General features: G+C 42.8%; 46 protein-coding genes (2 of these 46 only partly in view). 36 read left to right on the top strand and 10 right to left on the bottom strand.

Annotated elements, in window-relative coordinates; genetic code table 11:
• Positions 1–473: the 5' portion of a serine acetyltransferase gene (locus LJ658_RS09915; protein ID WP_230546342.1), read on the bottom strand. 31 nt of this gene lie to the left of the window's left edge; 473 of the gene's 504 nt are visible here — the first part of the coding sequence; its start codon is at positions 471–473; its stop codon lies beyond the left edge, outside the window.
• Positions 474–625: 152 nt separating this feature from the next.
• Here LJ658_RS09915 and LJ658_RS09910 point away from each other — a divergent pair, with 152 nt between their 5' ends.
• Both LJ658_RS09910 and LJ658_RS09905 read left to right on the top strand, forming a co-directional pair.
• On the top strand, positions 626–1,894 hold the full coding sequence (locus tag LJ658_RS09910) for a glycosyltransferase family 4 protein (RefSeq protein ID WP_230546341.1): 1,269 nt from the start codon (positions 626–628) through the stop codon (positions 1,892–1,894).
• Positions 1,891–2,649 (top strand): glycosyltransferase family 2 protein, encoded by a 759-nt coding sequence (locus LJ658_RS09905; protein ID WP_230546340.1) that lies wholly within the window; start codon positions 1,891–1,893, stop codon positions 2,647–2,649. The genes LJ658_RS09910 and LJ658_RS09905 overlap by 4 nt, the downstream gene beginning before the upstream one ends.
• A gap of 83 nt (positions 2,650–2,732) precedes the next feature.
• Here LJ658_RS09905 and LJ658_RS09900 read toward each other — a convergent pair whose 3' ends face one another.
• The 4 genes from LJ658_RS09900 to uvrB all read right to left on the bottom strand — a co-directional run bounded on the left by LJ658_RS09900 (position 2,733) and on the right by uvrB (position 8,036).
• Positions 2,733–5,216 carry a hypothetical protein gene (locus tag LJ658_RS09900; protein ID WP_230546339.1) on the bottom strand — a complete coding sequence of 828 codons (2,484 nt, stop codon included), beginning with the start codon at positions 5,214–5,216 and terminating at the stop codon, positions 2,733–2,735.
• A gap of 85 nt (positions 5,217–5,301) precedes the next feature.
• Complete coding sequence (locus tag LJ658_RS09895; RefSeq protein WP_230546338.1) at positions 5,302–5,583, bottom strand: hypothetical protein; 282 nt, start codon at positions 5,581–5,583, stop codon at positions 5,302–5,304.
• Between the two features lie 10 nt (positions 5,584–5,593).
• Positions 5,594–5,857, bottom strand: coding sequence for a DUF4834 family protein (locus LJ658_RS09890; RefSeq protein WP_230546337.1), 264 nt, complete (start codon positions 5,855–5,857; stop codon positions 5,594–5,596).
• A 151-nt stretch (positions 5,858–6,008) separates the two neighbouring features.
• Entirely contained in the window at positions 6,009–8,036 is a 2,028-nt protein-coding gene (gene uvrB, locus LJ658_RS09885) for an excinuclease ABC subunit UvrB (RefSeq protein ID WP_230546336.1), read from the bottom strand.
• Positions 8,037–8,268: 232 nt separating this feature from the next.
• On the opposite strand from uvrB, the gene upp reads away from it, so the two are divergent.
• The 18 genes from upp (at position 8,269) to LJ658_RS09795 (ending at position 26,235) form a co-directional block, all read left to right on the top strand.
• Complete coding sequence (upp, locus tag LJ658_RS09880; protein ID WP_230546335.1) at positions 8,269–8,913, top strand: uracil phosphoribosyltransferase; 645 nt, start codon at positions 8,269–8,271, stop codon at positions 8,911–8,913.
• A 134-nt stretch (positions 8,914–9,047) separates the two neighbouring features.
• Positions 9,048–10,547 (top strand): M60 family metallopeptidase, encoded by a 1,500-nt coding sequence (locus tag LJ658_RS09875; protein WP_230546334.1) that lies wholly within the window; start codon positions 9,048–9,050, stop codon positions 10,545–10,547.
• 88 nt (positions 10,548–10,635) lie between these two features.
• Positions 10,636–10,986, top strand: coding sequence for a hypothetical protein (locus LJ658_RS09870; RefSeq protein ID WP_230546333.1), 351 nt, complete (start codon positions 10,636–10,638; stop codon positions 10,984–10,986).
• 7 nt (positions 10,987–10,993) lie between these two features.
• Complete coding sequence (locus LJ658_RS09865) at positions 10,994–11,689, top strand: YjjG family noncanonical pyrimidine nucleotidase (RefSeq protein WP_230546332.1); 696 nt, start codon at positions 10,994–10,996, stop codon at positions 11,687–11,689.
• Positions 11,686–12,204, top strand: coding sequence for a DinB family protein (locus LJ658_RS09860; protein WP_230546331.1), 519 nt, complete (start codon positions 11,686–11,688; stop codon positions 12,202–12,204). The genes LJ658_RS09865 and LJ658_RS09860 overlap by 4 nt, the downstream gene beginning before the upstream one ends.
• Before the next feature lie 530 nt (positions 12,205–12,734).
• Positions 12,735–13,589, top strand: coding sequence for a UDP-2,3-diacylglucosamine diphosphatase (locus tag LJ658_RS09855; RefSeq protein WP_230546330.1), 855 nt, complete (start codon positions 12,735–12,737; stop codon positions 13,587–13,589).
• 46 nt (positions 13,590–13,635) lie between these two features.
• A complete protein-coding gene (locus tag LJ658_RS09850) occupies positions 13,636–14,628 on the top strand; it encodes a glycosyltransferase family protein (RefSeq protein ID WP_230546329.1) in 993 nt (330 codons plus the stop codon).
• Between the two features lie 67 nt (positions 14,629–14,695).
• Complete coding sequence (locus LJ658_RS09845) at positions 14,696–15,682, top strand: DUF6427 family protein (RefSeq protein ID WP_230546328.1); 987 nt, start codon at positions 14,696–14,698, stop codon at positions 15,680–15,682.
• A 101-nt stretch (positions 15,683–15,783) separates the two neighbouring features.
• Positions 15,784–16,476 (top strand): phosphoribosylformylglycinamidine synthase subunit PurQ, encoded by a 693-nt coding sequence (purQ, locus tag LJ658_RS09840; protein WP_230546327.1) that lies wholly within the window; start codon positions 15,784–15,786, stop codon positions 16,474–16,476.
• The gene (locus LJ658_RS09835; protein WP_230546326.1) at positions 16,476–17,219 is read left to right on the top strand and encodes a type III pantothenate kinase; all 744 of its coding nucleotides are present in this window, start codon (positions 16,476–16,478) and stop codon (positions 17,217–17,219) included. The genes purQ and LJ658_RS09835 overlap by 1 nt, the downstream gene beginning before the upstream one ends.
• A complete protein-coding gene (locus LJ658_RS09830; protein WP_230546325.1) occupies positions 17,212–18,549 on the top strand; it encodes a hypothetical protein in 1,338 nt (445 codons plus the stop codon). The genes LJ658_RS09835 and LJ658_RS09830 overlap by 8 nt, the downstream gene beginning before the upstream one ends.
• Positions 18,550–18,553: 4 nt before the next feature.
• The gene (gene lptC / locus LJ658_RS09825) at positions 18,554–19,141 is read left to right on the top strand and encodes an LPS export ABC transporter periplasmic protein LptC (protein ID WP_230546324.1); all 588 of its coding nucleotides are present in this window, start codon (positions 18,554–18,556) and stop codon (positions 19,139–19,141) included.
• 101 nt (positions 19,142–19,242) lie between these two features.
• On the top strand, positions 19,243–21,357 hold the full coding sequence (locus LJ658_RS09820) for a peptidylprolyl isomerase (protein ID WP_230546323.1): 2,115 nt from the start codon (positions 19,243–19,245) through the stop codon (positions 21,355–21,357).
• 74 nt (positions 21,358–21,431) lie between these two features.
• Positions 21,432–21,947 (top strand): DUF2480 family protein, encoded by a 516-nt coding sequence (locus LJ658_RS09815; protein ID WP_230546322.1) that lies wholly within the window; start codon positions 21,432–21,434, stop codon positions 21,945–21,947.
• A 25-nt stretch (positions 21,948–21,972) separates the two neighbouring features.
• Complete coding sequence (locus LJ658_RS09810; RefSeq protein ID WP_230546321.1) at positions 21,973–22,746, top strand: DUF3108 domain-containing protein; 774 nt, start codon at positions 21,973–21,975, stop codon at positions 22,744–22,746.
• 14 nt (positions 22,747–22,760) lie between these two features.
• Positions 22,761–23,324, top strand: a complete 564-nt coding sequence (locus LJ658_RS09805) for a DUF3109 family protein (protein WP_230546320.1) — start codon at positions 22,761–22,763, stop codon at positions 23,322–23,324.
• A 124-nt stretch (positions 23,325–23,448) separates the two neighbouring features.
• Positions 23,449–24,585 carry a GDP-mannose 4,6-dehydratase gene (gene gmd / locus LJ658_RS09800; protein WP_230546319.1) on the top strand — a complete coding sequence of 379 codons (1,137 nt, stop codon included), beginning with the start codon at positions 23,449–23,451 and terminating at the stop codon, positions 24,583–24,585.
• Between the two features lie 27 nt (positions 24,586–24,612).
• Positions 24,613–26,235: a gliding motility protein RemB gene (locus LJ658_RS09795; RefSeq protein WP_230546318.1), complete on the top strand. Its 1,623-nt coding sequence runs from the start codon at positions 24,613–24,615 to the stop codon at positions 26,233–26,235.
• Positions 26,236–26,343: 108 nt separating this feature from the next.
• Here LJ658_RS09795 and dxs read toward each other — a convergent pair whose 3' ends face one another.
• Positions 26,344–28,272 (bottom strand): 1-deoxy-D-xylulose-5-phosphate synthase, encoded by a 1,929-nt coding sequence (gene dxs / locus LJ658_RS09790; protein ID WP_230546317.1) that lies wholly within the window; start codon positions 28,270–28,272, stop codon positions 26,344–26,346.
• A gap of 138 nt (positions 28,273–28,410) precedes the next feature.
• Between dxs and LJ658_RS09785 the strand changes: the two genes are divergently transcribed.
• The 3 genes from LJ658_RS09785 (at position 28,411) to LJ658_RS09775 (ending at position 33,874) form a co-directional block, all read left to right on the top strand.
• The gene (locus LJ658_RS09785) at positions 28,411–29,160 is read left to right on the top strand and encodes a ScpA family protein (RefSeq protein ID WP_230546316.1); all 750 of its coding nucleotides are present in this window, start codon (positions 28,411–28,413) and stop codon (positions 29,158–29,160) included.
• A gap of 310 nt (positions 29,161–29,470) precedes the next feature.
• Positions 29,471–30,745, top strand: a complete 1,275-nt coding sequence (gene glyA, locus LJ658_RS09780; RefSeq protein ID WP_230546315.1) for a serine hydroxymethyltransferase — start codon at positions 29,471–29,473, stop codon at positions 30,743–30,745.
• 39 nt (positions 30,746–30,784) lie between these two features.
• The gene (locus LJ658_RS09775; protein WP_230546314.1) at positions 30,785–33,874 is read left to right on the top strand and encodes a PAS domain-containing protein; all 3,090 of its coding nucleotides are present in this window, start codon (positions 30,785–30,787) and stop codon (positions 33,872–33,874) included.
• A gap of 38 nt (positions 33,875–33,912) precedes the next feature.
• Here LJ658_RS09775 and LJ658_RS09770 read toward each other — a convergent pair whose 3' ends face one another.
• The 3 genes from LJ658_RS09770 to rlmN all read right to left on the bottom strand — a co-directional run bounded on the left by LJ658_RS09770 (position 33,913) and on the right by rlmN (position 36,335).
• A complete protein-coding gene (locus LJ658_RS09770; protein ID WP_230546313.1) occupies positions 33,913–34,611 on the bottom strand; it encodes a ComF family protein in 699 nt (232 codons plus the stop codon).
• A 22-nt stretch (positions 34,612–34,633) separates the two neighbouring features.
• Entirely contained in the window at positions 34,634–35,173 is a 540-nt protein-coding gene (locus LJ658_RS09765; protein ID WP_230546312.1) for a hypothetical protein, read from the bottom strand.
• A gap of 103 nt (positions 35,174–35,276) precedes the next feature.
• Positions 35,277–36,335, bottom strand: coding sequence for a 23S rRNA (adenine(2503)-C(2))-methyltransferase RlmN (rlmN, locus tag LJ658_RS09760; protein ID WP_370632953.1), 1,059 nt, complete (start codon positions 36,333–36,335; stop codon positions 35,277–35,279).
• 129 nt (positions 36,336–36,464) lie between these two features.
• Between rlmN and LJ658_RS09755 the strand changes: the two genes are divergently transcribed.
• The 13 genes from LJ658_RS09755 to sprA all read left to right on the top strand — a co-directional run bounded on the left by LJ658_RS09755 (position 36,465) and on the right by sprA (position 57,141).
• Positions 36,465–37,643, top strand: coding sequence for an amidohydrolase family protein (locus LJ658_RS09755; RefSeq protein WP_230546311.1), 1,179 nt, complete (start codon positions 36,465–36,467; stop codon positions 37,641–37,643).
• Positions 37,644–37,713: 70 nt separating this feature from the next.
• Positions 37,714–37,998, top strand: coding sequence for an acylphosphatase (locus LJ658_RS09750; protein ID WP_230546310.1), 285 nt, complete (start codon positions 37,714–37,716; stop codon positions 37,996–37,998).
• 18 nt (positions 37,999–38,016) lie between these two features.
• Positions 38,017–39,540: an oligosaccharide flippase family protein gene (locus tag LJ658_RS09745; RefSeq protein WP_230546309.1), complete on the top strand. Its 1,524-nt coding sequence runs from the start codon at positions 38,017–38,019 to the stop codon at positions 39,538–39,540.
• Between the two features lie 15 nt (positions 39,541–39,555).
• The gene (locus tag LJ658_RS09740) at positions 39,556–41,325 is read left to right on the top strand and encodes a tetratricopeptide repeat protein (RefSeq protein WP_230546308.1); all 1,770 of its coding nucleotides are present in this window, start codon (positions 39,556–39,558) and stop codon (positions 41,323–41,325) included.
• Positions 41,303–42,139, top strand: a complete 837-nt coding sequence (locus LJ658_RS09735; RefSeq protein ID WP_230546307.1) for a DUF4292 domain-containing protein — start codon at positions 41,303–41,305, stop codon at positions 42,137–42,139. Before LJ658_RS09740 ends, LJ658_RS09735 begins: the two co-directional genes overlap by 23 nt.
• A gap of 21 nt (positions 42,140–42,160) precedes the next feature.
• Entirely contained in the window at positions 42,161–43,435 is a 1,275-nt protein-coding gene (locus LJ658_RS09730) for a murein hydrolase activator EnvC (protein WP_230546306.1), read from the top strand.
• 53 nt (positions 43,436–43,488) lie between these two features.
• Positions 43,489–43,977, top strand: coding sequence for a twin-arginine translocase TatA/TatE family subunit (locus tag LJ658_RS09725; protein ID WP_230546305.1), 489 nt, complete (start codon positions 43,489–43,491; stop codon positions 43,975–43,977).
• Positions 43,978–44,009: 32 nt separating this feature from the next.
• A complete protein-coding gene (gene tatA, locus LJ658_RS09720; protein ID WP_230546304.1) occupies positions 44,010–44,186 on the top strand; it encodes a twin-arginine translocase TatA/TatE family subunit in 177 nt (58 codons plus the stop codon).
• 96 nt (positions 44,187–44,282) lie between these two features.
• Positions 44,283–45,710: an Asp-tRNA(Asn)/Glu-tRNA(Gln) amidotransferase subunit GatA gene (gene gatA / locus LJ658_RS09715; RefSeq protein WP_230546303.1), complete on the top strand. Its 1,428-nt coding sequence runs from the start codon at positions 44,283–44,285 to the stop codon at positions 45,708–45,710.
• A gap of 66 nt (positions 45,711–45,776) precedes the next feature.
• Positions 45,777–47,003 (top strand): lytic transglycosylase domain-containing protein, encoded by a 1,227-nt coding sequence (locus tag LJ658_RS09710; protein WP_230546302.1) that lies wholly within the window; start codon positions 45,777–45,779, stop codon positions 47,001–47,003.
• 93 nt (positions 47,004–47,096) lie between these two features.
• The gene (locus tag LJ658_RS09705; RefSeq protein ID WP_230546301.1) at positions 47,097–49,373 is read left to right on the top strand and encodes an NADP-dependent malic enzyme; all 2,277 of its coding nucleotides are present in this window, start codon (positions 47,097–47,099) and stop codon (positions 49,371–49,373) included.
• An 87-nt stretch (positions 49,374–49,460) separates the two neighbouring features.
• Positions 49,461–50,045 carry a Holliday junction branch migration protein RuvA gene (gene ruvA, locus LJ658_RS09700; RefSeq protein WP_230546300.1) on the top strand — a complete coding sequence of 195 codons (585 nt, stop codon included), beginning with the start codon at positions 49,461–49,463 and terminating at the stop codon, positions 50,043–50,045.
• 88 nt (positions 50,046–50,133) lie between these two features.
• A complete protein-coding gene (gene sprA / locus LJ658_RS09695; RefSeq protein ID WP_230546299.1) occupies positions 50,134–57,141 on the top strand; it encodes a cell surface protein SprA in 7,008 nt (2,335 codons plus the stop codon).
• 74 nt (positions 57,142–57,215) lie between these two features.
• Here sprA and LJ658_RS09690 read toward each other — a convergent pair whose 3' ends face one another.
• Positions 57,216–57,671, bottom strand: the end of a protein-coding gene (locus tag LJ658_RS09690) for a hypothetical protein (RefSeq protein ID WP_230546298.1). 1,380 nt of this gene lie beyond the right edge of the window; the window shows 456 of its 1,836 coding nt (coding positions 1,381–1,836); its start codon lies off the right edge, out of view; it ends in the stop codon at positions 57,216–57,218.

Here is a 57,671-nt window from a genome sequence, read left to right as displayed (position 1 = left end):
GCCGGGTTACCCACTGCCACGCTGTTAGCCGGTATGCTTTTGGTTACTACTGATCCGGCGCCAATAATTACGTTGTCGCCAATTTCAATATCACCGATAATCACCACATTGGCGCCGATATCAACATTATTGCCGATGCGCGGGCAACGGCCAAATGTGCCGTCGGCTTGTTTTTTATGGCCGATGGTGGTTGAGTTTCTTAATACACAATTGTCGCCGATTACAACCCCCAGGTTAACTACCAGCGCCTGCCCGTGATATAGCGACAGGCCCTTACCCACCGTGGTTTTGCGCGGTAATTCAATCCCCCAAACCCATTCAACCAGATACCGGTAAAACATCAGGTACGGAAAAAAGATCACCTTGGTAACCATCGACCGGTTAATGAGCGATACCAGCCTGAACATAAACATCACCAGCTGCCCCTTAAAATTTCTCCGGTTTGATTGCCAATCCTGAAATAAATAGCTCATGCCTGTTTAATGCTTTGGGTGTTTGTTTATTGAATAACCAAAAGTAAAATTTTTCGGCGGAATATGTGACAGAAAATGGGGTAATAAAGGGGCCCCCTCAACCCGCGGAGTTAGCCCACGGCATTCGGCATTTTATTATTATAATTGTGACAATGAAAATAAGCCTCATCAATACGTCTGATGCCGGTGGCGGCGCACCCGCTGCCTGCCTGCGCCTTTTAAAGGCCTTAACCGGACAAAATGTTGATGCCCGCTTATTGGTTCAATACAAAAAAACCGGCGATGAACATGTCACCGCGATTGTTAATAGCTTCGTAACCAAATTAAAAGCGCAGTTAGATTTTTTGCGCGAGCGGATCCCGTTCATACTTTTTCATGAAAAAGACAAATCGGTTCGGTTTGCTTTCTCAACTGCTAACGTGGGTACGGATATTGTTAAAAATCCGCTTGTCGCTGGTGCTGATATCATCCACCTTCACTGGACAAACTCCGGCTTTTTATCCATAGCCGATCTGAAACGACTGGTTGATACCGGTAAACCCATTGTATGGACCCTGCATGACATGTGGACGTTTACCGGCGGCTGCCATTACTCGGGCACCTGTAATCATTTTATAAATGAATGCGGTAACTGCCCTTTTTTACGCGATGCAGGTGACAATGATATCTCGCATAGCGGCTGGCTGCGCAAGGCCGCTTTATATGCCGGGGCAAAAAACATAACCTTCGTTACCTGCAGCCGGTGGCTGGCCGGCGTTGCCAAGCAAAGTTCGCTTTTGAAAGATTTCAGGATCGAGTCGATCCCGAATCCGATTGACATCAACACTTTCTTGCCGAAGGATAAAGCGGCGGCACGCAGGCAACGCGACATCGACCCGTCAGCTAAAATAATTTTGTTTGGCGCCGCAAACATTAACGACAGGCGCAAGGGCATAAGCTATCTGGTTGAGGCCTTACATATTCTGAAAGCCGGTTATCCGCAGAGCGAAAAGACCGAAATTGTGATATTTGGTAAGAACAACCATTTTGATGTGAGCCGGCTGCCCTTTAAGGTACATGAGTTAAATCTGATCCGTTCGCAGGATGAGCTGGCTGATATTTACAGCATGGCTGATGTGTTTGTAACACCATCTTTAGAAGATAACTTGCCCAATACCATTATGGAAGCAATGGCCTGCGGCACGCCCGTTGTGGCTTTTAATACCGGTGGGATACCTGAAATGGTAGATCATCAACAAAACGGTTACCTGGCCGGGTTTAAATCGGCCACCGATATGGCCAAAGGACTGCACGAAATACTTAACGCAGTTAACGCTGCAGAACTGTCGGCCGGCGCCCGCCAAAAAGTACTGGATAATTATACCAATGAAAATGTTGCCGGGCAATATATCAACCTGTATCAATCCATCTTTAATAAATGAAAGCCGCACAGCCCATATTATCTGTAATTACGATTGTTTATAACAACGCGAAGTATATTGAGCGTACCATGCTTTCGGTATTGAACCAGACGTACCGGGGCATTGAATATATCGTGATAGACGGCCGGTCAACCGATGGCACGCTTGAGGTCATCGAAAAATATAAAAGCCGCGTTGCCAAACTCATCAGCGAAAAAGACAAAGGTATTTATGATGCCATGAATAAAGGCCTGGCCGCGGCGACGGGCGACTACGTGCTTTTCATGAACTCGGCAGATGAGTTTTATGCAGACGACACCGTGGCAAACGTTTTTGCTACCGCGCCTGATGCCGATATTTATTATGGCGAAACTGAAATGATAGACGAGGAGGGAAGGAGCCTTGGCCGCCGCCGCCATAAAGCCCCGGCCAATTTTACGTGGCGAAGCTTTAAATACGGCATGAGTGTAAGCCACCAGGCTATCTATATTAAACGATCATTGGTTGAACCGTATGACCCCCGGTACCAGTTAAGCGCGGATATCGACTGGATACTACGTGCGGTTAAAAAAGCTAAGCGCATTGTCAATGTAAATCAATATGTTGCCAGGTACCAGGTGGGTGGCATGTCAAAATTAAAACACCGGCAAAGTCTGGCCGAGCGGTTTGATATTATGAAACGGCATTATGGGTTGTTACCAACCCTGTTTAACCATGCGGTAATCGCTTTTAACCTGGGATGGTATTGGTTGAGGAATAGAAGGACTAATGATTAAGCCCTTGTCATTATAATGATAAGGACTAATAAAAAAAGGTGCTGAGTAAAACTCAGCACCTTTTTTTATTAGTGAGCATTAGCTTACGCTTTCTTACCTGTCGGTTTCTTTTTATTCTCGGTATAGCCGGCAAAACCTAATGCCAGTATCAGCAATACAGATCCGGCTAATGAAATATCCTCGCCGGCGTAGTACGATACCGGGTGGAAAATAAATTCGACTTTATGCAGTCCAACCGGTATTTGGGCGGCACGTAGCAAATAGTCGGCACGGAAGTACGGGGTTTCAACACCGTCAATATACATTTTCCAGCCTTTGTTATAATAGACCTCAGAGAACACCGCAATTTGCGACGTGGTTGAGCTGCTTTGATAAGTCATGTGGTCCGGGTTATAGTTTACCAGTTTTATCGTCGCGTTGGTATCTATCAATGATGATTTTTCATCAATCAGACTTTTGTATTTCTGATCAATGATGGCTGTTTCTTTCGGTGCGAAACTGCTGATGGCTTCCATTTCCTCATCGGCATTTTTTGCATATTTAACATGCTGCACAAACCAGGCATGGCCACAGGCGGTGTTGTTTACCTGCATATTAAGACTTTGTGTTTTTGGGTCCTGGGTGATGATGTATTTAACATTCATCATATCTAAAACGTCATGATTGATGCTTTTTGAGAATTGATTATCCAATATTTCCTGGTAACGTTTTAAACGTGCCGCCGAATATCCGCTAAACGACTTATGGAAAAACGGATTTACCAAATCATAGGTTTGAGATACAGTACTGTCAAATACCTTGAAATCAGGATCGGTATCCCGGGCGATGAATTGATCTACCACCCGCGGTTGGGGTTTGTTCGATTCCTGCTTCTCTGTGAAGTTTTCATCTTTCAGGTAGCGCTTGTCTATCTGCCATACATCAACTAAGATCAATACCAAAAAGCTGATTGATAATACAGTAACATTTATTTTGTGTTTGATAAATGCCCATAGTATTGCAAAAGCAATCAGGACAAATAATAAGGAGCGTATAGCGTCCGCACGTTCAAGGGCCAGCCTGTCCTTAACAATAGCGTTTGATACTGCTGTAGCTACGTTGGTATCGTTTTGTAACGCCTGCGCAAGTGCCTGTACGCCATTTGCCTGCTCTGCTGATCTGAAGCTCAATAATACTTCCGGCAACGCTATCAGTACCAATAGCAGGCCGCCGGTTATATACAGGGCAATTTTAAGCTTTTTAAAAATCTCTTTGCTGTCAGCAGCCTCAATAACCTCTTTAATAGCCAGGAACGCCAGTATAGGGAAACACAGGGCTGCGACCGCCAGTACAGATTCTACCGTGCGGAATTTATTGTAAAGCGGAAAGTAGTTAAAAAATATATCGGACACATAAGGCCAGTTGCCGCCAAAAGAAAGAAGCATGGTTAAAACAACGGTAGCCAGCAACCACCATTTTACGCGGTTTTTAACAACCAGCAAGCCAAATATAAACAAGAAACAAATAGCCGCACCAAAGTAAAACGGTCCGCTGGTATTGGGTTTAGTGCCCCAGTAAGTGCCCATGCCCGGGAAGCCGCCAATTTGGTTAGCCAATCTTATGGCTTGATCTTCCGGAACATTGCGCGCTGTAAACACCTTCACTGTTTCAGAATTTTGATCCAGCATTTCGGTCGAGCTGCCGCCACCGTAAGCATTGGGCACTAAAAATGTAAAACATTCGCCAACGCTTTGGCTGTAAGTATAGGCATAGTCTTTGGCAAGTCCGCTGCTTGGCTCAGTTGTATGTTGGGTTAAGTTTGATTGTCCTCTTATCGTTTCTTTACCATAATCATAAGTGCTCCAAAGTATTGACGCATTTACGGTTATTGCCAATAATAATGCCCCTCCCAGGTATGCCAATGATTTTAAATACGGCGCGGTGTTTTTGGCTTTTATGGCGTGATATAATTCAATGCCCGCTAAAATAAGGATAGCCAGCATAAGGTAATAAGTCATTTGTATATGGTTGGCCCTGATCTCCATCGTAAGAAAAAGCGCCGTAAGTGCTCCGCCCAATATGTATTTGCCACGCAAGGTTAGTATTATACTGGCCAGTATAGGTGCAAAAAAGGCTATTGCATAGGCCTGGTTAGAGTGCCCCGCCACCAGTAAAATTATATTGTAGGATGAAAAGGTAAAAGCTATGGCGCCTGCTGCCGATAGCCAGGGGTTCAACTTTAATACGATGAACAGAAAATAAGTGCCCAATAAAAAAATCAGAACTGTGTCAATAGGGTTAGGGAATACTACTTTTAAAGCATGGATAACATGCGTAGTTACGTTAGCCTTGTAAGGCGCCCATAGCTGAAAGGCCGGCATGCCGCCAAATATCTGGTTCGTCCATAAAATAGTAGTGTCTTTGGCTTTATAAGCGTCAATTTCTGTTGCCGAGGACTGGGCGCCGGTAACGTCCGCCTGCCCTAATGTTTTTCCCTGGAAAGCAGGTGTGAAATATAAAAAGCATATCACTATAAAAATTCCGGCGATGGCGAAGTGAATGCCGTTGCGCTTAAACCAGTTATTCATCTGAGTTGTTTATTATGGATAATAAATTAATGCTCAAAAATAGAAAATTGCCTGACAATAGGAATTATATGTTTGAAAGGTTTTATCAGAGTTGGTTGTGGGCAATATAAAACAGGAATAAAATGCCTGTCCAGCTTATTACATAGGCAATTATTACCGGTTTGGTAAATTCCTCGATATTTCTGCGGATGTTGAAATAATTGTAAGTGATTAAAAGAGCAATAGTCAGTAAAAAGAACCAGTTGATCTTGGCATCAACCGTAAACAGGGTACAGCAAACCACGTAGTTGGCAATGATAAGTAAAGCGTATTTTGGCGTATTGTTATGATTACGCCTGCGCTTAAATATTTCGCCGGTTGATTCCATTTAGGTTTTTTTATTTTACTTCTTCGTAGTCAACAAATTCGCCCTCACTGTCGGGGAACTTGCCTTTTTTTCGGTCTTCGGGCACATAATCAACTTTTATACGGCCGGTGGGCTGTTTTTGGCTGCTGTTATAATTGGTTTGTTGCTGCTGATGTTGTTGCTGCGCCTTGTTAACCACGCTTTGAAAAAGCATTGGTATTAACCAGCGCATAATGGCCCTTACTATATATAGTATTCCTATTGCAATAAAGAGGAAACGGATTAATCCTTCCATTTGATAAATTCTTTTTAATTAAAGCGTACAAATATAATATTATAACGACAAAATTGTTTGGTTATGATTTTAGTTGTTATTAAGACAAATGTGCGATAGTATTTGTTACATCAAAGAAGTGTCATAACAACTACCCCAACAAAGTACATGCTTAACTAAACTTTTCCTCCATCATTTTCTCCAAAGCAAACATTTCATCGCGCAGTTTGGCAGCAAGCAGGAAGTTCATGTCTTTGGCTGCTGCCAGCATCTCTTTCCTGGTGTTCTCTATCGATTTCTTGAGATCGGGCTTAGACATATATTGCACGATAGGATCTGCTGCCATGCTGATCGTATCCTGTTCCACGTATGCTTTTTGCACCCCGTCCTGGAAATCCATTACGGATGTTTGTTCAATAATTTCGGCGCGGGTTTTACCTACCGTTAATGGTGTTATACCATGTTCGGTGTTATAAGCTATCTGTAATTCGCGCCGGCGGGTGGTTTCACTTATGGTGATGGCCATCGAGTCGGTTATTTTATCAGCATACATAATTACCCGCCCGCGGTCGTTACGCGCGGCCCGGCCTATGGTTTGTATTAATGAACGCTCGCTGCGTAAAAAGCCTTCCTTGTCAGCATCAAGGATCGCTACCAATGACACTTCCGGCAGGTCCAGTCCTTCACGCAACAGGTTAATCCCTATCAGTACATCAAAAACACCCAGCCGCAGATCGCGCAGGATCTCTACCCGTTGCAGGGTTTTAACTTCCGAGTGGATGTAGCGGCATTTAATCCCCAACCTGTCCATATACTTTGCCAGTTCTTCGGCCATGCGTTTGGTTAGGGTGGTTACCAGCACGCGGTCGCCCTGTTTCACAATTTTATCTACCTCATCCAACAAATCATCCACCTGGTTTATTACCGGGCGCACTTCAATTATCGGGTCAAGCAGGCCGGTTGGGCGTATCACCTGTTCAACCACTACACCTCCCGATTTTTCCAGTTCAAAATCAGCGGGCGTGGCGCTTACATAAATGGTTTGCGGCGCCAGGCGTTCAAACTCCTGGAAGTTTAGCGGGCGGTTATCCATCGCCGCAGGCAAACGGAAACCATAGTCAACCAATGAGATCTTACGTGAGCGGTCACCACCGTACATAGCGCGGATCTGCGGAACGGTTACATGGCTCTCATCGATCACCATCAGGTAATCCTCAGGGAAGTAATCCAGTAAACAGAACGGCCGTGCGCCCGGGGCGCGCCCATCAAAAAAGCGCGAATAGTTTTCAATTCCCGAGCAGTAGCCTAGCTCGCGGATCATCTCCAGGTCGTAATTAACTCGTTCCTCTAACCGCTTGGCTTCCAGGAAACGGCCATCGTTAATAAATTGCTTTTTGCGGGTTTCCAGCTCTTCCTGTATGGCCCAGATGGATTGGGTAAAACGCTCGCGCGGGGCAACGTACAGGTTGGCTGGGTAAAGCACCATGTGGGTCATCTTCTCAACCGTTTTGCCTGTGCCGATGTCAAAGGTGCTTAGTTCTTCAATATCATCACCAAAAAAAGAGATGCGGTAAGCATGATCCATATAGGCCGGGAAGATGTCAACCGTGTCGCCTTTAACCCTGAAAGTACCACGCTTAAAATCGGCTGTGGTGCGCGAGTATAATATTTCAACCAGGCGGTGCAAAAACGCGTTGCGGCTTATGCGCGTGCCCACCGCGAATTTAAATACCGAGTTGGCAAAATCCTCCGGGTTCCCCATACCATAAATACAGGATATGGACGACACTACAATAACATCGCGCCGGCCACTCATTAAGGCCGAGGTGGTGCGTAAACGCAGTTTTTCAATTTCTTCGTTTATTTGAAGATCCTTTTCTATATAGGTATTGGTGGTAGGTATAAAAGCTTCGGGCTGATAATAATCGTAATAGGATACAAAATAGTTAACCGCATTCTCCGGAAAAAACTGCTTAAACTCGCCATACAGCTGCGCAGCCAAAGTTTTATTATGGCTTAAAACCAGCGTAGGTTTTTGCGTTTGCTGTATCACATTGGCAATACTGAACGTTTTACCCGAGCCGGTTACCCCCAGCAGGGTTTGAAAAGGATCGCCGTTATTTACACCTTCAACCAGTTGCCTGATGGCTTCGGGCTGGTCGCCGGTGGGTTTGTATTGAGATGTTAATTTGAAATCCATTGGTGATGTAAAAATACGGTTTTTGGAAGATTAGTGATTGAAGATTGAAGATTAGTTGATTAGCACAGGCATAGTTTTACATTTTATTAACTAAACAAAAGTAGTGCCCGTTAATGACAGCCTTATGTCAGTAGTAACAAGAATATTAAAGACGTATAATCTAAACGCCAAATTCATTATATTTATATGGTGCTAATAACCCCTGATTAACTAACCGCTAAACTTCACCCCTATGCTTTTCATTCTTAATAAAACCAACACCATTGCCAATAGTTTTTTAGCCGAAATGCGTGATGTAAATATCCAGCAGGATAAGCAGCGCTTCAGGCATAACCAGGAGAAACTGGGCGGGATATTGGCTTATGAAATAAGCAAGACATTGAAATATACGCCGGCCGAGATACAAACGCCATTAGGGATCTGTGCCCTTAATTTACCTGCAGATGTACCGGTGCTGGGTACGATACTACGGGCCGGGCTGCCTTTTTACCAGGGATTTTTAAATTACTTTGACCAGGCCGAGTCGGCTTTTATAACCGCCTGCCGTAAGGTTAAGCGGTCTGGCGATTTTACCATACGGATAGACCATATATCGGCCCCAAACCTTGACGGTAAAACTTTTATTTTATGCGATACCATGCTGGCCACCGGCCAGAGTATTGTTGATGTTTGTAAGGAGTTAATGGCCAGCTATAAAATAGCCAACCTGCATATTGCGGCAGTGATTGCCAGTACAGAAGGCATCCGGCATTTGCGCGCCAACCTGCCCAAAGCCAAAATATGGGTTTGCGCGGTTGATGAGGAAATGACCAGCAAATCATACATCGTACCGGGGTTGGGGGATGCGGGGGATTTGGCGTTTGGGGAGAAAAATTGATTGATTTCGGACTTCGGAATTTCGATTTTGGATTTAAATTAACCTGGTGGATTGTTAAAAATAGTTAATGTTTATTCCCTTTGCACGAGCTTAAACTTTTATTGCTTTTCTTTATGCTACCAAAAACTTACTTAATGGCCTGCAGATCTTATTGCATATTAACTTGTGTTTTATTGCTAATTACGGGTGCTTTTTCTTTAAAAGCGCAAAGCACCGCGTCTAAGTTACTTACACATGTGGATAGTTTGCACGTACCATCGCCTTCAAAACCAGTATTAAATAATACCCCTGAATTAAAAAGGGCCACTAAAATTGGATATCGCGAATATAACCTGTTACAGGATTTTGACCATCATCCTGAAGCCAAAGCGGTAGGTTATAAAATATTTCCAGGCGATGTGCCGGCCAACGCGACGCGTGTTAATCAAACGGTTACTATCCCGGTTAAGGTGGGAACGCAGCCACTTAATGATCCCGGGTCTGTCTACTATCGTGCGCATAGCACTGGTTTATATGTGCCGGCAGGCGAGAAGGTAACCATTACAATTAATGATAACGATATTAAACAATATTTTAGGGCGCAAATTGGTGTGCATAATGATGATGTTACGCACCTGGATGAATTTAAACGTATTCCTTTTGATCTGACCGTGACCTTCAGACTGGATGCAAAACAGGTTGATGTTTATTCGCCTTACGGCGGATTACTGCTGATAAACATTGCTGACACCACCAGTCTAAAAACCGTCACCCTAAATGTAAAAGGTGCGGTAAAGGCTCCTTATTTTAAACTCGGTGAAACCAGCGAAGCAGACTGGAACCTCAGCATTCGCAATAATCCCGGTCCATGGGCCGAGTTGGCTACTGATAACATCGTTCTTACAGTGCCATCATACCGGATAAGAAAATTGGATAACCCGGTAAAGTTGATGAAATTTTGGGATGAGGTAATGAATGCCGATGCAGACCTTGCTGCCATGCCCCAAAAACGCATGCATCATGAACGTATCATTATTGATAATGATGTGGCTTACGGTTATATGTTCACAACACTTGATAAGATCGTGTCGCCTGATGATGAAAGTTGCGAATGGATGCTCAATGAACAGTTTATCCGTTCGCACGGTTCATGGGGCACATTTCATGAGTTGGGCCATAGGCACCAGTATTGGCCGTTTGAAGATGGGGCAACGCAGGAAGTTACCGTGAATTTGTATACGATGTATGTGTACGATAAAGTATTGCACAAAGGCATTTATCAGCATGAAGGTATGGAAAGCCGCCAGGAAGTAATTGCAAAAATTATGAGTTATATAAGCTCGCCTGATGCCGGGTATAACAAATGGGCACAAGACCCTTTCCTGGCCCTGGCTATGTACATTCAGATCATTGACGCTTTTGGCTGGAATGCTATAAAAACAGTTAATGCTGCTTATCGCAATACCCCAAAAGACCAGTTTCCAAAAACCGCCCAACAAAAAATCGACTTCAGATTTATTACGCTTTGCAAAGCAACCAACAGCAACTTATCACGATTTTTTGAGGTGTGGCGCATCCCTGTTTCTTATGTAGCCAAGAAACAGGTTGAAGGACACAAAGAATGGTTCCCTCCGGAGTTAGGTGCATATAAGTAATCCCGGTATTGTCTCAACTGCCAGGATTGTTATTGTTTTAAACAATAGTACTGATAATGGGTTATACCCAATATTAACTCACATCACGATGAAAAAGACAATCAGAACATTAATTACAGCCGCGCTAATTGCAGGTTCGGTAAGTGTATTTGCCGATAAACTACCGAAAAAAGAGTATGTAAAAGTGCCGGCCGGAAGAAGCATTACCATGCAGCCTTCTATAAACCATCTTGGTCACGCTTACGGGACTGTGGCTATAGATTTTGTAATAGATAAAAACGGTAATGTAATATCGGCGACAGCCGACCGCAGGCACACTACCGTTCGCGACCGGGTGTTTATACATAAAGTAGAGGAGGCGGTAATGGCCATGAAATTTAACAAGGATAGGCACGCACGCAATGAAGAGCGGGGTAGCCTGGCTTACTCGTTCAGATAAAATTACAATGAAACAATACCAGCACATCTTCTTTGACCTCGACCACACCATCTGGGATTTTGATAAAAATGCCGAAGAAGCGCTGCATGAGCTCTATGTTATTCATAAACTGAAAGACATAGGCTTAACATCAGCCGATGTGTTTATTGAAACCTATACGGAAAACAATCACCGCCTCTGGCGCGAATATCATGTAGGCAATATTACTAAAGAGGCCCTGCGTGAGGCACGTTTTAAACAAACCTTTCTTGATTTAGGCGTACACCCCGATATAATTCCGCATGGTTTTGAGGACGCGTATGTAGAGCTCTGCCCAACTAAAACTAATTTGTTCCCCAACGCGCACGAAACGCTGGCTTATCTGCAGTCAAAATATACGCTGCACCTGATATCCAACGGATTTAAAGAATCTCAGGACATAAAGATCAATGGCACCGGGATAGGTAAATATTTTACCCATGTTATCATATCAGAGCTGGTTGGTGTTAATAAACCCGATAAAGCGATATTTGAACACGCCGTTAATTTGGCCGGTACAACCAAATACGAAAGCCTGATGGTAGGCGATAGTTTGGAAGCCGACGTGCTGGGAGCGTTAAACTTTGGCATGGATGCCGTGTTTTTTAACCCGTTTAATGCCCCCAAACCTGATGCGGTAAAAATGCAGATCAGTGATTTAAAAGAGCTAACTTTAATGCTATGAAAATAGCCGGAGCGCGCAGAGCCATTGATGCCGCACTTGATAATTACCGAAACCAGTTAGATACCATTCCTGATGAGTTGTTTGAAGCGACGCCGCCCAACGGCGGATGGTCTTTTGCCGAGGTATACTCGCATATCCTGCAGGCTACAATAGGCTCGACCATTGCTGCCGAGCGTTGCGCAAACGGCACCTGCGAGCCAACTAAAAAGGGTCTTACACTTGTGGGCAGGTTTGCACTGCTATTTGGCTACATGCCGAAGGTAAAATCCACCGAAGAAGGCGCCCAAATCCCTGTAAAGAAATTAACCAAAGAAGAAGCACGCAATCTGCTTATAAAATGCCGCAACAGAGTGGATGTTATCACTCCGAAGGTATATAACGCTAAACAATTCAGCCGCTTTAAACACTCCCGCTTTGGGCTGTTGAATGCGCAGCAATGGTTTAGGTTTATACTGGTGCATTTAAATCATCATTTAAAGCAAATTGAGCGGATAAAAAATAAATTTTCAATCTGATGAAACCTTTTATATTTAATGCAGTCTTAATGATAAAATAATATAGATTAACCACCTTTGTAAAAACCTGTTATCATGCATTTTGAATACGCGTATATGGTTGTAATAATACTCCTGCTATTGGTAGGTTTATTTTATTTAAGTCCATATGAACTTACCGTTAATGAAGAGGAAGGCGAAGAATAAAATTTCGCTCTATTCATTCTCCTAATGTATCTGGTAAATTACCGGGCCGGCCGTAGTTCTCTCTTATTTATCGCCAATTTCATTGCTTTTTATTCTTTAAATGCAGCTAATTGCGGATGGATTATCCCATGCAAAAGGTTTAATTAAACCAGTTACTATAGTTAATACTTAATGCAATCTTAACAATACAGTAATATAGTTGGGCTACTTTTGTAATGCTATCAATGATAGTTTTGATAGTTATACCCCATTGATATTATATTGGTGTTAATTGGTTTGGACATCTCTTTCTGTTATGTAAGCCGGTATACATTTACCGGGCGGTACTTTATCCCCCTATTTTTATGGCAAAACGCGAAGTTGATATCGTAATTATATCCGATGTGCATTTGGGTACCTATGGCTGTCATGCCAAAGAGCTGCTTAAATACCTGAAAAGTATAAAGCCTAAAATGCTTATTCTTAACGGCGATATTATTGATATCTGGCAGTTCAGTAAAAGCTATTGGCCTGAAGCACACATGAAAGTAGTGCGCCGTATTATGAAATTTATTACCGAAGGTATCCCGGTATATTATCTAACCGGTAACCACGACGAAATGCTGCGCAAATTTGCTGATTTCGACCTGGGTTCATTCAAATTGCTGAATAAGGTGGTATTAAACATCGACGGAAAAAAAGCCTGGATTTTTCATGGCGATGTGTTTGATGTTACCATGCAGCACTCCAAATGGCTGGCTAAACTGGGGGCCATAGGTTATGATACCCTTATTTTGCTAAATAGCATTACCAACTGGTTCTTAACTGCTATGGGCCGGCAAAAAATGAGCTTCTCGCAAAAGGTAAAGGCTAAATTTAAAGATGCCGTAAAATTCATCAACCAGTTTGAACAAACCGCTGCCGACCTGGCTGTGGCTAAAGAATACCAATATGTAATATGCGGCCATATCCATCAGGCCGAAATAAGGGAAATGACCGCTACCGACAGCCCGGGTACGGTATTGTACCTGAATAGCGGCGACTGGGTGGAGAGCCTGTCGGCGTTAGAGTATCATAATAAGAAATGGGAGATCTTTAAATATGATCCCGCCAAATTCAACACCGATGCTGATGAGGATGATAAAACTGACGCCGAGGATCTTGACGCCAAACTGGATGTGAATTTATTGTTGGAAAGATTTAAGCAGGAAGCGTCGTAAAACTTTTGTCAAGCATTTATCTTTATTATCTTGGCCCGCAATTATAATGAAGATATTATACGCCATACAGGGAACAGGGAACGGGCACATCAGCCGAGCGCGCGAGATTGTTCCGTTGCTGCAACAATATGGCGAGCTGGACCTGCTGGTGAGCGGCACCGAAGCGGAAGTTACCCTGGCGCAACCCCTTAAATATAAATTCCACGGCATCAGCTTTGTGTTTGGCACCAATGGCGGGGTTGATAAATGGGCCACTTATAAAATAATGAACCTGCCGCAAATGTGGCGCGATATGCACAGCCTGCCGCTAAAAGAGTACGACCTGATCATTAATGATTTTGAGCCGGTTAGCGCCTGGGCCTGCAAACTGCAAAAGGTGACGTCGGTTTCTTTAAGCCACCAATGCTCGTTTGTGTCGCCAAATACACCGCGCGCACATGCAGGCATGTTTAATTATGGGGCCTGGCTGCTTAAAAACTATTCGCCTACAACCCACCATGTCGGTTTTCATTTTCAGCGCTATGCTGATTTTATTCATACCCCGGTGATCCGGAGCGAGATCCGTAATCTGCAGACAACCAACCTGGGCCATTACACGGTTTATTTGCCGGCTTATGATGATAAAAAACTGGCCAAATATTTAAACCAGACCACCGATGTACAATGGCACGTATTTTCCAAACGGCAAAAAACTGCTTATACAGACGGCAATGTACAGGTGATCCCGGTTAATAACGAAGGTTTTAACGTGAGCCTTGCCAGTTGCGATGGCCTGCTTACCGGTGGTGGTTTTGAAGGGCCTGCCGAAGCTCTGTTCCTGCAAAAAAAGGTAATGATGATACCCATGCAGGGCCAATACGAACAGCAATGTAACGCACTGGCCGCCTCAAAACTTGGCGTACCCGTGTTGCACGCTATAGATGAAAATTTTGTAAATCACCTTAATAGCTGGATAAAAGCCGAGGATAGGGTATGGGTTAACTTTCCCGACGAGACCGCACAGATTGTTCATGATATAGTTAAGCGGTATGCGCGGTAGGTATGAACCCGCACAACAATAACAAAAAGGTTTTAACATCCCCTCTTTTTGCGTTAATATTGCAGTCATGATAAATGTGTTCAGGTCCTATAACCCAATTAATATTTTATGGCTGGGCATTTTATTGTTTTTATTGCGGGCCGGCTACGCCTATAATGCCCCGTCAAAATTAGAATTTACCTATCTTGAACCATTTGCCAGGCTGCTTGCCCCCGGCGCTTATCAATATGCTTTCCCGCCGGTAGTTAATATTTTCCTGGCCGGGGTACTGGTGTTTATACAGGCGTTAATGGTAAACCGTTTGGTAAATCAATATGCTTTATTAAGCAAGCCAAGCTTTTTGCCCGCTTTAATGTATATCACGATGTCTGGTTTGTTTACGCCTTTTTTGGTTTTAAGCCCGCCGCTTATCTGTAATTTTTTGCTGATATGGATGTTTTACAAACTATTCGGACTTTATAAGGGTGATGACGCTAAATCAACCACGTATGATCTGGGGATGATAGTGGCCCTGGGCTCATTAATCTATTTCCCCTTTATTTATTTGTTCCTGGTTATCTGGGCGGCCTTAGTTCTTTTCAGGCCGTTTAACTGGCGCGAGTGGATAATTGGTGTAATGGGCTACGTTACCATATTTTTCTTTCTGGCGGTTGCCTATTACCTGAGCGGTAATTTATCCATATTTTATACCATCTGGACACCGTTAACCACTAAATTTCCAACCCACGTTAATATCAACTCCTATAACTACCTGGTGCTGACCCCTGTAATCCTTATTTTTATATTAGGGGCGATAAAAATCAGGCAGATATTTTTCAGAAGTTATGTACAGGTTCGTAAATCTTTCCAGTTACTGTTTGTTGTTTTTTTAATAACCGGGCTGTCGTTTTATGTAAAAGCTCAGTTTAGTTTAACGCATTTTTTATTGTGTGTTATACCGGTCAGTGTGTTTTTTGCCTATTATTTTCTGTATGCCAGCGCCCGTTGGTTTTATGAAAGTTTGTTTTTTATACTGGTGCTAGGTATAGTTTATTTTCAGTTTAACACTTTTTAACTTTTACATTCGTTCAAATTTCGGCTGTTATATTAGATTTGTAGCATGAAAGTATCATCGGCTGTTGTGCAGCTATGATATTCACTTTAAACTTATAGCTGATGAAATTTGGAGTTGTAATATTTCCGGGGTCTAATTGTGATGAGGATATTATCCACGTATTAGAAAAAATAATGGGCCAGGAGGTTGTTCGCCTTTGGCATAAAGATCATGATCTGCAAGGCGCCGAGTTTATTGTGCTGCCGGGCGGTTTCTCCTTCGGCGATTATTTACGTTCAGGCGCTATAGCCCGTTTTTCTCCAATCATGCAGCAGGTTATTCAATTTGCCAATAACGGGGGCTACGTGCTGGGTATCTGTAATGGTTTCCAGATCTTAACCGAAGCCGGTTTATTGCCCGGCGCGTTGTTGCATAATAATCACCGTAAGTTTATTTGCCGTAACATCTATATGAAACCGCAAACGGCTAATTCATTGATCACCGCGCAGATTGATCCGCAAAGAGCGTTAAAAATCCCTATTGCGCACGGCGAGGGTAACTATTTTGCCGAGGCCGATATATTAAAAGCGCTGAATGATAACGACCAGGTATTGTTTAGATATTGTGACGAAGCAGGTAATATTACAACTGATGCAAATCCAAACGGATCAATTGAAAACATAGCGGGTATCACTAACCTTAACCGTAATGTTTTTGGTTTTATGCCACATCCTGAACGCGCTGCCGATCCGTTGCTGGCCAACGAGGACGGGCTTGCGATTTTTGAATCTATACTATCAATGGTAAAAGCCTGATGGCCAATTTGGTTGTCGATATAGGGAATACTCTCACTAAAGCAGCCATATTTGAGCAGGACGAATTAGTTTATACAGAACATTATACAACGCTCAATACTGAAATACTGGATACTTTTTTAACCCGGTATGCCGTTGATAAGGCCATTATATCATCAGTAAAAAAAAACAGTGAAGCATGGGAATCCGGACTGAAGCAGAAAGTGCAGTTAATTTATTTTAATACCGGCATGACCACAGGGATCCATAACCATTACCGTACCCCGCAAACACTTGGGTTAGACAGGCTGGCTGCTGTTATTGGCGCCAATCATTTATATCCCGATAAAAACAATCTGGTAATTGATGGGGGCACCTGTATAACCTATGATTGGATTGACGCCGGCGGAAATTATTTTGGCGGAAGCATATCACCCGGTTTAAATATGCGTTATAATGCACTTAACCATTACACTGCCGGCTTACCGGTTGTTAAACAAGATCCGGACTTTAAAAGCAACAGCGGGAATGATACAGAAACCGCTATCAGATCGGGCGTGCAGAACGGGATTAAATTTGAGTTAAATGGCTTCATTGAAAGCTATGTGCATGACGAAAAACAACTAAATATTATACTAACCGGTGGCGACAGTATTTTTTTTGATACCCTGTTAAAAAATAGCATCTTTGCCCCCTATATAAAAAATGAGCCTCACTTGGTTCTAAAAGGATTAAACGCAGCTACACAAAAGCATAATGATTAAATATACGACGCTCTTTATAACATTTTTACTTGCAGTTTTAGCATTCCAGGCCAAATCGCAGACAACGGCAACCACAAGTTCGCCTTATACGCAGTATGGGTTAGGTGACCTTACACCAATGATATTGCCGCAAAACCAGGCCATGGGTGGTATTTCTACAGGTACCAATACAATAAACAGGTACATGAGTATCAACCCGCAAAATCCTGCTTCCTACGCCACTATAGCATTTACCACCATTGATGCCGGTGTTTTGGTAAGCTCACTTTCATTGAGCCAAACAGGGCAGTCAACACAAAAAAACTCTAACTTCAGGCTTAGCCACCTGGCGTTTGCAATCCCTGTAACTTCAAGATCAGCATTAAGCTTCGGGTTAATGCCTTACAGCCAGGTAGGTTATAACTATACCAAATCAGTTAAAGGGTTTGGTACCGGTTCACCGGTTGATACTAATGCAATTAACTATATATACAGTGGCGAAGGCGGCTTAACCAAAGCTTATGCAGGCTACGGTTTCAGCATAGGCCGTAACTTGCTGTTGGGTGCCAACGTATCCTATATCTTTGGTAATTTAAAACATAACCAACAGGTAGAAATGCCGCAGTTGCCTGGCACGTTAAATACCAATGTTGAGCGCAACAATGCGGTGGGTGGTGTTAGTTATGACTTTGGTGCGCAGTATATAGTTGACCTTTCATTAACCAGGCACATTGTTTTTGGTTACTCGGGTTCAGCCGGATCACAGCTTAACTCAAAAAGCAGTTATATTGTTAGCCACTATACGTTTGATACCGATGGAAACAAGAATGTTGATGTAGATTCGGTTATTAATCAGCAAAACAACTCGTCAAAAATAAAGCTGCCACAAATTCATCATTTTGGCTTTTCCTATCAGCAGGATCTTAAATTTTTAATAGGTGCCGATTATAGCATTGGCAAATGGGCAGATCTGCGTGTGGATGGCGTAAACCCGGGTACGGTTAATTCGCATACCCTTAACGTTGGCGGCCAGTATACACCTAATATTAACGCACTGCATAATTCTTTGGCTACGTTAGACTATCGTTTAGGGTTTATAGTAGATAAAAGTTACTACAACGTGCCAAACGCAACCGGGGATGGTTTTACAAATATAACCTCAAAAGCAGTTACGCTTGGCCTGGGTGTTCCGCTTAGAGGCGCCAATACCAGTTTTTATAAACTGAATTTCTCTGCCGAGCTGGGTCAGCGCGGAACTTTAAATAATGGTCTTGTAAAAGAAAATTATGTAAACTTTCGTTTAGGTTTTACACTTAATGATAAGTGGTTCCAGCGTTATAAATTTGATTAGTTAAATGAAACATAATCGGTTAAAACAGGTATCAGCCTTATTTTTACCGGGATTGCTTTTCGGCATGCTGTTCTTAAGCGCCTGCGAGAACGATTTAAATAAGATCAAAGAGATATCGGCAAAATACGTCAGCAAGCCCATTGACACCACCAAGGGTGTGGAAATAATTTACAGCGACTCTGCCATAGTTAAGGGGAAGATGAATACCCCTGTAATGATCCACTACAGCTACAGCGAAGCGGCGCCATACTATATAATGCCCAAGGGGGTAAAAGTCATTTTTTATGATATCAATGCCCAGGAAGATGGTAATATCATTGCCGATTCGGCTGTGTACCGTGATGTGGAAAAACGCGTTGAATTTTATCATCATGTAGTTTACACAACAGCCAAGGGCGATACTTTTAAATCTGAAGAGCTGATCTGGGATCAGCTTAAAAAAACCATGTATTCAACAAAACCGGTGCAAATTGTTATGGCCGGCGGCGACGTTTTAAATGGGATAGATTTCACGAGTGATGACAAATTGCAGTATCCAGTTATGAAGCAATCAACAGGTGTATTTAATGTATCAGACATGCCAACAAAATAGCGTCATTTTGTTGTAAAAAATTGTATGATATATTTTTACTAAAAGTTGTATCTTGCGCCCTCTTTTTAAGATAGAAATTTAAATAAAATAAGAATAAGTATATGGCTATAATGGGTTATCTGCGCGACCGAATGGGTAAAATTGTTGCAGGTGTGATTGGGCTTTCGCTTTTTGCTTTTATTGCTACGGAAGCGATTAAAAGTGGAGGGTCTTTTTTTAAAGGTGATAATAATATAGTTGGTTCGGTAGGCGACGAAAAGATCCCGCTGGATGAATTTAATGCCGGCGTTGAGCAAAATACGACGCAATTTAAGCAGCAATCCGGCCAGGGCCGGATTACGCCGCAAATTACAAGCTATATCCAGGAAAACACCTGGAACCAGTTTGTAAGTAAAGCTATCTTTAAAAAAGAAGTGGATAAATTAGGGTTAGCTGTTGAAGGTGACGAAACACAATCTATGTTAACCGGCTCTAATCCGAGCCCGCGGGTAGTACAGGCTTTTACTGATCCGCAGACCGGGAAGTTTGATCCATCAAGCGTCGCCAATGCTATTAATGGCATTAAAGGTTTAAGAGATGATGATCCTCAAAAAATACGGTGGAAACAATTTGTAATTGATTTGATCGACGCTAAAAAAGCCGAGAAATATATGTCTTTGGTAACTAATGGATTATACGTAAACTCGTTAGAGGCCAAAGATAATTACGAAGCCAAAAACAAACTGGCTAACTTTAAATACGCGCTGTTGGAATACGCTTCTGTACCTGACAGTAAAGTTAACTTAACGGATGCCGACTATAGCAGTTACTATGATGAGCATAAAAGCGAGTTTAAAAATCAACAGGAATTAAGAAGCATCAACTATGTGAGTTTTAACGCGGCGCCTTCAGCTGCCGACTCGGCCGTTATAAAACAGCAGTTAAACAAATTGCTGCCCGAATTTATTTCGACCAAAGATGACTCGCTGTTTGTACAGATAAATTCAGAAACAAAAGCGCCGTTGCTGTACCAGCATAAAGGTGAGCTTGACCCCAAGATTGACAGCATCATGTTTAAACAGTCGCCTGGCTTTATTTACGGCCCTTACCTGTCAAACGGTAGCTATAAGCTGGCTAAATTGGTTGATGAGCGTATGAGCCCGGATTCTGTAAAAGCAAGACACATTTTAATTTCGCCAACTGAAGCCGGAAGTATGGAGAAAGCATTGGCAAGGGCAGATTCTCTGAAAAAATTAATCGAGAGCGGTAAAGGTTCATTTGCATCATTGGCGCCTATATTCTCTATCGATAAAGCTTCAGGAGCTAAAGGTGGTGAGCTGGGTACTTTTGGCCGCAATGCAATGGTACCAGCTTTTGAAAATGCCGCATTTAACGGTAAAAAAGGAGACCTGAAAATAGTTACATCGCAGTTTGGTGTTCACCTGCTGGAGATAGAAGATCAAAAAGGATCGTCAAAAGTAGTTAAGGTTGCAACAGTTGATAAGGCATTATCTGCCAGCAGCAATACGCAATCAGCCGCTTACAGCAAAGCGCAGGCATTCCTGATCTCGCTGACAAAAGATAATTTTGATGCCGAAGCTAAGAAAGCAGGTTTATCTGTTCAAAAAGCGGAGGATATCCAGGGAACAGCAGCAAGCCTTCCGGGATTGATTGATGCCCGTGACTTAGTAAGATGGGTATTTAAATCAGACAAAAACGATATATCTGACCAGGTATTTACCGTTGGCGACCAATATGTGGTTGCCCGTGTAACCGCCATTAAGCCAAAAGGCATCCTGCCGCTTGATTTGGTTAAAGAAAAGATCAAACCTGCCGTATTAATGGCGGTAAAAGGCAAAATGTTGACTGAGAAGTTTAAAGCAGCTTCGGCTGGCGCTACATCAATTGAGCAGATTGCGCAACGCGCAGGCACTAAAGTGGTGCCGGTTCAAAATATTGTTTTTGCCAACCCGGTTATCCCGGGTTCGTCAGCCGAGTACAAAGCAATTGGTACCGTGTTTGGATTGCCACTTAATAAAATATCAAAACCAATTGAAGGCCAGCAGGGCGTATATGTATTGGTAGTTAACAACTTTATCACGCCGGCGCCGCTTACTAACGCGCTGAGAGAGAAAGAACAGGTAGCTAATGCATTGTTACAACGTGCCGAAGGGCAGCTGTTTGAAGCTTTAAAAGATAAGGACAATGTAAAAGATAACAGAGCTAAGCTGTTGTAGACAATATTTAAAGTAATTTTGCATCCGGTATAACGTTTATAATTCGTTATACCGGATTTTTATTTAACAGCAAAATGGAAATACAAGAAAATTTTGTGAATAAGGTTGCCCAGAGCGGTTTGGTTACGTTAGACCCGGCGGCTTTTTATACTCCCGGCGAACGTGTGCTTTATGATATTAAAGATAATTTGTTTCAAGAGCTGATATTGCGCGAAAAGGACTTGAGGGAGTTTGTAAAAGAACATGACTGGAGCCAATACCAGGACAAAAACGTAGCGCTTACCTGCTCGGCAGATGCTATTGTACCTGCCTGGGCTTATTTGTTGCTGGCTAACAGAATGGCGCCCTATGCGCGCGAAGTGGTATTTGGCGATTTAGAGACCCTGGAGACAGTTTTATATGTAAAAGAGCTGGCTAAGCTGGATGTGGAACAATATCGCGATCAGCGCCTGGTTATAAAGGGCTGTGGCGATGTGGATGTTCCGGTATCGGCTTACGTAGAGCTTGGAAAAAAGCTTACACCTGTAGTTAAAAGTTTAATGTTTGGCGAACCCTGCTCAACCGTGCCTATTTATAAAAAAAGAGATTAATGAATTGCTTTTGTACAAATAGCGGATGAACAGATACTTTTTTACATTTATACTTTCTGTAATATTTTTAAATACGGCTTTTGGGCAGGAATTAAAAGATGTTAATGAACCGGTTTTTAAGGCGGGCGAACAGCTAAGTTACCGGTTTAAATATGGTTTCTTTACCGGGGCCGAAGGTAACCTCAGGGTAGAGGACGGTGAGCGAATTGACGGGCACCCTACCTATCACATTATTGCTGATGGCAAAACAGCGGGTACTTTTGATTTCTTTTATAAAGTGCGTAACCGCTATGAAAGCTATATTGACCGTAGCACCCTGCTTCCTTATTTGTATACAGAAAACAGGCGCGAGGGTAGCTGGAGGCATACCGATAAAGTAAAGTTTGATCATGAAACCGGTAAAATAACCGCCGACAAGGGCGTTTTTCCGTCAAAAGGCAAAGTGTTTGATTTTGTATCTGCCTATTACTTTGCGCGCGGGCTCGATATCTCAAAGATCCATATCGGCGATAAATTTGAATTACCTTATTTTTTAGAGGACGGAGTTTATACGCTTGGTATTACCTATGTGGGTAAAGAAGTAGTGAGCAGCGCTATAGGCAAGTTTAATTGTCTTAAGTTTAATCCGACAATTATAGCCGGCCGCATTTTTAAAAAAGACAGCAAGCTATATTTATGGATCACGGATGATAATAACCGGATCCCTGTAAAAGCAAATGTGGGGCTTATTGTAGGCAGTGTAACTATGGAGCTTACAGATGCCCGCGGACTTAAATACCCCCTTAATCCTATAAAATAAATAATAATAATACAATGATAGAGGTTGGCAGTGTTTTGGTACATGAAGACGTAGTAAAAGAGAATTTTGTTTGTAATTTAAGTAAGTGCAAAGGAGCCTGTTGCTTAGAGGGAGACTCGGGCGCGCCGTTAAATCATGACGAACTGAATATCCTGGATGAGATTTATCCAAAGGTTAAACCATATATGACAGCCAAAGGCATCCAAACCATTGAGAAAGTTGGCACCTATGTAACCGATTTTGAAGGCGACTATACCACCCCTTGTGTTGACGTAAATAAAGAATGTTCTTATGTAATTTGGGAAGGCGGTATTACCAAATGCGCTATCGAAAAGGCTTATGAAGAAGGCGTTATCGATTGGAGAAAACCAATTTCGTGCCATCTTTATCCAATCCGCATCACCAAATACCCCGAGTTTGATGTATTAAATTATGACAGGTGGAGCATCTGCAGCCCGGCCTGCAGCTTCGGCAATGAGCTTAAAGTACACGTTCATGAATTCTTAAAGGCCCCGTTAATAAGGAAGTACGGCGAAGCGTGGTACCAGGAACTGGAAGATACGGTAGCTGAAATTTAATATTAATTTACCTCAGTTTTTTAAAACATTCTATGTAGTAAAGACTTATTGATGTTTAATTAATAGCCGGTTTTACAATTAAATTGGATATTATTGCAGTTTGTAACATATTATTACTATTATAATGAAAGTAGCTTTAATTACAGGCATCACTGGACAAGACGGTGCTTACCTTGCTGAATTTTTATTGAAAAAAGGATATGAGGTGCATGGGGTTAAAAGAAGATCGTCTTTATTTAATACTGATCGTATAGATCACCTCTATCATGACCCGCATGAGCCCAATGTTAAATTTAAGCTGCATTATGGCGATTTGACTGATTCAACCAATTTAATAAGACTTGTACAGGAGATCCAGCCTGATGAGATTTACAATTTAGGCGCAATGTCGCATGTCCAGGTAAGTTTTGAAACTCCTGAATATACCGCAAATGCCGACGGTATAGGTACATTGCGTATATTGGAGGCTGTCAGATTATTGGGTTTAACCAAGAAAACCCGCATTTATCAGGCATCTACGTCTGAGCTTTATGGGTTGGTACAGGCTGTTCCGCAAAGTGAGACAACACCTTTTTATCCCCGCTCACCATACGCAGTAGCAAAATTATATGGTTATTGGATAATTGTTAACTATCGCGAAGCTTATGATATGTATGCCTGCAATGGTATCTTATTTAACCACGAGAGCCCTATACGCGGCGAAACTTTTGTTACCCGTAAAATTACCCGTGCAGCTTCAAAAATTGCTTTAGGTTTACAGACTTGCCTGTATGTTGGCAACCTGTCGGCACGACGCGATTGGGGCCACGCCAAAGACTATATAGAGGCTATGTGGCTGATGTTACAACAGGACAGGGCAGAGGATTATGTTATTGCCACAGGAGTAACTACAACGGTACGGGACTTTATTAAAATGGCATTTGGCGAGCTGGGTATAGAAATAGAGTTTAGCGGCAAGGATGAAAATGAGCGCGGTGTAATTATTGATGTGGATAAAGATAAAGCGGCCGAACTGGGTTTAGATCAGGAGGCCCTTAAGCTGGGGCAAACCGTTGTTAAAGTTGATTCAAAATATTTCAGACCTACTGAGGTTGATTTGCTGATTGGTGATCCTACCAAGGCACAGACGCAATTAGGCTGGAAACCCAAATATGATCTGCAAGCATTGGTTAAGGATATGATGGAATCTGACCTTCACTTGGTTAAGAAAGACGATTATTTGAAAAAAGGGGGTTTTAAAACCTTAAACTACTTTGAATAATACGCATTCTATACAAAATCTATCCACATGAAAAAAATATTAAGCAGTTTACTATTGCTTTTGTTGTTTGTTAAGGTTGGTATGGCTCAGGCACAATATCAACCCTATTCATATCAGTTCTATCAAAAGCTTAATGAAGACGTTTATTCAACAAAAACGCGCTTACACAGCTCATTAAAATCATATATTATTGATAGCGTTTTACAACACCGGTATGATTCTTTAATGAATTACGGGACAGATGACAATCATCATAGCTGGGCGCACCGCAAATTATTTAATGAGCATCTGTTTGATGTGAAGACCAAAGAGTATACTTTTTTTGCAGATTATCTGCCCGATCTTACTATCGGAAGAGATGTTAGCGGTAAACGGAGTACCTGGTTAAATACACGTGGTTATCAGCTAGGCGGTACAATTGGCAAAAACTTTTATTTCTATACCAACGGATTTGAAAACCAGGCTGTTTTTCCGGAGTATTTAACAACTTATATCAACCAGGTTGGTGTGGTTCCGGGTCAGGCTTATGACCGTACTTTTGGAAGAAAACTAACTAAAGACTGGTCTGATGTAACCGGCATCATATCCTATACACCTAATAAGTATTTAAATGTTACTGCCGGGCAGGATAAAACATTTATAGGCGACGGATACCGGTCTGAATTACTATCTGATTTTGCTTCAAGTTATCCATTTTTAAAACTTACGGGCACACTGGGCAATGTGCAATATATGGTGATGTATGCCTATATGGTTGCACCCGCTGATCGTCCTTCTCAGTTTTCAATTGGCCCGCGCAACAAATGGGCCGTTTTTCATTATCTGGATTGGAATGTCAGCAACAGGGTTTCCTTAGGTTTTTTTGACGCCATAGTGTGGCCTAAAATAGATCCGGGTACCGGAAATTACAGGGGCTTTGATTTTTCATACGCCAACCCGGTTATTTTTTTAAGGCCTGTTGATGCGTCAAACGGATCACCGGGTAATGCTGTAATAGGATTTACCGGAAAATATAAAGTATCAAACGGACTTACAGCTTATGGCCAGTTTGTTTTAGACGAATTTGAAGCCAAAAGCTTTTTTTCTAACGACGGAAGTTTTAGAAATAAATACAGTTACCAGTTTGGCGTTAAAGGGGCCAATTTGTTCAAGGTAAAATCATTGAATTATTTAGTGGAGTATAATAGTGCAACTCCTTATACCTATTCTGAGCAGAATAATAATATAAATAATTATGCCGAGCAGGAAGAGCCATTGGCACATCCTTTCGGCGCTAATTTCAGGGAACTGGTTGGTTTGTTAAATTATAGCTACAAAAGGTTTGATTTTAGTGGTGAATTTGATTATGGTTATTATGGGTTGGATGTAAACGGACTTAACTACGGAAAAGACCCATTCCAGCTTTATAACAATCCGGCCAGTCAGTATGGTAATCATATAGGCCAGGGCCTTACTACAAAAATGACTTATGTTGAAGGTAAGGTTGCCTACATGCTTAACCCTAAATATAATTTGCGAATAGAGATAGGCGGATTACACCGGATGGAAAATAACGCGCAGTTTACCGATAAGACCAACATGATAACCATAGGCGTCCGCAGCTCATTCCGTACCCTGTATACAGATCTTGCCAGCTATCAAACGCATTAATTTTTAGAGATTAGAGATTTTTTTGACTAATAAAAAGAGCGATGACTTTAACAATCATCGCTCTTTTTTATTTTAAGGCGACAAGCCCTAATCTCTAATCACCAATCTCTAACTGGCTATTGTATGTGTATTATGTTTTAAGGCTATATTTTTTACCTGTGTTATGATCCCCTGTGCATCATACCCGCATTCGGCCCAAAGCTCGGGCTGCTCGCCGTGCTCCACAACAACGTCGGGGATGCCTAGGCGTATTACCTGGGCTTTATAATTATTATCCGCCATAAACTCAAGTACCGCGCTGCCCATTCCGCCTTCTATACACCCGTCTTCAACCGTAACTACTTTGCCGAATTTTTTAAACACTTCATGCAGTAACGCCTCATCCAGCGGTTTTACAAAACGCAGATCATAATGTGCCGGGTAATAACCTTCGGCGTTTAATTCGGCAGTGGCCTTTACAGCCTCGTTGCCTATATGGCCAATGGTTAATATGGCTACATCTTCACCGTCGCATATTTTACGGCCCTTGCCTACCGGGATAGCTTTAAACGGCCGCTGCCAGTCTATCATAACACCGTTGCCCCGCGGATAACGGATCACGAACGGGCCCATATCATCCTGCTGCGCGGTAAACATCAGGTTGCGCAACTCTTCTTCATTCATCGGGGCAGACACCGTCATATTGGGTATGCAGCGCATATACGCCAGGTCATAAGCGCCATGATGCGTAGGGCCGTCGGCACCGGCCATACCGGCACGGTCAAGGCAAAACACAACGTTTAACTTTTGTATGGCAACATCATGGATCACCTGGTCATAGGCCCGCTGCATAAAGCTGGAATAGATATTGCAGAACGGGATTAACCCCTGCGTAGCTAAACCGGCCGAAAACGTTACGGCATGCTGCTCGGCAATGCCCACGTCAAACGCGCGGTTGGGCATGGCCTTCATCATCAAATTTAATGAACAGCCCGATGGCATGGCCGGCGTTATCCCCATTATTTTAGGGTTAGCTTCGGCCAGCTCAATAATACTATGTCCAAAAACATCCTGGTATTTTGGCGGCTGCGGTTTTTCGTGTTTTGTTTTCTTGATCTCGCCGGTGATCTTATCAAACAAACCGGGGGCGTGCCACTTGGTCTGGTCCTTCTCGGCCAGCGCGTAGCCCTTGCCTTTGGTGGTGATACAGTGTAATAGTTTTGGCCCCGGTATATCGCGCAGGTCATTTAATATCTTAACCAGGTTTTTTACATCATGCCCGTCAATAGGGCCAAAGTATCTGAATTTTAAGGCCTCAAAAAAGTTACTGCGTTTAAGCAGGGTGCCTTTAATGCTTTTCTCTATTTTTTGCACCATATTATAGGCATCGGGGCCTATAGACGATATTTTAGCCAGCACGCCGGCAATATCATCCCTGAAACGATTGTAGGGCTTAGAAGTGGTTATAGACGTTAAATAATCTTTTAACGCGCCAACATTAGGGTCAATGGCCATATTGTTGTCGTTAAGGATAACCAGCAGGTTTGAATTTTCAATGCCGGCATGGTTAAGTGCCTCAAACGCCATCCCCGCGGTTATTGATCCGTCGCCTATAACGGCCACGTGCTGCCGGTCGGTTTCACCCTTGTATTGCGATGCCACCGCCATACCCAACGCTGCGGATATAGAGGTAGACGAATGCCCGACACCGAAGGTATCATAAATACTCTCCGACCGTTTTGGGAACCCGCTTATGCCGCCATGGATGCGGTTGGTATCAAATACATCGCGGCGGCCGGTTAGTATTTTATGCCCGTAAGCCTGGTGGCCCACGTCCCATACCAATTGGTCATACGGGGTGTTTAAAATATAATGCAGGGCCACGGTTAGCTCAACCACGCCCAGGCTTGCAGCAAAGTGACCGCCATTAACAGATACCACGTCAATAATATATTGACGCAGCTCCTGGCAAACCTGTTCAAGTTCGTCTTCACTAAGCTTCTTTAAATCAGATGGATAGTTTATCTTTTCTAATAAATCACCGGCCTTTACCTGCATTGATATGTTTAAGCGTATATTAACTTACAAAGTAAGCAAGTTTAATTCATATTTTAGGGACATTCGGCAGTAAAATTTGTTTGATATTGCTTTTTTTAATTTGTTTAAAATCAATAAGGTGTATTTTTACCCGTAGTTATGGAGCAAGAAGGCTTTGAAATAAAATTACCCCAGTTTGAAGGTCCGTTTGACCTGCTGCTGTTTTTTATTGAACGCGATGAACTGGAGATCCACGATATCCCCATCGCCCGTATTGCCGATGATTTTTTAAACTACATCCACCAGATGGTGAGCCTTAACATTGAGCTGGCCAGCGAGTTTATTTTTGTTGCCGCTACGCTGATGCGCATTAAGGCCAAAATGCTGCTGCCCCGCCACGAAGCCGAAAGCGGCGAAAATGAGGTGGATACCCGCGAAGAACTGATCCGCAAGCTGATTGAATATAAAAAGTTTAAGGAGCTATGCGAAGAGATCCGCCCGCTGGAAGAAGAGCGCCTTAAACAGGAGCGCCGCGGCAATATCCAGCACGACGTTGAACAGGCCGAACGCGTGGCCACCCCCGGCGAAGAACTATCCGACGTAAGTTTATACAAGCTGATGATGGTATACACCCGCCTGATGCGCAACTACAACAACCGCAGCGAAGAGGTTACCCATACCGTAACCCAGTACCCCTACACCATCGAGAAGCAAAAGAAAGCCATTGACGACCTGCTGCGTATCAACAAAATGATGGACTTTAAAGCCATCGCCAACCAATCAGAGAACCGGGTGCATTTCGTTTACAATTTCCTGGCCGTGCTGGAGATGCTGCAACAGGAACTGATTGATATACAAATAGGCCTGGGCTACAATAACTTTTGGATCTCGGCAAAGGTGGGCGATTAACTGCACGCCCAACAAACCCCAATAAACCAATCACTAATTACCGGCGCCATAATGGTAATAGCATAAAATGTTACAGCTTAAATTTATATTAGCGCCCGCCCGCAATAATTTCTTACCGGAAGCCTAATACGTTTAACAAATTTGGTATGAGGGTGTTGGCTCAAAATATCCGCAGTAATTACGCGCAGCCAGGCGGCGGGCATAGTTATTAACATCCCCTAAAAGTTTTAAACGTAAATACAAAATCCACTAAACCTGTAGTCTTAAATCTCTAATCTTTACTAACTTAGTCGCGATTTTAAGCATCACAATGAAAAGAGACAAACTTATATTTAAGCTGTTGGATGAAGAACAACAGCGCCAGGAAGAAGGGCTAGAACTTATAGCATCAGAAAACTTTGTAAGCAAGCAGGTTATGGAAGCAGCAGGCTCTGTTGCAACCAATAAATATGCCGAAGGCCTGCCAGGTAAACGTTACTACGGCGGCTGCCAGGTAGTTGATGAAATTGAAACCATTGCTATTGAGCGTGCCAAGCAATTGTTTAATGCCGAATGGGCCAACGTGCAGCCACACTCTGGCGCGCAGGCAAATGCGGCGGTTATGCTGGCCTGTTTACAGCCTGGCGACAAAATATTGGGTTTTGACCTTTCGCACGGCGGGCACTTAACGCATGGCTCGGCCGTTAATTTTTCGGGTAAACTATACGATCCGCACTTTTATGGGGTTAAAAAAGATACAGGTTACGTTGATTATGAGCAACTTGAAGCGGTGGCGCTAAAAGAAAAACCAAAGATGATCATCTGCGGCGCTTCGGCTTATTCGCGCGACTGGGACTACGCTTTCATCCGCCGGGTAGCCGATAAAATAGGCGCTTTGGTACTGGCTGATATTTCGCATCCGGCAGGCTTAATAGCCCGCGGTTTGTTAACAGACCCGCTGCCTTATTGCCATATTGTTACCACCACCACCCATAAAACCCTGCGTGGCCCGCGTGGCGGCCTCATTATGATGGGTAAAGATTTTGAAAACCCATGGGGATTAAAAACCCCGAAAGGCGAGATCAGAATGATGTCAAACCTGTTGGATATGGCCGTGTTCCCCGGTACCCAGGGCGGGCCGTTGGAGCATATCATTGCTGCCAAGGCAATAGCGTTTGGCGAGGCACTATCTGACAGTTATATGAAATATATCCTGCAGGTTAAGAAAAATGGCGCGGCTATTGCAAAAGCTTTTATTGACAGGGGATACGAGATAGTTTCGGGCGGTACAGATAACCACCTGGTGCTGATTGACCTGCGCAATAAAAACGTAACAGGTAAAGCTGCCGAAAATGCTTTGGTTAAAGCAGATATCACCATCAATAAAAATATGGTACCTTACGATGATAAGTCGCCTTTTATAACTTCGGGCATCCGTATCGGCACAGCTGCTGTTACCACCCGCGGGATGAAGGAGAAACAAATGGACGCTATTGTTGCTTTGATTGATGAAGTAATTAATGATCCCGAAAACGAACATTCGCTGGATAAAGTTCGTAAAAAGGTACATAAGCTAACCGAAAAATTTCCGTTGTATAATGAGTAGAAGATCATAATGGTTCAAAAGCAAAATGTCTTGTCCGCTATGGAAACTAAGCGCCTCAAAGCGCTTAGTTCATACAACGTACTTGACACGTTGCCGGAGAAGGAATATGATGCCATTACCCGCCTGGCTTCCTATATCTGCCAGGTGCCTGTCGCGCTGATTTCATTGATCGACAGCGACAGGCAATGGTTCAAATCAATCATTGGTTTGGACGCCACCCAAACATCGCGTGCCGACGCTTTTTGTAATTACACCATCCTTAATGATGAAATACTTGAAGTTACCAATGCCGCCGAAGATGAAGCTTTTAAAGATAACCCGTTTGTAAAAGGCGACAGCCATATCCGCTTTTATGCCGGCGCCCCGCTTATTGACCCCGAGGGTAACCGGTTAGGGTCATTATGCGTAATTGATATGGTGCCGCGCAAGCTAACCTTTGAGCAGCGCGATGCCTTGCGTACACTGGCCGATGAGGTAATGTCGCATTTCTTATTGCGTAAGCAAAAACAGGAGCTGCAACAATCATTAGACGCACACAAAGAGTTTTTTAACCTGTTTGATACCTCGCCCGAAATACATTTTATTGCCGATAAGGACTCAAATATCGAGCTCATTAATAAAGCCGTTACCGCTATCTTAGGTTATAATCCTCAGCAGGCCATAGGCCAATCGTTGTGGAGTTTTGTGGTTGGCAACAATCGTGAGCAGTACTTGCCGCTTATTGAAAAAGCAAAGGCAACGGGCCAATCGTTTGACCTGGAAACGCATACTTTAGACGCTGCCGGACAGGAAAAATGGATAGGCTGGTGCGGAATATATAAAGGCGAAAAATGGTATGCCAGTGGGCGCGATATCACTTATCAGAAAAAAATTTTAGCAGAGCTGGAAGAGCTATCGCTGATAGCCGGTAAAATGGTTAACGGTGTGGCCGTAAGCGATGCTAATGATAAAGTAATATGGATAAATGAGGCGTTTGAAAAACTAACCGGTTTTAATACAGCCGATGTTGAAGGCAGGCGCCTGCCTGACGTTTTTGAGCCCAATATTAATAAGGAAAATATAAAGCGATATCAGGATCATATTAATTCTAAACAATCGTACTCTGTACATGTATACGCCACCCGTAAAGACGGCCGGCAGGTGTGGTTGTCAATAACCAGCTCTATTATTTTTGATAAGGATGGCGGGGTTGAGAAATATATAAGGGTGATCTCAGATATTACCGCCCGCAAAACAGCGCAGAAGGATCTTGAAATATTGTCTTTTGCTGCCCGCAAATCGCCCAGCGGGATGATGAGCCGCGACGCTACCGGTTTAGTTATCTGGATGAACGAGGCCATGGAGAAGATAACCGGCTACACCCTGGCCGAGATGGAAGGCAAAAGGTTTGGCACCCTGTTGATAGGCGAGCAAACCGATATGGAGGTTTTTAATGATGCTATTAATGCCGTTACCGAAAAAAGGTCATATACGGCCGAAATACTGATCTATAGAAAAGACAGGACCCCGGTTTGGGTAGCAATGTCAAACAGCCCCCTGTTTAACGATGCCGGGGACGTTGAACGGCAGGTTACCACCATGCTTGACATCACCGAAAGTAAAAAAACCGAAAGCGAGCTCAAGCTATTGTCAATGGTGGCAAGTAATACCACCAGCGGCGTTGTTATTAACAATGCACAGGGCGAAATTGAATGGGTAAATGATGCCTTTGAAAAAATAACCGGGTTTGACATTGATGATGTAAGGAACACACACCTGGGAGATGTTTTGCAAGGCGAGCTTACGGATGTTTCTATTATACAAAAAGGACGCGAACTTTCTAAAAATAAACAATCATTTGAGGTTGACCTGTTAGGTTATCGTAAAGACGGCACACCTATGTGGATAACGGTTATTAACTCGGTTATCCTGAACAGGGAGGGTGCGGTTGATAAATATATTGAAGTTGTTATTGATATAAGCGCCAAAAAGAAAGTCGAGCTGGAGTTGATTGACGCCCGGGAGGAAGCCCTGCAGTTGAGCCGTGCAAAGGATATGTTTATATCTGTAATGAGCCATGAGATCCGCACACCGCTGAATGCCGTGATCGGTATGTCGCATTTGTTATTGGAGGGTAATCCGCTGGAGTCGCAAAAAGAGAACCTTAATGTACTCAAGTTTTCGGCAGACAACCTGTTGAACCTGATCAATGATGTGCTTGATTTTACCAAGATTGAAACCGGCAATATAGAGCTTGAGCAGGAAAGCATTAACCTGCGCCAGATGGTGCAAAGCATCACCGGATCATTACAATATAAAACCAAAGAAAAAAATATATACCTTGATGCCCAGGTTGATCCGGCAGTGCCCGAAATAGTGGTGGGTGACGTTACCAGGCTCTCGCAGATATTGCTTAACCTGGTAAATAATGCTGTGAAATTTACGGACCGTGGCGGTGTGAAAATTGAACTTGCCGTGATTGATCAGACCCGTAAAAATGTACGTATACGTTTTTCTGTAACAGATACCGGTATAGGTATAGCAAATGATAAATTATATACGATATTTGAATCCTTTAAGCAGGCCGACAAAAGCACCACCCGCAAATATGGCGGTACTGGTTTAGGGCTGGCAATTAGTAAGCGATTGATAGAGTTGCATGACTCCAGAATAAATGTTGACAGTGAGCCGGGTAAAGGTTCAACATTTTGGTTTACTATAACATTTAATAAGGCAAACGACAAAAAAAACAAGAGCAATACCGTGGAAACAACATTAAATATAAGTGTACTTGTGGTGGATGATAACCAGATCAACAGATTATTGATCAATAAAATATTAACCAAATGGGGTGCTACAGTTGATTTTGCTGAAAACGGAATCCTGGCGGTCAATAAAGTTGAAGCCAACAAATACGATGTTGTATTAATGGATATCCATATGCCTGAGATGGGCGGATTGGAAGCTACCCAGATTATCCGCAGTAAACCCGAGCCTTATTTTAAACAACTGCCTATAGTTGCCTTAACTGCCTCCATGTTAACCAGCCAGATGGGCGACATTGGCAATGCCGGCATGAATGACTATATCCTGAAACCATTTGAGCCAAAGGTGTTATTTGAAAAATTAAGCCGGTTCCAGAAACAATAAAGTTTAGTTTCCCGGGCTTATAAAGCTGGAAATTCAATCTATTCTGCATAGGCTATGGTGGCTATGCTTAATTTTAGCCCCGGTATTTTTAACAACGGTATGGCGCAGGCTTCAAGCGTTGATCCGGTGGTTACAATGTCATCAACCAGCAGTACATTTTTACCTTTTAATTTTTCGGCATCTTTTACAATAAAAACTTCCTGCATGTTTTCAAACCGGGCAAAACGCGAGCGGTGGGTCTGCGTTTCGGTAGCTCGGGTGCGAATCAGGTTGTCTTCTTCAACCGTTGCATTTAGTTTTTCGGCAAGGCCGCGGGCAAAGCAGGCGCTTTGATTATAACCACGCTCTTTTAACCGGCTTTTATGAAGCGGTACGGGGATGATGTAGTCAACTGCCTTAAATTTTTCATTTTTATTAAGTTGATTTCCGGCCAGATTACCCAGTAAGTTGCCTATTTGTTGCATGCCCTTATATTTAAAATGATGCATCAGGTTTTGCACTTTACCGCCTTTGGTAAAATAGTATAATGCGTAGGCGCTTTCTAAATTAATTTTACCCCAAAACTGCCGGGCCACAATGTTATCATCATACAGGTGGAAATTAGTTAACGGTAAATTATAAAGGCAATCTGTACAGATTATTTTTTCATGCGCTACCAGATCAGTACCGCAGGCGGGGCAAAGCTGCGGGAATAATAGTGATAAGAAATCGGCCAGGTAGCTGCTTTTTAATTTCATTTTTATCGGGCAATCAATGCGGTTAGTTACCTGGTGGCGGCCCGTTAGGAGGTGGCCCCTGACTGTGTGGCTGCGTTCCGTTACGGTTTTTGTCTTCCGCTTCCGGATGTTGCCGGCCCATCATATGCAATACGTTTGGCAGGATATGATCAAACTTAATCTGCTGGTCGGCATCCAGTATCGCGCGGAACCTGCGGAAATGATAAAACGTAGCCGTATCCAGCCTGAATTGCATTGCGGCCAGTTTGCGTTCAATAGCGTACGCCCTGGCGGTGTCAGGTACCGGTGATTTTATATTTTCAAAAAACTCGTCGCGTAACTTGTTACTTTGTTCATTTAGTTTCCTGGTAAACTCAGCGTGCTGCATCCGCAGGGTGTCATATCGTTTTTCTTTAGCCAGGGTTAAGTTTAATTCTTTAATTAAATAATCGCTGGCCATTGGTGGCGGTCCGTTTTTGCCGGGCAAATGCCTGTTCTTTTTAGACCAGAACACACCCAGCAAAATGCAGTTAATCGCAACCAGTACAGCTATCGTAATTATAAATAATTTATAACCTTTCATTTACAATTAAAGATAAGAAAATATTGGATGTTTGGGCTGTGAAAAACCCGGACATTGAAAATGTTAAGCACCAAATGTTAAAATTTAGAATCGCGATATTGAATTAACTTGCCGCGCCCTCTTTAATAGCCAGCTGACCGCAGGCAGCATCAATATCTTTACCACGGCTACGGCGCAGGTGGGTATTTACGCCATTTTTACGCAGATGTTCGGCAAAGGCTTCAACTTTATCCTCGCCCGCATTTATATAAGACGCAAAAGATATCGGGTTATATTCAATAATATTTACTTTACAGGGCAGGTGTTTGCAAAACTGGGCCAGTTCGGCAGCGTCCTGTATATTGTCATTAAAACCGTCAAAAATAATATACTCGTATGTTACCGGGTTCTTAGTTTTGGCGTAGTAGTATTTTAAAGCTTCGGCCAGTGCTTTTAATGAGTTTTGCTCATTAATTGGCATTATGGTGTTACGTTTTTCGTCGTTAGCAGCATGTAATGACAGTGCCAGGTTAAACTTTACGCCATCATCGCCAAGCTTCTTTATCATTTTGGCTATGCCCGCGGTTGACACCGTGATGCGTTTAGCCGCCATATTCAATCCGTCTTCTGAGGTTATTTTTTCTACCGAATCAAGTACGTTCTTATAATTCAATAACGGTTCGCCCATACCCATGTAAACAATATTACTCAGGGGCATGCCATAATTTTCGCGGGCCTGCTTATCAATAAGCACTACCTGGTCATAAATTTCGTCCGGATTTAGATTGCGTTTACGCTCCATATACCCGGTAGCACAAAATTTACAAGTGAGGCTGCAACCCACTTGTGAAGATACACAGGCGGTCATTCTGCCCGGTGTTGGAATTAAAACACCCTCAATTAGGTGCCGATCGTGTAAAATGAAAGAATTTTTTATAGTTTTATCAGCACTAAACTGCGAACTGCTAATTTGTACATTATTGATAACAAATTTGTTTTCGAGTTTAGCACGAAGTTCTTTTGAAATATTGCTCATCTCGTCGAACGAAAAGCATGATTTTTTCCATAACCATTCATAAACCTGTTTGGCCCTGAAGCTTTTTTCGTCCATAAGGATAAAGTGCTTCTGCAAGGCGTCCAGGCTCAGGCTACGGATATCAATTTTCTCTTTTTCAACAATCACGTTGCAAAAGTACGAAAAATTAAAAATCTATCTTTTTAAATTCGGTAGTTAAAAAACAATAACCAAAAGTTAATTGTATTAATTAATTAGGATTGGTTAACGAGAGAAGCAACTTGTAAGTTATAACGAATGAAAATTTTTAGAGCCGATTACGTTTTTCCTATTAATGCCGATCCAATAAAAGGTGGTATAGTTACCATTGATGACTTTGGTAAGATCATTTCAGTATCAGATCAATTACCGCCCGGTGCACACGATGTACCCGTAGAGGTATTGCGCGGTATTATTTGCCCCGGGTTTGTTAATACCCACTGCCATGTAGAACTATCCCACCTAAAGGGTAAAATTCCGGAAAAAGGCGGATTGATAGAATTTATCAAAAATATCCAGCAGTTCAGGAACGTTGACCTGAAAGAGGTTGAAGCGGCAGCCATTAAGGCGGATCACGATATGTATGAAAACGGCATTGTTGCCGTTGGCGACATCTCAAACACCAACGCCACTATTGCTATAAAAGGAAACAGCAAATTATATTACCATACGTTTGTAGAAACTTTTGGCTTTACACCCGAGCGGAGCGAAGAAGTTTTTAATAATGCTTTATCATTAATGGATGAGTTTAAACCTCAATCATGCTCCATAACGCCGCATGCCCCGTATTCGGTATCAAAAGAATTATTCAGGCTGATAAAGAAATATTGCGACAGCAATCCTAATAAAAATCTGATAAGCATACACAACCAGGAGTGCGAGGACGAGAATAAATTTTATCGTTACAAATTGGGCAGTTTTAATAACCTGTATGAGCATTTTGGTATCGATATAAGCTATTTCAAACCCCAGGCGCGCAACTCTCTGCAATCGGTTATACCGTTGTTAACTGCCAAACAAGATATACTGATGGTGCATAATACCTGTACCAACTTAAAAGACATTTACTTTATAAAACGGTTTGACCGCAGGATACACTGGTGCTTTTGCCCTAATGCCAATTTATTTATAGAAGGGACTTTGCCAAAGGTTGATCTCTTTTTGGATCAGGGTTTTAATATTACTTTGGGTACCGATAGCCTGGCATCAAATAATAAACTATGTATTTTGAGTGAAATGCGTACGCTGCAGGCTAAATTTCCGGCTTTGAGTATGGAAAGAATGCTGAAATGGGCCACCATTAACGGAGCTACTTATTTGGGTATCAATAAAGATAAAGGGACGCTTGAACCCGGAAAAACACCGGGGCTGAACCTGATTAGCGGGCTTGATGATTTAAAGATCACCCCTGATACCAAAGTTACGCGGCTTATCTGATCTTTCTTGTTGCGGATGCGATAATAGCCGTTAGATATTTTTGGCTTTTTAATTTTACTTTTGGCCTGATATGAAGCATTTCGATATTACAGTTAAGGGTAAAGTACAGGGCGTGGCCTACCGCGCGTCAACCAAAGCCGTGGCCGACCAGTTGGGCATACGGGGCACGATAAAAAATGAACCCAGTGGCGACGTTTTAATTGAAGCCGAAGGCGACCCCCTGATGCTGGAGTTATTTTTAGACTGGTGCCGCGAGGGCCCGCAAGACGCCGAGGTAACTACAGTTGAAAGTAATGAAGGCGAATTAAAAAACTATCGTAATTTTGAAGTATTAAAACGAGGTTTGTTTAAATAACCGTTTATACGCTAACTATTGTCAACAGCTAAAAAATTTGCCGGGCAGACAGCCATCTACGGGTTAAGTACAATTATCTCCCGGATGATCTACTTTGTTTTAACGCCCATTTACACTCGTGCATTACCCGTTGGCGGCAATGGTATTTTTACGGCAATGTACGGTAATGCCTCCATCGTAAATGCAATTTTGGCCTTTGGTATGGAAACTACATATTTCAGGTACTTGCAAAAGCGCGCGGATAATAAACAGCAGGTTTACAATAATGCCTTTGGCCTGGTTATAGCAATATCGTTGGTTTTCTTATTATTTTGCCTCTTATTTCTTGATGACATTATAAACTATATGCAGGCAGGCGTAGTTAAAGACCATGCTGACTATGCCTTTTATGTAAAAAGCTTTTTGGTAATATTAGTGGCCGATGCTTTTTGTGTTATGCCTTTTGCCAAGATTCGTGCTGATGGACGACCTCTTAAATATGCGTTTGTAAAATGCAGCAACATACTTTTCGTAGTGTTGTTTAATTTATTCTTTTTGTTTGGGATCCCTTTTATTTTAAAACACCAGTTGCCCGGTGCAAATTGGATGGCTGGCTGGTACAGGCCGCATTGGGTAGGATATGTTTTTTTGGCCAATGCTACCGCCAGCGTGTTTACCATACTTTTATTGTTGCCGGAGATATTAAAACTGAGGCTTAAATTTGATGGAATGATGTATAAAGAAATGTTTTTGTACAGTTGGCCGATACTTATCGCTAATATATCATTCATTATCAATGAGTCGTTAGACAAGGCGATGTTAAAACATATGTTACCTCAGGCAACCAGCGACAGGGATGTGGGTATTTACGGTGTCTGCGCTAAAATAGCTATATTTTTAAGCATTTTTGTACAGGCGTTCCGCCTGGGGGCAGAGCCTTTTTTCTTTAGCCATGCAAAAAATAAGAACTCGGGCGATACCTATGCCCGTATCATGAATTATTTTGTGATAACTGTAGCCGTAATAACTGTGGCGGTAGTGGCAAATGTTGATCTGTTAGCGGTTATTATAGTAGGTAAACAAACTAAAATGGTTAATCATCATTTAGTATATAATATATACTGGAGTGGCTTGGGTGTGGTGCCATTATTATTATTCGGTTACTTAAGCCTGGGTATTTACATGAATTTATCGGTTTGGTATAAATTATCAGATCAAACTAAATATGGGTTATATATATCGGGCATAGGGGCCATATTAACTATAGTTTTAAATTGGATATTTATTCCTAAGTATAATTATATGGCCTCCGCATGGATCTCTTTTATTGCCTATGCAACCATGATGGTACTATCATATGTATGGGGGCAGCGCAATTATCCTATTCCGTATAATTTAAAAAAGAACTTGATTTATATAATAATTTCGGCTGTAATCGTTTATCTTTCATTCTACGTGTTTAATCATAACATATTTATAGGCAATGCATTGCTAATGTTATTTTTAACAGGTGCTTTTTTTGCGGAACAGAAAGAGTTAAAAGCTATCTTTAATAAAGGTTAACAGAATCATTAGTAAATGAATACTCAAGCGATAAGCGATAAAGAACATAAAATCAGGAGCCGGATTATAAGCACCCTCTTGGTCATTGGTTATTGCTGCTTGATTATGCCAATTTATGCCCAATCCCCAAAACCTGTTAAAACTCAGGCCCGCGTGGATAGCGACGCTGTTGAAAATCTTTTCTTTTCGGCACTACGCGAAAAAACAGTCGAAAATAATACCCAGGCTGCGGACCTGTTCAGTAAGATATTAACTATCGACCCAGCTAATGACGCATCGCTTTATGAGCTGGCCAACATTAAAAAGCAGCAAAATAAATTTGCAGAGGCACAACCGCTGCTTGAAAAAGCGGTAGCAATTAAGCCCGATAATGAATGGTACTGGTCATCGCTGGCCGAGGTTTATGAAAAAAATAACGACATAGGCAAGCTCGAAAATGTATTTGGCCAGTTAATCAGGCTTAACCCAACCCGCGCAGATTATTATTTTGATAAAGCGAACGCCTATTTTTTAGGGAATAAATTTGACGAAGCATTAAAAGTGTACGACCAGTTGGAGCAGATTACCGGCCCCAGTGATGACCTGATCTTAAATCGCCAGAAAATTTATTTAAAACAGGGCAAGGTTGATAAGGCTGCCGCCGGGCTTGAGCAAATGATCGTTGCTAGCCCGGGCCAGGTTAAGTACTACCTGCTGCTGGCCGAAATATATGTTTCAAATAACGCCGGCGACAAAGCTTTTAAAGTGTTGGAAAAGGCAAAAACAGTCGACCCAAATAACGCATTGGTACACCTGGCATTGGCTGATATTTACCGCGAACGAAAGGATATCGACGCCAGTTTTAAAGAGCTGCAATCGGCTTTTACTAATCCGGATCTGAGCATTGATCAGAAAGTGCGGATAGTGATGGGCTATTTCCCCAAATTTAATGAGCCAAATGTTCGCAGTGGTGCTTTAAGCAGCGCGCTTGAGCTAAGCCGCATAATCATTAATATCCATCCAAATGAGGCTAAAGCCTATGCCCTTTATGGCGACGTGCTGGTACAAGACGAGAAATATAATGAAGCAAAAACTGCTTACGAGCGATCTATAGCCCTTAACGGCCAGATCTATGAAACCCGCGAACAATTGGTCCGTATTGAGTTAAGCAACAATGATATGGACGGCGTTATCCGCGACGGAGAGGTAGCACTATCATTTTTTCCCAACCAGGGATGGATGAATTATTACGTAGGTACAGCCTGGCTTCAAAAAAAGGATTACAAAAAGGCATTAAGCTATTTAAAAAATACCACTTCGCTCGAGTTTCAGGATAAAGAACTGCTGTCTTTAAGCTACTCGCAATTAGGCGACTGCTATCATGCCATGCAGAACAATAAAAGCTCGGACGAATCATACGACAAATCCTTAAGCTATAACCCTGATAACAGATATACGTTAAACAACTATGCTTATTATCTGTCGATAAGGGGAGAGCAACTTGACAAGGCCGCGCAAATGGCTAAACATGCCAACGAGTTGGAGGCTAATAATGCATCATTTGAAGATACTTATGCCTGGATATTGTTTAAGCAAAAAAACTATAAAGAAGCTAAAGCGTGGATGGAAAGGGCTTTAACAGATGGTAAAAATAAAAGCGCCGTGCAGGCAGAACATTACGGCGATATATTGTTTTATTTAGGAGATACCGACGCTGCTGTACAAAATTGGAAAAAAGCAAAGGGTTATGGCGCTAATTCTCCGGCGCTTGATCGTAAAATAAATGAAAAAAAATATAGTGAATAGGATATTAATAGTTTGCTGCCTGCTTGTTATGGTGAGTTGCAAGGCGCGCAAAAAGGTAATAACCCCCATCGCCCCCATTACAACAACAATTTCGTCGCCCGAGGTTACCAATACGGTTAAAATACCAACCACACCGCCTGACCTTACTTACTTAAAAAATCAACTGGTGATTATAAAAAGCCACCAGGTAAATTTTAATACATTTTCAGGCAGGGCAGGCACCAAGCTTGATGTTAACGGCAACAGCAATGATGTTACCCTAAATATCCGGATAAGCCATGATAAAAAAATCTGGGTTTCGGTTACTGCACTATTGGGTATAGAGGTTGCCCGCGCCCTGATCACACCTGATAGTATTAAGATCATTAACAAACTGCAGGGGCTGTATCTTAAAAAGCCTTTTAGCTATATCTACCAATATGCCAGCAGGCAGGTAAATTATAAAACTATTGAGTCATTGTTGGTAGGTAATGCCATGCCCGAAATTTTAACAGAAAACACCACCATAAGATCAGATATGGGCAATATGTCGCTGACAGGAAATCTGCAGGACCTGGTTTACAGTTTAATACTTGGTACCAATTTACGGGTAACGCAGTTTAACTTATCAAATGTAGCGGCGGGGCAGGCGCTATTGGTAAACAACAGCAGTTTTATTCAGGCCAGTAACCGGTTGGTGCCTTCGCAGATAGATATCCTGTCAACCATAGGAGACAAAAAAATCCAGGCTAATTTGCGCTACAATAAAGTTGAATTTGATCAGCAATTGGATTTTCCTTTCAATATTCCGGAAAGATATGCTCCGGCCGATTAAAAATTAATATTTTTGGACCGGATGAAATTTTTAAAAGTACTATTCTTGTTGATCTTGGTTTTTGCAGCCATAAGCGTGCGTGCCCAAAGCAGTTCCGACTTAAAGAGGCAACGCGACCGCATCAATGCCGAACTGGATCAGCTTAATCATGACCTGCAGGAAACGCGGTCAAACAAAAAGGCAACCTTAAAACAACTTAATATATTAAAGGCCCAGATCTACCTGCGCGAGCAAAAAATCACGGTTATAAACAGTGAAGTACGAAACCTGGACAGCCAGATATCAGAAAACACCAATACAGTGCATGATCTGCAGAGCCAACTTAACCTGTTAAAGAAAAAGTATGCTGATATGGTGCTTTTTGCCTATCGTAACCAAAGCGCTTACAATAAACTGATGTTTGTATTTGCATCAAAAGATTTTAACCAGGCCTATAAACGTTTAAAGTATCTGCAGCAGTTTGCAACCTATCGCGAAAGGCAGGCAGCCTCTATTCAGGGCAAGCAAAAAGATTTACATGTAAAAATAGTTGAGCTTGATAAAACTAAAGAGCAAAAACATACGTTGTTAATTGACCAGGAGAAAGAAAAAGATAATCTTGGCAAAGAACGAAATAACCAATCCGTTGCAGTAAAAAATCTTTCAAAACAAGAAAAGCAGTTACGCAGCCAATACCAGGCCAAGCAAAGAGAGGTGTCAAAAATTACCAGGCAATATGCCCGTGCAATAGTTGAGGAAGAAAGGCGCAAGGCCGAAGAAGAGGCCAGGCTTGCTGCAGCCAGAGCTAAAGCAGCGGCAGCAGCCAATAATACAACGGTTGCCGTTACAAGACCGGCACCGCGTAAAACCAATAGCGAGATAATGAATGCGACGCCCGAGGCAGCAAAATTATCAAACGACTTTTTAGGTAACCGGGGAAGATTGCCATGGCCGGTTTCGGCAGGTGAAATTACACAGGGATTTGGCACTTATATGACTGATGGTATAAGAAGCGAAAGCACCGGTTTAGATATCCGCACCAATAACGGGGCAGCTGTAAGAGCTGTGTTTGATGGTACAGTATCAAAAGTGCAAAATGTATTAGGTACTTGGCTGATAATTATAAGACATGGCGAGTATCTTACAGCTTATTCAAACCTTAAATCGGCAAGTGTTTCATCAGGACAAAAGGTAAACACTAAACAGATTTTAGGCTCGGCTGCAACTGATGCCGTAACGGGTGAAACTCAGGTGCATTTTGAACTGTATAAAGCCGGTACACCTGTTGACCCTAAAATTTGGTTGGCCGACAGGTAAAATAAATTTGTAATATATTAAATTGTTTATATTTGTAACCTAATAAAAAGAATATGTTTAGTTCAGTTTTTTTGTTTTTTGAATTCACCGCACCAGAAATAATGCTCATTTTATTTGTGACATTATTGTTGTTTGGCGGGGATAAACTGCCCGGCCTTGCTAAAGGTTTAGGTAAAGGTATCCGTGAATTTAAAGACGCATCAGAAGGTGTTAAGCGCGAGATAAATAACCAGATTGACAATTACGATAGCAAAAAGAAAGCAGAGCCGGCTAAGACGGAAGAAACTCCTTTAATTGCAGAGCACTCAACCGATAATGCCGACGGCAAAGCAGAAGAAACGCCGGCGGTGAATGTTAGCCCCGTTGCAAATACAGTGCCCGTTGGCACAAGCCACATTGCCGCTACAGATAATGTAGGCCATAATATTTATGATGGTACTGCCGAAAGTAACGAGGAGCTTCATAGCCATTACAGAGGTGTAACAGAAAACCAGGAGCCGGTAACTCACGTATCTGAAGCTGGTAACGCAACCAAGGAATAATTAATTATAAACTAATATAAAATTTAAATATTATGGGATTAGATGGTCCAGCAGTATTTGTCATCCTTTTAGTAGTATTACTAATATTTGGTGGTAAAAAAATACCTGAATTAATGAAAGGTTTAGGCAAAGGCGTTAAAGAATTTAAAGACGCGCAAAGCGGCGATAGCGACGATCATGTAAGGTCAGAAGATAAAACCAAAGTTTAATTACTCGGGCATTTATTTACCTGGCGTTTTTACTTAATATACTTATCTGTTGAAATTAATTTCTATTTCAACAGATAAGTTTTTTATTTTCGGCCCATGAGTAAATTTTATTCCTCTTTAAGTCAAATTAAGAGTGGGTTACAAAGTAGTGAAATTTCCGTTGAAGGACTGGTAAAGCACTATTTAAGTCAAATTGAAAAAAATTCCCGTTTAAATGCCTTTAACGAGGTATTTGGCCCCGAAGCATTACAACGTGCAAAAGATATTGATAACCGGCTAAAAGAAGGCAACGCCGGCAAACTGGCCGGGATGGTTATCGCAATAAAAGATAATATCTGTTACAAAGGGCATAAAGTAAGCGCATCATCAAAAATTTTATCGGGTTTTGAGTCTGTTTATTCAGCAACTATAGTTGAGCGTTTGCTGGCAGAGGATGCTATCATAATAGGCCGCTGTAATTGTGATGAATTTGCTATGGGTGCAACCAATGAGTCGTCATACTACGGCCCGGTAAAGAACTATGCTGATGAAACCAAAGTTTCGGGAGGTTCATCAGGCGGCTCGGCTGTCGCTGTTCAGGCCGGGATGTGCCTTGCTGCTATCGGTACCGATACCGGTGGCTCGGTAAGGCAGCCCGCAGCATTTTGCGGCACAGTAGGTTTAAAGCCGACCTATGGCCGTGTATCCAGACATGGTTTAATAGCTTATGCTTCATCTTTTGATCAGGCAGGGCCTATTACCAACTCTGTCGAAGACGCGGCGCTATTATTAGAAGTAATGGCAGGCGCTGACGAATACGATAGTACCTCAGCATCTAACCCGGTACCGGCTTATGCAGCTGATCTGAAAAAAACAACAGAAAAGAAGAACATTGCCTATCTGCAGGAATCACTGTCAAGCCCGGGCGTTGATCCGGAAGTAAAGAGCATGCTGATCAATACGATAGAAAAACTACGTGCCGAGGGGCATACAGTTAAACCTATTGCATTTGAATATTTAGATTACCTGGTTCCTGCTTACTATATCCTGGTTACTGCCGAAGCATCGTCAAACCTGGCGCGTTTTGACGGCGTGCACTACGGCTATCGCAGTCCGGCGGCAACAGATCTGGCGTCAACCTACAAGCGTTCACGGTCTGAGGGATTTGGTAAAGAGGTAAAGCGTCGTATTATGCTGGGCACTTTTGTGCTTAGCGCGGGATATTATGATGCGTATTATGCTAAAGCTCAAAAAGTACGCAGGCTGATACAGGAAAAAACCAGCAAAATATTTGAGGAGTACGATTTTATACTCATGCCCACGGCTCCGGAGCCTGCATCTGATATTGGTAAAGAAGAAAAAGATCCGGTGGTTAGCTATCTGGCCGATATTTTTACCGTACAGGCCTCCTTAACCGGTGTGCCGGCAATTTCTTTACCGGCAGGCAATAACACGAAAGGATTACCGTTAGGATTACAATTATTAGCCAAACATTTTAACGAACAGGAGTTGTTAAATTTCTCCAAATATTTCTTGGAGCTATAATAAATTAATATTTTAGTAAAACTTTTAGGCGCCAAAAGCGTATACGCTTATCTCTAACGAAAAAGAATGAAGAGAATTATAACTTTTGCCACCTTCCTCTTATCACTGCAAATTGTAAATGCTCATTCGTTAACAGCGACCTTTTTTGCCAATGGCAAAACAAGTAATAGCTATTTATCAAAAATTTTACCGGATACCACTTTAACTATGCCGGTTAGCGCATATACCAGTTCAATTTTTAAACAACGGCTGGATTCTATCCAAAAAGACGTTCCGTTGGACTATAATGAATACGTGCAGGCTTACATTGATATCTATACCCGTCATAAAGACGAAATGGGTCACGTAATGGGGCTATCAAAATATTACTTCCCCATTTATGAGAAGATCTTTCATGAATCAGGCATCCCTACCGAAATAAAGTATTTGTCAATTGTTGAATCAAAGCTTGACCCTAATGCAGTATCGCGGGTAGGTGCAACCGGGCCATGGCAGTTTATGGCTACTACAGCCAAAATATACGGCCTTAATATGGATAGCTACATTGACGAGCGCCGCGATCCGATACAGGCCAGTTACGCCGCCGCAGCTTATTTGAAAGACGCTTATCAGGAATTTGGCGATTGGTTATTAGCCATAGCTTCGTATAACTGCGGTAAGAGCAGTGTTGAACGTGCTATTGAAAAAGCAGGAGCAATGGATTTTTGGTCTATCCGCCAGTACCTGCCGCCTGAAACCAGGAGCTATGTGCCCGCTTTTATTGCCATGTCTTACGTAATGAATTATGGTGGTAAGCACAGCATAGTGGCTGATAACTGGCGATTTTCTGCGCGTACGGATACCGTTATGGTTGATAAGATGATCGACCTTAATAATGTTGCCCGTGCCTTAAGTGTAAATATCAGTGACCTGGCATTACTTAATCCGGCTTATAAAAGACAGATCATAAACGGGACAACAACCTTACCGCGCAGGCTGATCATCCCGCATACCGAGCAAAGAAATTTTACAGCTTTATATAATGTATTAAACGGATTAGCAGCTCCGGTAGCATTACAACCGCAGGTGGCGCCTGCACAGGTAGTAACGGCAGCGTATGTACCTGCTGCCAAATCAGCTGATAAAAACCCCGATTACCATATTATTAAAGAAGGCGAAACGCTGGAAAATATTGCAGCTGATTACGGCCTTGATGTGCGCGAGATCAGAGCCTGGAACCGCATGCAGAGCAATAAAGTTATTGCGGGGCAAAAACTAAGATTAAACCCGTTTGCCAAGGCAAGCAAAGGATAAATAATAAAAAATTCAGGAGCCCGGTTTTGATTTCAGAACCGGGCTTTTTTATACAGTTCAAAAAGACTTAACTTTGAACCTTGAATTGATATCATGGATAAATCTAACCGTAAGCAGGACGCTCTTAATTACCACGCTAAAGGGCGCCCCGGCAAAATACAAGTAGTACCCACCAAGCCAACCAATTCGCAGCGCGATTTAACCATGGCCTACTCGCCGGGTGTTGCTGAGCCCTGTTTACGCATTGCCGAAAATGTAGATGATGTTTATAAATACACTGCCAAGGGTAACCTGGTAGCAGTAATAAGTAACGGTACGGCAGTTTTGGGCCTGGGTAATATAGGCCCCGAAGCCAGCAAGCCGGTTATGGAAGGTAAAGGCCTGCTGTTTAAGATCTATGCCGATATCGATGTATTTGATTTGGAACTGAATACAAAATCAGTAGATGAATTTGTGACAATAGTAAAGGCCCTGGAGCCCACTTTTGGCGGTATTAATTTAGAGGATATATCAGCGCCAACTTGTTTTGAAATTGAGCGCAGGCTTAAGGCGGAAATGAAGATCCCGGTTATGCATGACGACCAGCACGGTACGGCAATCATATCGGGCGCTGCATTGCTTAATGCCTGCGAGATACAGGGTAAAAAGCTGGATAAGATAAAAATGGTAATTAACGGCGCAGGTGCCGCCGCGGTGTCCTGCTCAAAAATATATTTGTCGTTAGGTGTTAAAAGAGAAAACCTGGTAATGTTTGACATTAATGGTTTAATAACTCCTGACCGTACCGACCTGGATGAGATGCGCTTGCAATTTGCTACCGACCGGAAAGGAATAGATACCCTTACCGAAGCAATGAAGGGCGCCGATGTTTTTATCGGCCTGTCGGCAGGTAACGTCGTAACGCCGGATATGCTGCGCGGCATGGCAAAAAATCCCATTGTTTTTGCAATGGCAAATCCCGAACCCGAGATAGCTTACGACCTTGCCGTAACTTCACGTAAGGATATTATCATCGCTACGGGGCGGTCTGATTTTCCTAACCAGGTAAATAACGTCCTGGGTTTCCCTTATATTTTCAGAGGTGCCTTGGATGTGAGGGCCTGCGCTATTAACGAAGAAATGAAACTGGCGGCGGTGCATGCTATAGCAGGTATTGCCAAAAAGCCGGTGCCCGAAGCCGTTAACCTGGCTTATGATGCCAAGAACCTTAAATTTGGCAAAAATTACATTATCCCAAAACCAATGGATCAGCGGTTAATAACCGAGGTTTCATCGGCGGTAGCAAAAGCTGCTATCGAATCAGGCGTGGCACGCAAGGTAATTACCGACTGGGATGCTTATACAGAAGAGCTGCGCTCAAAAGTAGGGGACGATGATAAGCTGTTAAGAAACATCACCAACATGGCTAAGAGCAACCCTAAACGGGTGGTTTTTGCTGACGCTGATAATTACAAGATATTGCGCGCCGCCCAGATTGTAAAAGATGAGGGTATTGCTACGCCAATATTGCTTGGAGATGTCCAAAAAATAAAACGGATCATCAAAGAAACCGAGCTTGAATTTGGTGAGGTAGAGATCATTGATCCGCACTTGGGCACTAAACGGTCAGAGGAATATGCGCAATACTATTTTAAAAAGCGTCAGCGCCGGGGTATAACTTTGTTTGAGGCCAGGCAACTGATGATTGATCCTAACTATTACGGTGCCTGCATGGTACAGTTTGGCCAGGCCGATGCCTTGATATCCGGGCTAAGCAAAAATTACGCAACAACAGTTAAGCCTGCGCTGCAAATAATCGGTACCGAAAAAGGAGTAAGCCGTGTGGCCGGTATGTATATGATGTTAACCCAAAAAGGCCCCGTTTTTTTTGGTGATACTACGGTAAACGTTGATCCTACGGTTGAGGAACTGGTAGATATTACGGTACTTATAGAACGGTCAGTAAAGCAGTTCAACATCAGCCCCAGGGTTGCGTTATTATCCTACTCAAATTTTGGATCAAACGATGGCCCGATACCTGAGAAAACCCGCGAAGCTGTTAAGCTATTGCATGATAAATATCCTGATATGATTGTTGACGGCGATATGCAGGCCAATTTTGCGTTAAATGCTTCTTTGCTGGCCGATAACTTTCCGTTTTCGACATTAAAAGGCAGGGCGGCCAACACATTGATATTTCCTAATCTGGAGTCGGGTAATATTGCTTATAAACTTTTACAGGAAATAGGCAGCGCCGAGGCCGTCGGGCCGATATTACTGGGACTGAAAAAGCCTGTACACGTTTTACAGCTGGACAGCTCGGTGCGTGAAATTGTAAATATGGTTACCATTGCTGTGGTTGATGCGCAGGCAAAAGCAAATAATAAATAGCTATTAGTGACTAAGATTAATGATTAGTTTTTAATATTGCAGTTAAATCTCAGCCTTATTGCCTTTCACCTTTTACCTTGAAAAAATATGTACGCTTATATTGATGGCAAATTAGTTTTTAAAAGTCCGGCTTATGTGGTGATTGATGCCAACGGGGTGGGCTATCACATCAATATATCTTTAAATACCTATTCTTTACTGGGCGATGCCGAGCGGTGTAAGCTTTTTACCTGGCTGCATGTCAAAGAGGATGCGCATACGTTGTACGGTTTTGCAGACGAGGGCGAGCGCAGATTGTTTTTACACCTGATTTCCATATCAGGCATAGGCCCTAATACCGGCAGGATGATGCTTTCATCTATAACTCCTTTGGAAATTCAAACTGCCATCATCAATGGTAACGTTTCTTTAATACAGCGAATTAAGGGCATCGGTCCAAAATCGGCGCAAAGAGTTATATTAGAGTTGCAGGATAAGCTGAGAAAAGAAGGTTCTGAAACGTTAAATACCGCCCCTATTGCCAGAACCGTTAAGGACGAGGCACTTGCAGCACTGGTTATGTTAGGGTTTGCACGTAATGCCGCAGAAAAAGTGCTTGAGCAGGAAATAAGTAAAAACGGCGGAACATTAACTGTTGAACAGCTTATAAAATTCGCCTTAAAAAGTTTATAATTACGTGGGATTTTAGCTGTTGCATGTGGTAGGAAATTTTACTTTTAAATTTTTTCTCGGGATTGCATTAATAACTGCGTTTTGCGGATTGGGGACAACCTTTGCGCAACAGAAACCTGCAACTGTTTCGCCCCGAAGAGATTCTGTAACCGTAAAAGCGCCATTTAAACGTACTTTATCAAATAATGCCTTAAACCGCCGGGGTATTTTTGATCCGCCGCCATTTGGTGTAACCCGCACTGTTGAGTATGACGCGCTCACAAATAAATATGTTTTGTACGAACGGGTTGGTAATTTGCTGTACCGCCCGCCGGTATATCTGACTTTTAACGAGTACCTGTATCTGAAACAAGCCGAAGAAAAGCGCGACTATTTTAAGAAACTGGCCGATAACTATTCTTATCAACAAACACAGCCCGGGTTTATTCCGCAGATAAATGTGCATAACCAAACTTTTGAAAGAATATTTGGCAGCTCAATAATCGATATCCGCCCACAGGGATCAGCTGAAGCAATATTAAGCGGGCAGATCAATAAAAATGAAAATCCGCTGTTTAATATCCGGCAACGTAAACAATTCAACTTTAATTTTGACCAGCACATACAACTTAATTTAACCGGTAATATTGGTGATAAGTTAAAGATAGCCACTAACTATAATACCGATGCCCAGTTTCAGTTTGACAACCAGGTAAAGCTGGATTATACCGGCCACCCGGACGAGATCATCCAGGAAATACAGGCAGGTACGGTAAGTATGCCGTTAAATACATCATTAATAACCGGTACGCAGGCTTTATTTGGTTTAAAAACAAAATTAAAATTTGGCAAGCTTGATGTAACCACAATCTTTTCGCAGCAGCGTTCGCAATCAAAAAATATTACCATAACCAACCAGGGGCAGCAGGGCACATTCTCAGCGATGGCCTCAGATTACGAGGCTAACAAACACTATTTCTTATCGCAATACTTTCGTAACAATTATAATAAGGCGCTGGCTAATATACCCATCATCAGCTCAAATATTAATATTACAAAAATTGAGGTTTGGACCACCAATCGCACTAACGCTACTACCGACTCGCGAGACGTAGTCGGCTTTTTGGATTTGGGTGAGAATGCGCCCTACAATACTGCGCAAATACAGGGCGGTGCGGGTTTCTCGGGCCTGCCGGCGGGTTTTCAGGGGCCGGGGTTTACAGATCAGTCAAACAATTTGTTAGCCGGCTTACCGGCTAATGCGCGCTTTACCAATGACCCATCTAATTCGCTCATTGGTTATTTTGCGGCACATGGCGGTACAGATAACTACGCCAAATTAACTTATGCCCGCAAGTTAACCGCCAAAGAATATACCTTACATCCGCAACTGGGTTATATATCCCTTAATTATCCTTTAAATAACGACGAGGTATTGGCGGTGGCTTACCAATATACCTATAATGGCAAGCAATACCAGGTAGGTGAATTTTCAAGTGATATTCCGGTTAGCCCCGGCACGCCCAAATTGCTTTACCTGAAATTATTAAAGAACACGCTGTTAAAAACCAATCTGCCAACCTGGAAACTGATGATGAAGAACATCTACTCGCTCAACGCGTTCCAGGTTAGTTCAACAAACTTTAAATTAAACGTTGCCCGCCTGGATGATAAATCAGGTATTGATAAGCCGGTGATGGATGAGGGGCAAAACACCAGGTCAAAACTGTGGCTAAAACTTACCGGGCTTGATAATTTAAACCAGCAGGGCGAAAAGCAATCAGACGGTTATTTTGACTTTTTAGAAGGTATTACCATTGATTCGCAAAACGGGCGCATTGTCTTTCCTGTTCTGGAACCCTTTGGGTCTGATCTGGCCAGGCAATTTAACCCCGGCGAGACGGACCTCATCAACAGGTACGTCTATCAGCAATTATATGACTCGACCAAAACGGTAGCACAACAGTTTTTTCCTAAGTTAAACCGTTACACTATTCGGGGCACTTATACGGCGCAGGGCGGCGGGGGCTCTTACCAGCTTAATGCCATAAATATCCCGCAAGGATCGGTAACGGTATCAGCGGGTGCAACCAAGCTGGCGGAGGGTACTGATTATACCATTGATTATAATGCCGGCCATTTAAACGTAATAAATACCGCCATACTATCATCCGGCCAGCCCATAGATGTGCATTTAGAAAACAACGAGCTGTTTGGGGTGCAGCAAAAATCATTATACGGTTCAAGGTTTGATTATAGGTACAGCCCAAATTTATCATTGGGTGCCACGGTAATGCACCTGACAGAGCAGCCGATATCGCAAAACGAGGCAATAGGGCAGGAGTCCATCTCAAACACCATTATTGGATTTGATGCTAACTATGCCTCAAACTCAAGACTGCTTACCCGTTTGGTCGATAAAATACCTTTTATCCATACCAGGGCGCCATCGTCAGTAAACTTTAGCGGTGAGTTTGCAAAATTGTTGCCGGGCAGCCCGGGTGTATTAAACTATGCAGGCTCAAGAAACGGAACATCTTATTTAGATGATTTTGAAAACAGCCAGTCAATAATCGATGTTAAAAGCGCCAATACCTGGCAAATATCGGCTACGCCGCAGTTGTTCCCGGAGTCGGGTTTGTTTAATAACCTGAGCTATGGTTTTAACCGTGCACGTTTGGCGTTTTATAATATCGACCCGATATTTTATACCAATACAGGATCGACAAGCGTAACCCGCGCACAGCTATCAAACCATTACGCAAGGCAGATTTTACAGACAGAGGTTTTCCCCTATAAACAATCCGTAACCGGGCAGCCGCTAAGTTTATCAACTTTAGACCTGGCTTTTTATCCAACAGTTCGGGGCCCGTATAACTATACTACCACCGGTATTAATGCTGACGGTTCGCTGCAAAACCCAACCACCCGCTGGGGCGGTATTTACAGGGGGATATCAACTAATGATTTCCAGGCGCTTAACGTGGAGTATATTGAATTTTGGGTGCTTGACCCTTTTATCTACAAACCAACGGCACCGGGGGGTGATCTGTATTTCAACTTGGGCAGTATATCAGAAGATGTGTTAAAAGACGGGCGTAAAAGCCTTGAAAACGGTTTGCCTGCCAATGGTGATCTAAGTACGGTAGATACTACCGCCTGGGGCAGGGTACCCAAAGCGCAACCCGTAGTTAATGCCTTTGACAGTAACCCGGCATCGCGTGTATTGCAGGATGTTGGTTTGGACGGATTGAGTGATGGGGATGAACGGGCAAAATTTGCGGCAGTTGTTAACCAGATAAAAGGAACGATTAATAATCAGGCGGCAAACGCTTTTGCAAATGACCCGTCATCAGATGATTACCAATATTACCTGGGGCCCGACCAGGATGCGGCAAAAGCCAGTATTTTACAACGTTACGCTAAGTATAACGGCAACGAAAGTAACTCCAAAACAGCCGAGCAATCGCTTGCGCAATTGGGCCTGCAAACATCTGCCAACACCTCATTGCCGGATGGCGAAGATATTGACCGGGATAACAATATGAGCCAGGACGATCAGTACTTTCAGTACAAGGTATCGATGCGCCCAAAAGACCTTGTTGTGGGTCAGAATTTTGTGAATGACAAAATTACGTCGCAGGTTAAACTTGCTGATGGCACCACGCAATCTGTTACCTGGTACCAGTTTCGTGTACCTATTGCCGCCTATCAATCGGCAGTTGGAGGGATCCAGGATTTTAAAGCGATAAGATATATGCGAATGTTCATGACCAATTTTGCCGACACGGCGATATTGCGTTTTGCAACCCTGCAATTGGTGCGCGGCGACTGGCGTGCATACAACACAGAGAACAATCCGCTGAATGTTATTGCCGATCCGGCTTTGGTAAATCCACCGCTGGATAACTCAGTTGTAAACGTTGAGACGGTAAATATTGAGGAGAATGGCAAACGTGTACCTATCCCTTATGTAGTGCCGCCGGGTATTGAACGCCAACGCGATTATAATAACCTGCAAAGCAATACCCAGTTAAATGAGCAGTCGTTATCATTAAATGTAACCAACCTGAGCGACGGTTATTCAAAGGCAGCTTTCAAAACTTTTTATAATGATCTGCGTAAATACAAGCATCTGCAAATGTTTATCCATGCCGAAGCCAATCAAAATACCCTGCATGATAATGATGTAAGCGCCTTTATCCGTTTAGGTGCGGATTACCAGGATAACTATTATGAGTACGAAATACCGCTGACAATAACACCGCCGGGTACTACCAATGCCAATTCAATATGGCCGGATGCAAATGCCCTGGATATCGAGCTGTCCTTACTAACAGATGCAAAGATAGCGCGGAACAATGCCAAATTTAACGGCTTACCCTGGCCAATAAACAAGCCGTTCACCTATGCTAACGGACGCAATAAGATAACCATTATGGGGGTGCCGGATCTTAGCCGGCTGCGAACAATCATGCTCGGTGTACGAAATCCTTATCGCAACAATCAGCCGGTTGGGGTTGATGACGGGTTAAATAAATCAGCGATTGTTTGGTTTGATGAATTACGGCTTACCGACTTTGATAATAAGGGCGGCTGGGCGGCTATTGGGCGTGCGGATTTTAAACTGGCCGATATTGGTAATGTTACCATATCGGGCAACAAGAGTACGGCTGGCTTTGGCGCACTTGATTCAAAGCTGGAAGATCGCCAGTTAACCAACAACCAAGGTTATGATATATCGGCCAATATGGACCTGGGCAGGTTCTTCCCGACGAAAAGCGGAATAAAGATCCCGGCTTATATCAATGTTTCAAACCAAACAAACACGCCGCAATATGACCCGGCGCAGCCTGATATCCTGTTAAAGCAAACGCTTAACGCCGCTACATCTTCAAAACAGCGCGACTCGATCAAAAATGCCGCCGAGGATTATACCATGCGTAAAAGTGTCAACTTTACTAATATGCATAAAGAGCGCACCTCTACCAAACCGGCCCCGGTGCATGTTTATGATATTGAGAACTTCAACGCCAGCTATGCTTACACAGAATATACGCATCATGATTTTAGTACGGAAAGCGACCTGGAAAAAACTTATCACGTAGCGCTGGCTTACAACTACGCCAATCAACCAAAATATATTAGCCCGTTTGAAAAGATCATTAAGAACAACACACTGGCGCTGATCAGGGACATTAACTTTAGCCTGGCGCCAACCCGTTTAAATTTCAGTATAAATTTTGACCGTTTTTACTCAGAAAATTCGCCGCGGAACAATGATATCAATAACCCGGTGTTTATACCTACCAACTACAACAAAACGTTTAACATAACCCGTGTTTACGGCCTGGGCTGGAACCTTACCAAATCATTAACCATGGATATCGATGCCACCAACCTGTCGGTAGTTGATGAGCCTTATGGCCGTTTAGATGGTTTAAAGATTGATACACTATGGCAAAATATCCGTAAGCTTGGCCGTACCACTAACTATAATCATACGTTTAATATTAATTATACGGTGCCGTTAAGTAAGATCCCGGGTATGGATTGGACCGCAATGATTGCCCACTACAGCACCAACTTTACCTGGCAGGCGGCCCCCGAGTTTGCGATAGGCAACCCGCAGTTTAACGTAGGTAACAGCATACAAAACGCGCGTAAAATACAGCTGGACCCAGCCCTTAATTTAGTGACTTTATACAATAAGATACCCTATTTAAGAAACGGCAACAATCCTAAAAACAGCACGTTTACACGGCTGTTAACCGGCTTAATTACCAGTGTTAAAAATATCAATGCATCATACACCCGGTCTGACGGTACTTTTCTGCCGGGGTACCTGCCGCAATCAAATTTATTTGGTGAGGACTTAAGTTATGATTCGCCGGGCATCGGCTTTTTATTAGGTAGCCAGGCCGATATCCGCAGCCGGGCCGTAAGCCGTGGCTGGATATCATCAGATACGTTGCAAAACCAGCTATATGTACAATCTGTTAGTGAGGATTTGCACCTGAAAGCCAGTGTTGAGCCCATATCCGATCTGCGAATACAGTTAACGGCATTTAAAACACAGAATCATACCTACCAAACCAATTTTAAATTTTTAAGTGCCACAGGCGCTTTTGAGAACCTGGCACCCAATACTACCGGCGATTACAGTGTTTCCTATTTCTCGCTGGCCACCGCTTTTTCAAAAGAGACCGGCATTAACAACACTTCGGCGCCATTCCAGAAATTTTTGGATAACCGCGCCGAAATCTCCCAACGATTAGGGAAAAACAATCCAAATTCGGCGGGTACCGGAACAAGCGGTTATGCGGATGGTTACGGGCCTAACTCGCAAAATGTGTTGGTGCCGGCCTTCCTGGCTGCTTATACGGGTAAAAGCGCTTCCGGGGCCAGCCTTAACCAATTCCCCGCTATCCCAATACCTAACTGGCAAATTACTTACAGCGGCTTCGGACACATGGCATTGTTTGAAGAATTGTTTGATTCGTTTGATATCAGGCATGGGTATCAGTCGGCTTATACCGTAAGCGGTTATAACACTTTATTGCAGTACCGGGAGGCTAACGGCGCATCAAGCGCAAGGGATGTTAATAATGATTTCCTGCCGCAATACCAGTTTTCGCAGATCACTATTTTAGAGCAGTTTATTCCATTGCTGGGGATCGACGTCCGTTTTAAAAATAACGTGACTGCCAATTTTGAGTACCGTCAAAGCCGTGCGCTTAGCCTGAGTTTATTAAACAGCCAGCTTACCCAGCAAAACGATCATGTTATCACTTTTGGTTTTGGGTACAAAACCAAAAATTTCAGGTTCCCGTTCGGTATGTTTAATAACCTGATCCTGAAAAATGATCTGAATTTTAAGCTTGACTTTGCTTTGCGTGATAATAAAACATTGATATACCAGGCCGATGTTACCGCTGCGCAAATATCATCCGGAGCGCAAAATATTACTTACCGGCCATCAATTGATTATTCCATCAGTCAGCGATTTATATTGAATCTGTTCTATGATTCAAACTTAACCAAGCCATTTACCTCGCAGGCATTTAATACTTCCTTTACAAATTTTGGGGTTAACCTGAAATTGTTGTTGCAGTAATAAAATTTGTGATAGCATCTTCTCTTTTATGCAGAACGATGCTCCGGCTTGTCTTAAAGATCTAAAATGATTAGTTAACGCTTATTCAACTCCGCGTACTTCCGGGCTTCTTTTTGCTCTTTTTTCAATTTTCGGTTTAGCTTACGCTCGGCACGTTTTTGTATACGCCTGGCTTTTTTTAGCAGATGGTTCTTTTTATTAAGCTCGCCTTTTGCCATGCGGGCGGCAGTAGCTTTCCGGGTTTTTTCATCATAGCCAACAGCAGGTTTAATACCCAGCAGCAAGGTTTGCCAGATGGTTTTAAAGAAAGGCGAGTTAACCGGCCTGTTATAATTTACATTAAATGAGCGCGGAATTTCGCCTGCCTGATCCGGATTGTTATGCTTCAGAATAAACACGTTGGCAAACATAGACGCTACCAGCTTGTTATTAAGCGAGGCATTTACTGAATCAGCTTTTAAGATATTTACTTTAAGATCATTGTATAAAATGATAACTTTCCCTTTTGAGGCGTTCCTGTTTGCCTCAAA

The organism is Mucilaginibacter sp. UR6-11 (genome assembly GCF_020880695.1).
Taxonomy (GTDB): Bacteria; Bacteroidota; Bacteroidia; order Sphingobacteriales; family Sphingobacteriaceae; genus Mucilaginibacter.
Note: the sequence above shows the minus strand (reverse complement) of the source record. Positions and strands in the feature narration are given on the sequence as shown.

Excerpts from the sequence above, each read along its gene's own strand:
- ruvA (WP_230546300.1), top strand. The coding sequence starts at position 49,461 with ATGTACGCTTATATTGATGGCAAATTAGTTTTTAAAAGTCCGGCTTAT.
- LJ658_RS09905 (WP_230546340.1), top strand. The coding sequence starts at position 1,891 with ATGAAAGCCGCACAGCCCATATTATCTGTAATTACGATTGTTTATAAC.
- LJ658_RS09910 (WP_230546341.1), top strand. The coding sequence starts at position 626 with ATGAAAATAAGCCTCATCAATACGTCTGATGCCGGTGGCGGCGCACCC.
- LJ658_RS09860 (WP_230546331.1), top strand. The coding sequence starts at position 11,686 with ATGAAAATAGCCGGAGCGCGCAGAGCCATTGATGCCGCACTTGATAAT.
- LJ658_RS09820 (WP_230546323.1), top strand. The coding sequence starts at position 19,243 with ATGGCTATAATGGGTTATCTGCGCGACCGAATGGGTAAAATTGTTGCA.
- LJ658_RS09785 (WP_230546316.1), top strand. The coding sequence starts at position 28,411 with ATGGAGCAAGAAGGCTTTGAAATAAAATTACCCCAGTTTGAAGGTCCG.
- LJ658_RS09710 (WP_230546302.1), top strand. The coding sequence starts at position 45,777 with ATGAAGAGAATTATAACTTTTGCCACCTTCCTCTTATCACTGCAAATT.
- LJ658_RS09740 (WP_230546308.1), top strand. The coding sequence starts at position 39,556 with ATGAATACTCAAGCGATAAGCGATAAAGAACATAAAATCAGGAGCCGG.
- LJ658_RS09855 (WP_230546330.1), top strand. The coding sequence starts at position 12,735 with ATGGCAAAACGCGAAGTTGATATCGTAATTATATCCGATGTGCATTTG.
- LJ658_RS09900 (WP_230546339.1), bottom strand. The coding sequence starts at position 5,216 with ATGAATAACTGGTTTAAGCGCAACGGCATTCACTTCGCCATCGCCGGA.
- LJ658_RS09730 (WP_230546306.1), top strand. The coding sequence starts at position 42,161 with ATGAAATTTTTAAAAGTACTATTCTTGTTGATCTTGGTTTTTGCAGCC.
- glyA (WP_230546315.1), top strand. The coding sequence starts at position 29,471 with ATGAAAAGAGACAAACTTATATTTAAGCTGTTGGATGAAGAACAACAG.
- LJ658_RS09890 (WP_230546337.1), bottom strand. The coding sequence starts at position 5,857 with ATGGAAGGATTAATCCGTTTCCTCTTTATTGCAATAGGAATACTATAT.
- dxs (WP_230546317.1), bottom strand. The coding sequence starts at position 28,272 with ATGCAGGTAAAGGCCGGTGATTTATTAGAAAAGATAAACTATCCATCT.
- uvrB (WP_230546336.1), bottom strand. The coding sequence starts at position 8,036 with ATGGATTTCAAATTAACATCTCAATACAAACCCACCGGCGACCAGCCC.
- LJ658_RS09770 (WP_230546313.1), bottom strand. The coding sequence starts at position 34,611 with ATGAAATTAAAAAGCAGCTACCTGGCCGATTTCTTATCACTATTATTC.
- LJ658_RS09805 (WP_230546320.1), top strand. The coding sequence starts at position 22,761 with ATGATAGAGGTTGGCAGTGTTTTGGTACATGAAGACGTAGTAAAAGAG.
- LJ658_RS09865 (WP_230546332.1), top strand. The coding sequence starts at position 10,994 with ATGAAACAATACCAGCACATCTTCTTTGACCTCGACCACACCATCTGG.
- gmd (WP_230546319.1), top strand. The coding sequence starts at position 23,449 with ATGAAAGTAGCTTTAATTACAGGCATCACTGGACAAGACGGTGCTTAC.
- LJ658_RS09750 (WP_230546310.1), top strand. The coding sequence starts at position 37,714 with ATGAAGCATTTCGATATTACAGTTAAGGGTAAAGTACAGGGCGTGGCC.
- lptC (WP_230546324.1), top strand. The coding sequence starts at position 18,554 with ATGAAACATAATCGGTTAAAACAGGTATCAGCCTTATTTTTACCGGGA.
- LJ658_RS09795 (WP_230546318.1), top strand. The coding sequence starts at position 24,613 with ATGAAAAAAATATTAAGCAGTTTACTATTGCTTTTGTTGTTTGTTAAG.
- LJ658_RS09765 (WP_230546312.1), bottom strand. The coding sequence starts at position 35,173 with ATGAAAGGTTATAAATTATTTATAATTACGATAGCTGTACTGGTTGCG.
- LJ658_RS09870 (WP_230546333.1), top strand. The coding sequence starts at position 10,636 with ATGAAAAAGACAATCAGAACATTAATTACAGCCGCGCTAATTGCAGGT.
- LJ658_RS09705 (WP_230546301.1), top strand. The coding sequence starts at position 47,097 with ATGGATAAATCTAACCGTAAGCAGGACGCTCTTAATTACCACGCTAAA.
- LJ658_RS09810 (WP_230546321.1), top strand. The coding sequence starts at position 21,973 with ATGAACAGATACTTTTTTACATTTATACTTTCTGTAATATTTTTAAAT.
- LJ658_RS09830 (WP_230546325.1), top strand. The coding sequence starts at position 17,212 with ATGATTAAATATACGACGCTCTTTATAACATTTTTACTTGCAGTTTTA.
- LJ658_RS09725 (WP_230546305.1), top strand. The coding sequence starts at position 43,489 with ATGTTTAGTTCAGTTTTTTTGTTTTTTGAATTCACCGCACCAGAAATA.
- upp (WP_230546335.1), top strand. The coding sequence starts at position 8,269 with ATGCTTTTCATTCTTAATAAAACCAACACCATTGCCAATAGTTTTTTA.
- LJ658_RS09755 (WP_230546311.1), top strand. The coding sequence starts at position 36,465 with ATGAAAATTTTTAGAGCCGATTACGTTTTTCCTATTAATGCCGATCCA.
- LJ658_RS09875 (WP_230546334.1), top strand. The coding sequence starts at position 9,048 with ATGGCCTGCAGATCTTATTGCATATTAACTTGTGTTTTATTGCTAATT.
- LJ658_RS09735 (WP_230546307.1), top strand. The coding sequence starts at position 41,303 with ATGAAAAAAAATATAGTGAATAGGATATTAATAGTTTGCTGCCTGCTT.
- LJ658_RS09845 (WP_230546328.1), top strand. The coding sequence starts at position 14,696 with ATGATAAATGTGTTCAGGTCCTATAACCCAATTAATATTTTATGGCTG.
- gatA (WP_230546303.1), top strand. The coding sequence starts at position 44,283 with ATGAGTAAATTTTATTCCTCTTTAAGTCAAATTAAGAGTGGGTTACAA.
- tatA (WP_230546304.1), top strand. The coding sequence starts at position 44,010 with ATGGGATTAGATGGTCCAGCAGTATTTGTCATCCTTTTAGTAGTATTA.
- LJ658_RS09775 (WP_230546314.1), top strand. The coding sequence starts at position 30,785 with ATGGAAACTAAGCGCCTCAAAGCGCTTAGTTCATACAACGTACTTGAC.
- LJ658_RS09895 (WP_230546338.1), bottom strand. The coding sequence starts at position 5,583 with ATGGAATCAACCGGCGAAATATTTAAGCGCAGGCGTAATCATAACAAT.
- LJ658_RS09815 (WP_230546322.1), top strand. The coding sequence starts at position 21,432 with ATGGAAATACAAGAAAATTTTGTGAATAAGGTTGCCCAGAGCGGTTTG.
- LJ658_RS09835 (WP_230546326.1), top strand. The coding sequence starts at position 16,476 with ATGGCCAATTTGGTTGTCGATATAGGGAATACTCTCACTAAAGCAGCC.
- LJ658_RS09850 (WP_230546329.1), top strand. The coding sequence starts at position 13,636 with ATGAAGATATTATACGCCATACAGGGAACAGGGAACGGGCACATCAGC.
- purQ (WP_230546327.1), top strand. The coding sequence starts at position 15,784 with ATGAAATTTGGAGTTGTAATATTTCCGGGGTCTAATTGTGATGAGGAT.